We start from the raw sequence: 44,046 nt of genomic DNA, 5'->3' as shown, positions 1-44,046 counted from the left end.
ATTTCAGATAGTTGAATAGATTTCCCCATTATGTTTCACATCATTTGTTAGTCCGATTTTACCGACAAAGCTGTAGTATCCCTCAGCCTTTAAGTTGATTATCTCCTTGTAGTCTCAACAATCCCAGGCATTTTCAGCTCTGTTTTTGATCCCATCTACTGTCATCTTCTACCACTGCAGCCAGGAGACTCGGAACACCTACGTTATGTGATCATCGAAAGGCAACACTGGAATTAAATCGTAGCCCGATTAGACCAACCTCACACCTTCTTTATATAGACCCGCCTTACTATACCAAGGAGCAAATATACGAGCGTGAAGACGCTGTTGCCTTCAATCAGCATGAAGAGTTGGTAGAAGTCCAGAAACAAATAAAGGGGAAATTCCTGTTATCCTGCAACAATGATCCTTACATCGTGCAGCTATAGGATGGCTGCATCATTGATGAAGTAGAGACGAAATATTCGGTATTTGGTTCATTCCAGAATGAGATAGAGCCACTGATTAGAAATTATTACTATTGAATCAGATCGTCTTGAGAACAATACTACAGTAATGGCTTTAGTTAGAATATTGCCAGTACCAGTATTTAGTCGGATGATCATCAAAGCCTTTGAAATACTCTATATATGGTCCTCTAAATTTTTCAACTGTATCCTTATAATCCTGGATGAGATTAAAGAAGTCCTGGCTTACTACCAATCGATTCTCAACAGCCTTCTCCATGAGTCTTGCAGTAAGATCAATACCAGAGCCATAGTAGTCTGGGACTGGCAAATCGTTTTCATCCTTATAAAAAGTCATGGCATAAACATCGCTACAATGATGAATAGCTCCTTTCAATGGTAAAACTAATTTGGAAAGTTCGTTTTGGTATGGGCTAATAATACCAATGATTACTTCGATAAGTGATGCGAAGTTCTCACCACTGTTATTAAGATCACTATCTGGGATATAAAACATGAGTTCATCACCAATTATTTTCAAGGGCTTTAATGTAATATCTGTTACGGCTCTTTGGATGAATGTGTTCCTAATTCTGATAATCCAATGCTGAAGATTCTCTTTGTTTTTAATCTTGGTAGAGTTGCAAATATCCAAGAAAATACACGTACCAGGTACAACACACAGCCCGTCAATAGCTTCTTGCATACTTTTTTGGTCATTAGGAGACCCGATTCCAAAATACTTGTAATCCATATCATACTCCTTATTATGTTTTTTATACTTAAACTACATAACATGATATTTGTCAATGGTGATATGTCATAACTAAATTTTAAACTCGTTCTCTTCACCAATGAAACAAGTCTCAAGCTCAGCGAAGTCAAGTAGGAGGTGGAGTCTAATCAGTCTGCTACAGATAATCTCTGCCATCAGATTGATCATCTCCATGTAGTCTCAACAATCCTAGACATCATCAGCTCTGGTTTTAATCTCATCCTCGGTCATCTTCTACGACTGCAGCCAGGAAACTCGGAACTTATTCCACCAGCTCTTATAGTGGTATATTCCATCGTAAGGATCGGGTTAGGTAGGCTCTTTATCAAAGCTACTCTTGTTCATTCCAATTACCTTCATTGTTGTCCCTGACTTTAATGTACCTGATTGCTTGGCTATCTATTCAATTGGGTTGATCCATCCATCGTTATGCTTTAGAATAAGTTGGCTGCCCGATTTCACCAACTCCTCCAGCTTTATCCTGGAAGTGAAATTCATTATTTTTGCTTGACACAAACCTTGCGGTTAGAGATTTGAATTAAGTCGAGTGAGCTGAAGTGGTGAAATTGGTAGACACGCTAGTTTCAGGGACTAGTGAGCGATAAGCTCGTAGGGGTTCGAGTCCCCTCTTCAGCACCAGAATTCGTACATCAGCTAATAAATTCATTGACGATAAATCCCTTAAATCTATTCTTGATTAAAGAAATTTTTGCTCTTGATTTTATTTCTATTATTAAAGAAAAGTATTAAAAGCTTTTAGTTATAAAGAAGAGGTTATAAATGGCTCAAAAGATTTTCGTTCTGGACACCAATGTCTTGTTGCACAATCCTCAAGCAATATTTTCCTTCCAGGATAACAGAGTGGTTATTCCTATTATTGTTATTGAAGAAATAGACCAGTTCAAAAAAGGGGTTGATGAAAAGAGTAGAAATGCACGTCAAATAGGTCGTTATCTGGATGCCTTGCGTTCAAGAGGAAGTTTGCAAGAAGGCGTAAATCTGGATAATGGCGGAATCCTGCAAGTTACGGTTAATAAAGAAGTTTCAAATGTGGCTTCTAACCTTCTGTTTCTGGATAGAAATGATAACTTGATTATCAGTACTGCCCTCTATTTTAAGGAAAAATATCCCGATACCAAAGTCATCCTCGTTTCTATGGATGCTAATGTGCGTATAAAAGCTGATAGTGTGGGTTTGAATGCAGAAAATTTTGAAACTGGAACAGTTAATTTTGAAGAATTGTATACTGGAAGTATAATTAAAGAACTTCCGGATGATGAATTTGAGGCCTTGAAAGATAAACCATCCATTCCTAATAACTTTGGTAATCTTTATCCCAATCAATTTGTGCGTTTCACCAAAAAATCCGATCCTTCTATTTCTCACACGATGAGATATATCCATTCTTCTAATACCTTAATTCCATTCAAATATTATCAGGGACAGGAAGTTTTTGGTATAAAATCAAGAAATTATGAACAAGAAATGGCATTAGAGCTTTTACTGGATGATGATATCAAGTTAGTTAGCCTTTCCGGAATAGCAGGAACGGGTAAAACCCTTTTGGCTATTGCTGCAGGATTACAAAAGGTGATAGAAGAAAATAAATATGCTCGTCTGGTTATTTCTCGTCCCATTTTCCCTTTAGGGAAGGATTTAGGTTATCTACCTGGTTCTAAGACGGAAAAATTTAACCCCTGGATGCAACCTATCTATGATAATATGGATATATTGCTTTCTCGTCATGATCAAGTGGGACCTGCTAATCCCAAGAATAAACGTAAAACCAGTATAGAGGATTTTATGGATTATGGTTATCTGGAACTGGAACCTTTAACTTATATTCGCGGAAGAAGCCTTCCTGACCAGTTTATGATTATTGATGAAGCCCAAAATCTTACTCCTCATGAAATGAAGACTATCATCACTCGTGCAGGAGAAAATACTAAGATTGTTCTCACAGGAGACCCTTATCAGATAGATATTCCTTATCTGGATTCTTCTTCCAATGGTCTTTCTGTTGCCGTAGAAAAGCTAAAAGTGGAAGATATAGTGGGTCATATCACCTTGATTAAAGGGGAAAGGTCAGCTCTGGCAGACTTAGCTGCTAAATACTTTTAGGATTGAATCTTGAATAAAAAAGAAAATAATCTGGAACGAAGCTGGGTAGAGATTGATCTGGATGCTTTCCGGAGTAATCTGAAAGCGCTTAAAACTTTTTTGAAATCAGAGCAAGGGTTTATTCAAGTTGTTAAGGCTGATGCCTATGGCCATGGTGCTTGGGAAATAACTCAAGCTGCCTTGAAAGAAGGTGCCACTGCTCTTGGAGTAGCTAATTTGGAAGAAGGAAAGCTTTTACGCATTGAAGGTTGTAAAGCTCCCATTCTTATTCTTTCGCCTTCTTTAATAGATGAAATTCCTGGTATTCTGGAGTATAAACTTATTCCTACGGTTAATGAGCTCTCTTTTGCGCAAGCTCTGGTCTCCTTTTGTGCTAAACAAAAAGTTAAATGTCCAATTAGCTTGAAATTTGATTCCGGGATGCATCGTAGTGGTGCTCTGGAAAAAGATTTTGCGGAACTCTGGTCATATTGTCAGAATGCTGCTGAATTAGAAGTGAAAAGTGTCTTTTCCCATTTTGCCTCTTCCGAAAGCGACCCAGAATTCAGTAAAATGCAGGAAGAACGATTTAAACAAGTTCTAAAAAAGAATAAAGTTCAAGCAGAATGGATTCATATAGCTAATAGTTCTGCTCTCATTAACGATCTGGGAAGTTCGGGAAATCTTTGTCGGTTAGGTATATTAAGTTATGGGGTCTACACTCATCCTTCTCAGAAAGAGAAGATAGAACTTAAACCTGTTATGACTTTCAAATCCACTGTCATTCTGATAAAAGATATTCCCAAGGGTGCAACGGTTGGGTATAATCAAACTTGGAAAGCCCATCGCAAAACCCGTTATGCCGTAATCCCAGTTGGTTATGCTGATGGCTATGATTTTCTGCTTTCTAATAAAGGAAAAGTGCTTATTGCAGGCAAACTCTGTCCGGTCATCGGAAAAGTAAGTATGGATATGATTTGTGTAGACATCACAGATGCTCCTGAAATACAGTATGGAACTGAGGTTATCCTCTTAGGCAATGGTCACAATGATATTAGAGTAGAAAATCTCGTAAGTCTATATAACGGTTCTTCCTATGAACTTCTCTGTCAGGTAGGACGCAGAGCTAAGCGCTATTATTACGAAAAAGGAAGATTAGTTACTGCCGCTCCTTTATCCAGAAGAGATTTTGTCTCCAGTGACTATCCTAATTCCAAATTAAATCAGATTATCCAGTCTGCCATTGCTCAAAGAATTAATAGCGAAGAAATGAGTGAACTCATCTTTAGAGAAATTCTGCGGGTCTTCTTTTATAATCAGGATAGGGATATTCGTTATCGTAAAGATTTCCGTCACCATATTCTTTTCATTGAAAGTTCAGATAAGGATTATTGGAAAGCGGAGACCACTTTAAGCTTTTCAAAAACTTTACAAAGAGACTTTTTCCTGGTTGCCTGTGCCAATTCAGATAAAGCTTTGAAGGAATATTTCAAACGGAATGAGGTGGAATATCGCTGGCTTATGGATGGCAATTTCCAGCTTAATCCTTCTGCCTTTCAACTTTCTTCCGTAAAAGTTAATGATATAGAACTGGAAACCAGAATAAATTTCAAATCAGAGGCAATGGAAATTCGCTGTTCTCATCCTGCACTTAAAAACCTTATCGGACAGGAAGTTCGCTATGAAATCAATACCTTAACCCTCTATCCTAAATCTTCTCATCAATTAAGTGTCTTTATCACAGAACTTACTCACGGAGTCCAAATTAGCTTTTCCTATCCCGAAACTCTCAAACAGATAGAATGCGTTCCCTTTTTTGCCGGTCAAAATAAATATCCAAAAATAACCACTTCTAAAAATATCATAACTGTGACCACCAAACCTGAAGAATGGGTTTTCCCTCAATCTGGAGTAGTTTTTGCCTATTAAAAGAACTTGAAAAAGAGGAATATAAGAAATAATGCATTATTCTTTCTGATTTTTTATAGATGAATCCTTGCATCTAAAATAAGAAAGAACAATGTTCCTTACTATTTAAATGTATAGTAAAAGCGAAAAGCATTTTCCTTGTAATTTCCTTTACCGTAAGGGTGATATAATTATTAAACACAAGGGGTGGGGTTTATGGGATTGCTTTATCTAAGTTCAATTCTGTTTGCGAAATTTGTTAAGGTTTTTTTATATCTTTATAGATAAGGTCTATAATATGGAAGGGAAAAGAATAGGCAAGCTCCTTCGGAGCTTCATAAACGAGGACGTTTATGACCCCGTGTAAGAGAACATTTATGACCCCGCTATAGGGGTGTGAGACGTCCTCGTCTCACAAAGCCGTTAGGCTTTTCTAGGGGTAGCGAGATGTCCTCGTCTCACAAAGCCGTAAGGCTTTTTTTTCTTGAGTTGTTATATAGACAAAGAATATAAATCTTAGCTTTTTTAGTACCTTTTAACAACAAGCTCCTTCGTAGCTTCATAAACGAGGACGTTTATGACCCCAAAAAAGAAAACTCCTGCGGAGTTTGAAACGATGAGGACATCGTTCCACCATGGGTGTGAGACGTCCTCGTCTCACAAAGCCGTAAGGCTTTTCTTCTTTAGTTGTTATATAGCCAAAGAATATAAATCTTAGTTTTTAATAAATTATTAACAACAAGCTCCTTCGGAGCTTCATAAACGGGGACGTTTATGACCCCGTGTAAAAGAACATTTATGATCCTGCGTAAGGGGACATCTATGACTCCTAAGAAAAAACCCGTTCTGGTTAAATTATAAGCAGTTATCTTGTCTTATATTTTTCCGTTATTATCTTTTCAGTTATAGTTGATTTCTGAGGGGATTGTAATAGATACTTTCACAAAAAAGGTCGCCGTATCTTTAGTAAATCTACCTAAAATATCAGTAGAAGAAAATCTTTCCACTTGAGTCTGGTTAGTTTTATAGCCCATATAGAAAAAGCAATTTCGTTTAAATTCATATCTAAGATTCGCATAATAGCTAATATGAGAGAAAACTTCTTCACTTTCATAATTACTAAAACCAAGACCTGTAGTGATGCCTAAATAGAGATTTGGATTATATTGAATTTTGGCATTAATAACAGAGTATTGATCATCCAGTTGGACTTCTATTGGACCTGAACCATAATCAACTATATTGTTTCGGGGATAATCATATTTGTTAAAATTCCAGCTTAATGAATAGAAAAATTTTTGGGCAAGATAACCCTGTATATAAGTGATTAATCTATTTTGTTGATAAGTTTCATTCAATGTATAAATTAAAGTATTGGCATTTCCAAGATTGACAGCAACATAAAACCAGGTCCATTTATCCAGAGTTATAGTACTATTAATTTCATAGTAATAATGCTCTTGCCAGAAGTCATCAAAGATATTTCCATAATTTGCCTGCAGATTTACTCTTAACTTTGGCTTTAAATCAAAGATTAAATTTCCGTAAAGTGCACATTCTGAAGAGGTCTCATTATTATGGAACCAATCACTAAAATCAACACTTAGAAAACTCGTCATTTTTTTTAAGAAACCATAGCCCGGTTTTGAAGTCCAGGAAGAAGAAATACCATAGCATTGACGGTTTTTATAATAAAGATATCCAGCATCGGCATAAATATCTTTACTGGTCCTGGAATAATATATAGAATTATCAAAGTTACCAGGGTAATAATTCAACGAGCAATCGGCAAAATATCCTTTTTTTATGGAATTTTCTTCAGCTTGCTCGTCTTTTCTAATACTTCCTATCACTGATGATTTAAGAAGAAGTTTATCCGTCAGTTGTATATCATAATTTCCGTTATAAAGGTGATTATAGTAACCCTTATTGGTTCTGCTTACAAGAGCATTGCCTAAAGTAATATGGGCAAATTTAGGAATAAAAGATATTATCTGGAAGTAATCATCATAATTAATAATCTGTCCATCTTGCATAACTTTTTCATCAAAAGCACCCAAAATTCCCCATTTATTTTTTCCTGAGGTTCCAGTGGCTTTATAGGCAAAAGTAGGTTTATTTATATTGCGAGAATAAAATACGGTGTTATCAACTCCAAATGCATCCATATCTTCAATAAAGAAAAACCGATTTTCTTCATATAAATAAGGAATATCCAAATTATAAATATTCATTGCATCATCCGGAGGCACATCGGAAAAATCTGGATTTATACTCAATTTTACATTCATTTCTGAAGCTGGTTTGAAAGCTATATCTACCCCCAACATATCAGGGTCAAAACTGGTGGTTTTATTGACTAAGTCGTAGCTTTTAACAAAATAGGGTTTTATTTTTAAATCAATATCCTTAGTAATTGGTTGATGAAGGATAATTTCATGAGCACTATAAAAGTAGTTTCTTTTCTGCTTGATATGAGCATAAGGACTGCTATAGGTCTCATTTGAAGCTTGATTATAACGGGTAAGAATTAAATAAAAGTGATAAGGAACTGTATTCCGAAAACGTAGGGAACCTAAAGGAATTGTGAAAGTAACATTCCATAAGGAATCATTATAAGAAGATTCATAAGAATAATTACTATTCCATTGATTATCTATATTCATATCTTCTCTTCTGATTCCATCTACTAAATGTCCACCTGGATAAGCCATAAAAACATAAGAAAAATAAGTATCAGGCATTGTAATTAGCTGAACTCTAATATAATCAGCTCCTATATATTCATCTCTTCTTGCTGAATAACCAGTCGCAAAAGTCTCATTTATAGCACAACGAAAGTGAATCATCAGTTTATTATCGTCTTGCCAAATCCAGGCTTTTGTTTTTAAAGATTCAGGCATTAAATCATCTGGATCAATTCTTACAAAATCATCAATGAGATTACTTTCTTCTAATACTGGTTCGCGGGAATAAGGAACCTCTATGGCTTGCAGATAAAAAAACATAATAGCCATAAGAATGCTACAGATAAATACTTTTTTCATTGTTCAATCCTTAAATATTAGTTCAAGAAGAAGCACTTTTATAATGCTTTAACATAGATATTGTGCCCCAATAGGCAAGATAAGAAAATAAAAGAGTAATAATGATTACTATTAAAAATAAAGAACCTTTTTGTTCTTCTCTGATTGCCATTAAGGGAAAATTGCCTATTACTATGACGGGTATTAAGTAAGTGAAAACCCATCTAAGTATTCTATTCCGAAAAATTGCTGCTGGAAAAGTGGAAAGTGAAAAAAACGAAGATATTAAGGAAATAAAAGCATCCAGACGAACAAATATAATAGAACCAAGATAAATCAGAATATTAAAAGCGGTAAAAATCAGAGTGGCAAAACAAATCATCGCCAAATAACTAAGAACACTCACTAAAGAAATATCTATTGTATATTTAATAATCAAAATCATAAAGAGAAATATATCAATTATTAGATTCGCCAGACATTTCCAATTTAACTTACTTAAATACATTAAGAAAAAGATATTAAAAGGTTTTATCAAAAGTCCATCCAGGGTTCCATATTGGATGTGATAGGGCAAAGATTGCACTCCTGCACCAAAAAATAGATTATACAAATCTCCAGTTAATTTTACCGATAAAACAAGAATAAAAAGGTCACTAATAGGTATTCCCAGACCTTTTCCCACATTCAGATACAGTATCTGATAAAAAAGTAGGGCAAATATGATATTAATTATATCAGCACATATTTCCAGAATGAAACTTTTAGAAAAATATGCTATTCGTTTTATTCCCAGAAGATTGGACTTTAAATAGTATTGAAGATAATCTTTCATCCTGTTGCCTCATATATTTTTCGTCCTCTAAACCATAAAATTGAAGTAAAAATCCAGAAAATAAGAAGCCAGATTAAAGCTTCTATTAATATCCAGGAAAATTCTTTCCAGCTATAGTTTCCGGATAGGATACAGGAAGGATAATATACCAGATAAGCAGAAGGAAGTTTAATTAGAATTTCCCGAATGGTTGCAGGGAAAATATCCAGTGGCAGTATATTTCCGGAAATAAAAGGAAGTAACACTCCCAGTATCTTAGAAATGAAATCAATATCCATAAAGAAAAATGTTAGTATGGATAAACAGAAGGTTATGAGAAAAGCAAGAGGTGCCACTATTAATGCTAAGATGAAAAATTGCAAAAGACTAAGTAGCTGAATATCGGGAATAAAATTGCCACTAAATATCACCATTGCAAAGTAGGCAATAATTAGAGCAAAAACTATAAAAACCAATTTTAAAGAGTAGTAGACTACAAAATTATGCCAGAAATAACTATAGGGTCTTATCAAATGATAATTTAAACCTCCATATTTAATATCATTTCCAATGTCCCACCAGGTTCCAATAGCAAAGAATTCACTTGCTACTGTGGCTGAAATATAGTATAATAGAAGGTGATTTAATTGCCAGGTTCCAATCTGATAACCTTTAGTATAGACAAATTTAGCCAGAAGTAATTCACCGGCAAGAGGGATTAATATTACCAGAAAACTTAAAATAAAATTAGTCCGATATGCCATTGCTTCTTTTATGGTTTGTTTGCCCAGTCCAATATAATAACTACTCATTTTTCAGTATCTCTGTGAAAATATCTTCCGTATCTTTTCTTTTCAATTTGAAAGCGCCTATATTATACTGTGAAAGAAGTTGAGTAATGACTTCATCAGTATCACTACTACTTGTTTCCAAAATCACTTGAGAACCATTGAGCTTTCCATCAAACTTGCTGGATATCTCCTTTGCCATATCTTCCGAATCAACATTGATAGAAATGATATCGTATTGATATTTTTCCAGAAGGTAATTAGTATCACCTTGATACAAAATATGACCTTTATCCAGAATAATGCAGCTTTTACAACAATCCGTTATATCTTTAACATTATGACTGGAAATAACAAAACAGATGCCATATTGCTGATGACAGTAATTAATAAAACTTCTAAGATTACTGCGCGTAATAATATCCAGACCGGAAGTGGGTTCATCCAGAAAAACTAAGCGGGGAAGATGAAGAAAGCTAAACATTAATTCCATCTTACATCTTTGACCTAAACTCATATTTCTTAAAGGCTGATTTAATTCATCACCAATATCCAAAGCTTTACTGAAATCAGCTAACCTTTGCAAAAATTCATCTTTACTATAACCATAAATGTAGCGAGAAAGCTCTAAAGACTGAATTGCTGGAATATCCCATATCAATTGTCCCTTACCACCCTGAAAAAGACCAATCTGTTTTTTAAACTCTTTTTTCAACTTATAAGGAATAAATCCCAGAACTTTGATTTCACCTGAAGTAGGGGGCAAAATACCAGTAAGTAATTTTATTAGAGTAGTTTTACCTGCTCCATTTTTACCAAAAATACCTAAGTTTTGCTTCATGTCATGAATAAACGATACCCCCCGAATAGCAGCAATATCCTTAAAATTTGGTTTGAATAACGATACAGATGTCTTTACTCTGTAATTTTTATATAGGGACTGGAGTTTAATTGCTTGATCAATTTCCATTCTAAAACTCTCGGTAATATTTTATCAAAACGTTTCTTGGGACATCCTTGGTTGTCTTCCATTGTCAATTTTCCCAATTGGCAACCACCATAACACATCGGTAGATACATGCATGTCCTACATGAACTGGAAAAAACATTACTCATATATGCTTCCATGCGCATTTTTATTAAATTAAACCCGTCTTTGATGTTTCCCATTGTGTATCTCTTATCACCTGTTAGACTTATACAACTATAAACATCTCCAAAACTGTCAATTATCAGTACATTCTTCGATTTAGCTGAACAAAGGAAAGTACCGAAATATTCCTCATAAAGATCATTATTTCCATTGCTGACAAGGTTATGCCGAGTGTAGAAATCTGTAATAATCTCATCATACTCTGAATCGGAAAGACAATCAGTATAATGATTCTGCTCGCCAGAACATACCTTGGCAATATAAAAATCTTTTGGGGCGTACTTCTTGATAATTTCCTCATAAACATAGTCGATTTCACGATAGTTTGCCTTGTCAATGTTGATAGATATATGTATAGGGATATTTGCTTCCCTCAAGGCTTCTAGAGAATGCATAATGTTATCAAACGATGACCCTCTGGTTTTTAAGGGGCGTCTTTTATCGTGAATATCCCGGTGACCATCTATGGTTATAAGAACTTTTTTTAGATTTACTTCTTGTAAGGCTTGTAAAACCTTTGGGGTGTGTAATAAAACTCCATTTGAAACCATAGTTGACTGAGTTCGGGGATAAAACTTTTTAATGACATTGTATAATGAAACCATAATATCAGGATACAATGAAGGTTCTCCTCCGTGAAAAGAAAGAGAGGCATTTTCGTATAAAGAAGATAGTTTGCACTCACACAAAAAGCTATCCAATATAGCAAGGTTGTCGAACATGATTGGTTTCCGATATATCCCAGTTTCATAGCAATAAACACATTGGCAGTTACATCTATTGGTAACATGGATAATGAACTCTACAGTCTTTTCTTTATCCCAATGACCTGCCAGTCTTTGTCTGGCTGCTTCAGTTTCATTATAGTCATCATTAACAAAACACTCAAATTCATATAGGGTTTCTAACTCACTCTCTGAGAAGCTAGCGGGATCTTCTATCTGGCTTCTTGATAGAGATCTGTCCACCATCAATAGGGACTTGTTTAACGTGTTATATAATAGGGTTTTATCTATCATTGTGTGATTGTATAAATATTGCGATACTCTCATTATAAACTCCTTATTTCAAAGCAGAGCATTTTATGGATATTATCTGACACTACTAATGATTATTGATTGGGAGGTGGGTCAACAGGTGGCGGTTCAGGACACCGTTGGGTCCGTCGGTCACAGCTTTCCTTGATAGGCTCTTCACTCGGAGAAGTTGGTTTTTTTATTATTAATATCATGTTGTCTCCTTTAATGAATATTGTTTTTAGTTAGTTACTTACTTATCCATAAATGCATCTGCTTTGATGTGCCAAATTTTATTAATAATAATATAATGCATTCGAGTCAATCATAGTTTCCATGTCAAGTATTTTTTCTTTCTCATCCTAACCTATCCTTATTTGTCAGCATACAGGGTATTGCTTTCCTGGCTCTGGATCAATGATCACATCTGTAACAAGGAGATAGCATGACCGAAGCATTGATAAACCAAATAAAAGCTCAGCTAGTCATACATGAGTATCTACGGCTGAAGCCATACCGCCATACTGCAGGCCAATTGACAATCGGTATCGGCCGTAATCTGGATGTTTGTGGTATTTCCCAGAAAGAAGCCTATGCAGTGCTGGATCGAGATATCCTAGCCTGGAAAACCGTAAGGTTTTTCTCTAGGGGAGGTGAGATGTCCTCATCTCGCCAAGCTGTAAGGCTTTTCTTTCTTTAGTTATTATATAGACAAAGAATATAAATCTTAGCTTTTTAGTACCTTTTAACAACAAGCTCCTTCGGAGCTTCATAAACGGGGACGTTTATGACCCCTTATAAAAAAATCCTGCGGAGTTTGAAACAAGGGGGACCTTGTTCCACCAATAAACGATGAGGACATCGTTCCACCAGTAAGTTCCAATGTGGCATAGGAAATATTGAAAAGATAAATAATAATTGACAGGGATAGGGATATCTTTTATAAATATCGCAAAGAAATTTAATTAGGAGGCGAGGGAAATGAAGGACTTAGAATCAGGAAACTGGCGTGTTGAGAAGTTTAGAAAAGAGGAAGGTCAGAAGGAAAAGAAATGGAGCATATATATCTGTCCACTCATAGCCTTACTTTTAGTCATTGGTGGGATTTTTCATATAGAATATTCTTTTTATATTTTTCTGCGAGTTGTTGTTTTTATTGCAGCCATCTATCTCATTTATCTTCACTTTAAACTTTATAAAATGAGGTCTATCTTCATATATTTGTTTATCTTAACTGCCCTTATATTTAATCCGTTTATTATGTTTAAATTTAAAAAAGGTATCTGGACTGTTATAGATATTATCGCAGCTATTATCTTCATTCTTCCTTTATTCAATCGGCGTTTATGGGAAAACTAAAGTAAACCTCTTTTCAATTAATTGAATAACTTATTTCAGTTCCTGCTTAATAGTCTCTTGGTATCACTTCTTAATCAAGTGTTAATCAAGCGTTAACTATTTAAGACTTGATTAACGAGTGATTAACGCTTGATGGAAATTATGAGTTACGAACTACCTGAAAAATAAAAAATTACATTGCATTTGAGATAGATATAAAAAAGAAGGGGATGCAGCTAAATTATTCTGCATCCCCTGATTCAGTCCTTAATTCAATATAGTTTTACGATATTACTTTCTTAATCTTTCCCCAACCTGAAACATACTTGGAGGTTTTGATTTCATTAATTCCTTATAATTTATGAACTTACATTCTTCTTCTTTATCTGACGAAAGAAAGATTATGGGATAGTCCATCCACCATCAATAACCAGCTCTGCTCCAGTGGTATAAGAGCTTTCATCACTGGCTAAATAAAGTGCTCCATAAGCGACCTCTATGGGTTTTCCAATGCGCTTCATAGGGATTATCTGAATTATATCAGAAGTAGTTTCTTCCATTTTAGAAGGCTTATCCAGTGCAGTTTCCGTAATTGTAGTGGCAATAGCACCTGGGAATATGGTATTAACCCGGATATTGTCCTTCGCAAATTCAATGGCAGCAGTTTTACTTAAAATTCTGATAGCTCCTTTAGTAGATTGATAAGCAGCTGAGGTTCCAGTTCCTATTAAAGCGTAAACCGAGGAGATATTGATGATAGAACCTCCACCTGCTTTTCTCATTAAGGGGACAATATACTTCATACCCAGCCAGGTGCCAGTTTGATTAACGCTTATCACTTTATTCCATATCTCCATAGTGGTCTCTTCCACACCACTCACACTAAAAATACCAGCGTTATTCACCAGCACATCCACCTTCCCAAAAGTTTTTTCCGCTTCTTCGGCAACCTTTTTCCACTCCTCTTCAGAAGCCACATTATGTTTAAGAGCCAACACTTTCGTTCCCAAAGCTTGAAGGTCGGAAGCAACTTTTTCCAGATTGGTATAGTCTACATCAGTGATAATTAAAGACGCACCTTCTTCAGCAAAAAGGCGAGCTTCTGCTTCTCCCATACCCTTTGCTGCTCCGGTGATAAGGGCAACTTTGTTATTAAGTCTGTTCATTTTATTTTCTCCTTTAATATCCTACTTATATTGTATGATATCATCTATAATATAATTTCTGGTTTTTATCTTGGCAAATTATTTTTTTAAAAAATGGGGGAAAAGTAATCAGAAAGTGATGGAAAAATTGGACAAAAAGGGAAAAGAAGGAATTTAAGTTTGACAGAAAGGAAAATTAGAAAAACTTAGTATAAAGCATAAAAAAATGTTAATAGAAGTAAAGAAGGAATGATGTTAATTGACTTAATCAAAAGAAACCGCAGCTATCGGTGTTTTGATGAAAGCAAACGGATATCCAGAGAGGAATTGCTGGAGATGGTAAATGCGGCACGTCTTTCTTCCAGTGCCAGGAATTTACAGCCTTTGCGCTACCGTTTAGTTTATAAAAAAGAGGAATGTGATTTTGTGTTTTCAAATTTGCATTTTGCTCGTTCTTTGCAAAATTGGAAAGGTCCCCAGGAAGGTGAACATCCCGCTGCCTATATAATACTATTACTTCCGAAAGATGCAGGCAATATGCAATATATAGATACAGGTATTGCCGCTCAGAGTATAACTTTAAGTGCGGTAGAAAAAGGATATGGATGCTGTAATCTTGGCTCAGTAGAAAAAGAGGAATTGCATTATTATTTTATGTTTCCTGAAGATAGAGATATTGCGTTGGTGATTGCTTTAGGAGTTCCTATAGACCAGGTAGTGCTGGAAGAATCCAAAAATCCAGAAGATATAGAATATTGGAGAGATGAAAATAATGTGCATCATACTCCTAAACTGAAACTTGAAGATATAGTGCTTCCAGAGGTTCATCGCTGAAAAAGAAATGGATCTAAGGGATAATTTTACTATAGAAAAGTTATATTAAACCAAAAGGAAAGTTTAGGCAAAAGCTTTGTAAAATACAGGGAAAATAGATGAATGAGTTCTTAAATAAAATTCAGAAGTTCAGATTCAATCTCAATCTGCAGGTAGTTTTGCGTTGTTTGATAGTGGCTATTGTTTTTTTTATGCTGGGAATTCATATCTACTATCTGGTGTGGTTGAATGTATCTGCTCAATCTGTGGTTTTAATCTATTTGAACTATATTTTACGCTTTGGGCTAATCTTTTTAATTATCTTGATTTTCTATCGGGGGATCAAGCATTTTTATCGCATAGGACAAACTGCACGCTGGCTGGATAAACAGACAGAACATCAGGATGACCTATATCAAAATCTTTATGAACTCTATCAGCAAAAGGAAGATGAATCCATATTAAAAGTGCTTGCCTCACAAGCAACAGAAAGGTTAAAATCGGTTTCTTATAGGTTACCGAAACTTTTTCCAGCTGATTTATGGTTTCTCATACTTTTTCTTTTAATTGGAATAGGAAGCGTTTGGAGCTTTTCTGCTGACACTTTTCGCTATGCAATGAAGCAATTCGCTGCCATCACACCGGAAACGGTTGCCTATAAATCCACCATTGATGTTATTCCTGGAAATATCACTCTTGGAAGAGGTCAGCAATTAGTAATCCAGGTAGTAGAGCCTGATACACGCTTGCATCACAGGCTATTTTATCGCTGGGATGAAAATTGGAGGGAATTAGGATTGAATAACTATTCCTATACTTTCCCTTCTCTGGAATATACTCTGGAATATTATGTGCAAAATGAAGTAGCAAAAAGTCCTGTTTATAGGGTAGAATGTCTGGATGAACCTTTTGTTAAAAGCTGGGTGATAGATTATCATTATCCTGCTTATACGGGATTAGGAAATGTTCGTGATACCCTGAGTTATGGCAATATAGAGGCTTTCAAACATACGGAAGTCATTCTTTCCATTTCTACTAATATTCCAATAAATAAAGCCATAATGCATTTCTCTGATGGCACTACGCAAACATTGCAGCAAGTTGATGCTAATGATTTTACTACCAGATTAAAAGTTTTATCTCCGAAAACCTGGTATCTGGAATTTAATGATATTCTGGGACGCTCTTCAGAACCAGAAGAGAAGACTATATCCATTATTCCTGATAATCCGCCTGAAATTCGTATCCTTTATCCAGGACAGGATGTTATGCTGGATCAAAGTTTGCAGCTTCCTTTAATCATATCAGCGAGTGATGATTTTGGATTGAAAAATTTGAGTCTTCACTATCAGGTTAATGACCATCCGGCTCAATCTATTATTTTGCAATCGGTTATTAATACTAAACTCTTTACCACCGACTATCATTTTGATATGAATAATCTGAACCTCCTGCCTGGGGATAATGTGACCTATTGGGCTGAAGTATACGATAATTCTCCTGACCATCAAAGTGCTCAAACACCTAAATATAAAGCACGCTTTCCCTCTATGGAAGAGATTTATAAAGAAATTGAACGATTACAAAATAAACAAACGCAGGATTTGCAATCCACTCTTAAAGAAGCACATAATCTGGAAAAAGATTTTGAGAAAAAAAGACTGGAATTGATGAAACAGGATAAAATAAGCTGGGAAGATGCTAAACAGCTGGAAAAGATGCTTAATACTCAGGAGAAACTCACTGAACAGGTGGAAAACATAGCTCAAGACTATCAACAATTGATAGATAAGCTAAAAGCCAATGAAGCCCTTTCAGCTGAGACTCTCCAGAAAATGCAAAGAATACAAGAATTGATGCAGGAAATAAATACTGATGAGCTTAGAGAGGCAATGAGTAAGGTTAATGAGGCTTTAAGAAATCTGAAACCGGAAGACCTCCGCAAAGCAATGGAAAACCTTAAATTCTCCATGGAGGATTTCAATAAAAAGATAGATCAAACCCTCCAGCTCTTGGAAAGTATAAAAAAAGAGCAGGCACTGGATAAAGCATTACAAATCTCTAAAGAGATGGAAAAGATGCAAAGTGCCTTGATGGATAAAACTCAGGATCCCACTCAAAGTAATGAACAACTTGCGCAGGAACAAAAAAATATTGCTGATAAATTGGACAATCTTAAGGAAGCTATGGAACAGGCTAACCAATTGCTGGATCCTTCAAAAGATAAACAGATAAAGCAGGATTTGAACGACTTAATGCAGGAAATGAATAACGGACAATTAAGTCAAAATCTGCAACAAAGCCAGCAACAATTACAACAGAATCAGCGTTCCGCTGCCAGTCAATCGCAATCTCAAGCCCTGGAAAAGATGCGACAATTTACCAAAAGGTTAAGTGATATGAAGAATGCTATGAGTGGTAGCAGTCAACAGGAAGTGGTCAATGCTATGCAAAAAGCCATTAGAGAATTGTTAATCTTTTCCAAACAGCATGAATCTCTCAAGGCAAGATATAGTCAGGACCCTTATCTCATCATTCCAGACCTTATAGCGGAATATGAAGGTATGCAGATGTCCTTGAATAAACTTTTTAGTATACCTCAGGTCACTATGTTTATACCTCCCAAATTTTATATGGATTTAAGTGATACGGATAGGAGTTTTAAGGAAATCTTTAATAGTGTGAATCAGCTGCAGTATTACCAGATTCCTCAGCAACTGGAAAATATTCAAAAGGGCTTGAACCTGATGGTCTATGATTTGATGCAGACTTTAAATAATCCTTCTGCTGGAATGGGTGGTGGTTCTGGAATGCAATCTCTGCTTCAGATGCTGGAACAAATGGGTCAGGAACAGATGGCTATGAATATGCTTGCCGAACAACTTATGATGCAATTACAGCAACAAGGTGGCAGAATGGGGGCAGCTATGCAACAGCAGATGCAAAAACTTGCAGCTGAAGAAGAAAGATTAGCTGAAAATCTTAAGCGAGCTTTGCAAAACAGTCCCGAAGCACAAAAACAGGGTAATGCCATTCAGCAAATCATTGATGAAGTGGAAGCTGTAAGCCGACAACTGAAAAATAATCAACTAACCCCTGAAGTTCTCCAAAGTCAGGAACGCATTCTTTCTCGTCTTTTGGATGCTCAACGCTCAATAAATAAGCGAGAATTTTCCGAGAAAAGAAAAGGAGAAACTGCTAATCCAGAAATTAAACAGCAGGCAGTGGAAACAGATTATGAAACTCTTCGGCGTAAAGCAATGCTGGATGATACCTATAGACTTTTTCCGCATGCCTATCAACAAGTTATCCTGAAATATTTAAAACTACTCAACGAATGATGTCTTGCAAAAAAATATCTTTAATCTTGATTTTCCTGAGTTTGTTCCTTTCTTTATTTGCTCAATACAATGAACGAGATATTCTCACTCAACAAGCCTTCCAGCTTCTGGGACAGAGAAAATTTGCCGAAGCAGAACAAGTCTTTCTTCAGATTCTGGATAAATATCCTAACGATTCCAATAGCGTGATTCAACTACTCAATATCTATTTTCAGACCTCGCAAATGGATAAAGCGGAAAATCTCTTACGACAGTATAGAAGGATATTACCTGCTAATCAAGCCACTGAACAAGAAATTTTACTCTTGATTATGCAAGGTAAACCAGATGAGGCAAAACAGAAAAGTGATGCCTATTTACTCAGTCAGAATTATAATCAAAATATTTGTCGTCTACTTGCTTCCTATTTTGAAAGAAGAGGATTTTATGAATATTCCTTGCAAATTTATCAAGAAGCAAGAAGAAGAAAAAATGACCCTGAACTTTTCCGTCTGGAGATTGCAAATGCTGCTCTAAATGCCAGTCTATTTGACCTTGCCCTGTCTGAATATCTGGCTTTTCTGGATAAAAATCCTGCCAATGTCTTTTTTATTACCAATCAGTGTAAGATTATTCTGAATCAGAATCCAGAATGTATATCCACTATAGCGGATTATGCTGAAAGCAGTGCTAATCCTGTAATTAAAGAACTCTATGCCAATATCTTGGTTTCTCAGAAACAATACTTAACAGCTTTGGAAGTGTATAAATCCTTACCCCAAGACCGTCTGGTTAACTTTGCGGAACAACAATATAATGCTGGAAATGATGAGATTGCGTTGCTGGCTTTCCAATACTTGCAAAGCGTTATTTCCGATTCTTTTACCAAAAATTCCTATCGCTTAAGAGAGGCTTTGGTTCACTACAGAAATGGAAGATATGAAGCAACTCAAGAGACCCTTAATCAGATTTTAGCTGATTCTTTAATGACGGAACGACCTTATATCTATCGTCAAAGTGTGAATATGAATGCGAGAAAATTGATGGCTGAAACAACCTTGGCTCTGGAACATAATCCGCAAAAGGCAGAATATTGGTATACGGAAGCAAAAAAATTCTGTGCTAACGCTTATGAGATTCAAAATATTGACCTGGCTCTGGCTCGGTTGAAACTCACTCAGGAAGATTATCCATCTGCTTTGAAAATTCTAAACTCTATTCAGGAGCCTATTTTACGAGAAACTCGTGACTACCTTCTTTTTAATCTGGAATTGCTTCAAGGAAATATAGAGGTAGCCGATAGTCTGATGAATAATTTCGTTATCCGCTTCCCCCAAAGTCCTTATGTCAATGATGCTGTCTATCAGATGATGTTTGTTCTCGGTTTGGATAAAACTCAACAACAGCAATTCTTTATTGCCACTCGTCTTATGATGCTGCAGAATCCAGCTTGTGTGGATACTTTATTAGCCATTTTTGAAAATACTCAGGATGAGGAGATACTCATTTTAGCCGCAGAATGGTCTATTTTATTGAATCAAAGAGAAAAGGCTAAAACTATTTTAGAACATAGCTGGCAAGACCCTATCTGTAATGAATATGCAGAACTGTTAAAATTGAGCTTAACTGAAGATGGGGAACAGATGCAAAGAATGGCACGAGATTTCTTAAAATCCAATCCAGGAAGCATCTTTGCACCTAAATTCCGTCAATATATAACTCGTCAAGAGCTGAGACCTCTTCAATTTTAAGGGCTTAATAACATATAGATTTTAAAGGAGATTGAGAGGAATAATTGACATATTATTGTTTCTAAGATTCTTGGACTCACTCAAATTAAACTAAGGATGCTTTGATGTATAAAGAACCCTATTCCTTTAATTTAAAAAGATATATGGAACCGGAACGGTTTGAGCGTTTTAAAGAATATGCTCAAACACTGGATAGTCCGGTACTCATAATAGACTTGGATATAGTTGAAGCAAAATATAATGAATTGAAAGATAGCTTTGCCAATTTGCAGATATATTATGCTGTGAAAGCCAATCCAATGAATGAGATAATACATTTACTGGATAGACTTGGGGCAAACTTTGATGTGGCTTCTTCATATGAATTGAGACATCTTTTGAATTTAGGTATTTCACCTGAACGCATAAGCTATGGCAACACAATCAAGAAAGCGAAAGATATCCGTTTCTTTTATGAACAAGGAGTGCAGATTTTTGTTACAGATAGTGAAAATGACTTAAAAAAGATAGCTGAAAATGCTCCGGGTTCAAAGGTATATTTTAGACTTTTAACTGAAGGTAGTGGTGCTGATTGGCCCCTGTCTCGTAAATTTGGAGCTCATCCAGATATGATTTATAGCCTTATTCTGCAAGCAGTAGAACTCGGATTAGAGCCCTGGGGAGTTTCTTTTCATGTGGGGTCACAACAAAGAGATATAGGACAATGGGATGATGCCATAGCACGATGTAAATATATCTTTGATGCTGCACTGGAAGAAGGAATAGAACTAAAAATGATTAATCTGGGAGGTGGCTATCCTGCTAATTATGTTGACCCTACCTTCTCTTTCCAGGAGTATAGCACTGAAATACAACGCTTTATCTTTGAGGATTTTGGAGACCATCCACCTCAGCTGGTAATGGAACCAGGAAGATCTCTGGTAGCTGATGCTGGAATCATCGTTGCGGAAGTAGTTAATATTGCCACCAAAGCTAAAAATAATCTTTATAAATGGGTATATCTGGATGTGGGGAAATTTAACGGTTTAATTGAAACTATTGATGAATCTATCAAATTCCCTATCTACTTTGAAAGAGAAGGTCTGGCAGATGAGGTTATTCTCGCTGGTCCTACCTGCGATAGTATGGATATAATGTATGAAAATTACAAATACAAAATGCCTGATACCACTCAACCTGGAGATAAAGTGTACATTTTCACCACAGGTGCTTACACACAGACCTATTCTTCGGTAAATTTTAATGGTTTTCCACCACTAAAGGCTGTAGTTTTACCCAAAAAGTAAATATCTGGAGGCTAAATTATGGAAAGATTACCAGTTGAAACCTTGAAAAACTTTATGGTTGAGGTTTTTAAACGCTCAGGTGTTCCTGAAGAAGATGCGGAAATATGCTCTGAAGTCCTTATTGCCAGTGACTTAAGAGGAATTGAATCCCACGGTATTGGTCGTTTAAAAATGTATTATGACCGCATAAAAGCAGGGATTCAGGAACCAGTTACCAGAATTGAGGTTATAAAAGACAAAGCAGCTACCGCTGTCTGGGATGGCAATAATGGTATGGGACAAGTTATAAGTTTTAGAGCAATGGAAACTGCTATAGAAAAAGCAAAGCAATTTGGATTAGGTGCTGTAGCCGTGCGTAATTCCACTCATTTTGGCATCTGTGGATATTATGCCAATATGGCATGTCAGGAAAATATGATGGGTCTGATCTTTACTAATGCTCGTCCCTCGGTCTGTCCTACTTTTGGTGTAGAACCCCTTTTAGGAACCAATCCTATCTGTTTTGGTGCACCCACGGATTTAGCTTTTCCTTTTATCTATGATGCTGCAACCTCTATCACGCAAAGAGGGAAAATAGAACAATATGCCAGAGAAGAAAAGGAAACTCCGGTAGGATGGGCTATTGATCTGGAAGGAAAACCTTATACAGATACCAATCATCTTCTGGTTGATTTAGTTAAACAACAAGCTTCCTTGCTTCCCTTAGGTGGAACTGATGAACTTACGGGAAGCCATAAAGGATATGGTCTCGCTACAATGGTAGAAATCCTGTGTGCAGCTCTTCAAAATGGTTGTTTTTTAGACCAATTATTAGGTCAGGATGAAAATGGTAAAGCAGCACCCTATAAACTCGGTCATTTCTTTATGGCTATTAATATAGAGTTTTTTACTGATCTGGATAGTTTTAAAAAGACTACGGGAGATATCTGTCGTAGATTGCAAAATTCTCTAACTTTTCCTGGTCAAAATCGTATCTGGGTAGCAGGTGAAAAAGAATATGAAAAAGAGATAGAAGTAAGAAGAGAAGGCATTCCTGTAATTCCAAATTTAAGAAAAGATATAGAAGTAATGCAAAAAGAACTGAATATAGTTCCTCCTGTTATTTAATCCTTGCTTTGTTGTTAGATAAGGATTAATATATTGATAAATAACTAAAAAAAGGAGTCTATAATGAAAAAAGTGTTATTAATACTCGTTCCCCTGTTAGTGGTCAGTTTATTGGCCGCAATTGATTTTGAATTTGATGGGGAAAATCGTACTCGTGGTGCCCTCTATAATAGTGCAAATGAAAAGGACGGAAGTCATATAGACAACCGTACCTTGCTCGGTATCAATGCCTTGTATCGTCCTAATTTATCTATGAGAGCCACTTTACAATTTGGCGATGTCGTATGGGGAGGTTCAGGTGGTTCCATACCAGCTTCAGTTCCGATTAATGCCTATGAACTTTATCTCAATTATCGGTTTAGAAACACTAATTTTAGAATCGGACAACAATACTGGAAAGACAATATGAGTTTGATTCTGGATGACACTTTTTCCGGCATTATGGTATCTAATGACAATTTAGCGGGATTTAAGACTGAAGTGGGATGGATTAAAGCCTTAGAAAAGAACAGATTTGATTCAGACGATTATAACTATTTATTGCTTAATATGCAAAAGAGAGCTACCATACCTTGGGGTCTTTATGCATCTCTGGGTTGGGATGCAGATTATGTAAATACAAACAAAGATTACACTCATATTACCTTGATGCCCTATTTAAGCTATGATTCAGGCGCACTAACTTGTAATGCCAATGTGTTTATGGGACTTCATTTTGTAGAGGATGCAGATACAGAAGTTGGTATTGGAGCTGCAGTTAAAGCTGATGCTAATGTTGGTCCTGTTGTAGTTAGCGGAGATGTATTATTTGCTACGGAAAATGGTATCGCAGTTCTTTCTCCATATTACCAGAATGGCCTTTATATTTATGGTATTAATATAAACAACGATGCCTTAAACCTTTACTGGAACAATCCCTATAGCTGGAATAATGACACTATGCTTTCTTTAGTTGGTAAAGTTAAAGGTGATATTACCCGCAATGTTTCCGCTTTTGGAGCTGCAGGAATAGTAATAGATAATGGTTTTGAAATTAACGGTGGTGTAGAATTTAAGCTTATTCCCAATGTTCTTTCCTTAACCGGTTATGCTGCTTTGGGCATTGGAACAGATGATGGTCCAACTAACTATGCTATCGGAACCACTTTAAAGATGAACCTCAAAGATTAATCTATCATTGATTATAAAAAAATCCCGGGACTTATGACCCGGGATTTTTTATATTCTGAAAGAAAGACTATTTCATCAAAATCATCTTAAGAGTATGATGCTCATTTCCAGTTTCCACTCTGAGCAGATAAATGCCACTGGCTGCTGAACGACCATTGCTATCCTTCCCATTCCAATGAAATGTATGCTGACCTGCAGATAATTTTCCATCATACAAAGTCGTTACCTTCTGTCCGCGAATATTGTATATATTGATTTTTACATTATTATTAGTAGTGGTGGAAAAAGAAATATTAACCTCAGGATTAAAGGGATTAGGATAGATTTTTAGACCTTTTATAGGACTTTGCACAAAGTCATCAATGCCTACTTGATAATTGCTTACCCTTATATAACCTTCGTAAATCCCCGGAGCTGGAGGAGTCCAGATAAAGTTATTTGAAGTACCTACAATATAGGAAACATCATCTAACATCATCATAATTTGCCAAGAAGGAGTAGTCCCCTGCACTTCAAAATTGAAGGTTATTGGTTCCAAAGAGACTGCTTCCAAACGGATGTTCCAGAATTTCTGTTCTTTAGGTTGAGTGAATTCTGCTTTATACTCACTATATAAGTTCCAGCTATCCGTACTATCAGCATTAGGAAGATTTATCCAGAGTGAATTTGTCTCCAGATAAGGTAAGGGAAATGGTTTCAGAAGATCATATTTAAAATCATAGTCATCTGTTGCGTTTTTATGTAATCCAAGTTCAATGGAATTTGGTGCACCCTCATTCATTACGACTTTAAGCTTGAATCCTGGTTCCGAAGGGCTTATAGAAGGTCCATTAAAGAAAGGATAGAATCTGATTATTGGCTGTAAATCTTCCGTTCCATCATATCTAATAAAGAAAGCTTCCCAGGGTTCTATTCGTGTGACGGGTTCATAGATTCCATTACGATAAACATAAACTGCTCGAGAAATCAGATTTTGCGCCAGTACTTCACTAAAATTGAATAGTTCTCCTCGCATTAGGAAGCTTAAATCTTCAAGATTATAAGCACAAAGATGTGGATTGGGAATAAAATTCCAACCGGGAACTAAATTGAGTGAATATTCGTTACTTTGAATAGGGAAGGTTCCGCTATAAAAAGATACTTCATCACTAAAAACACAATACGCTTTCCCGAAATCGTAATCTTCGGTTGGAATCCATAAACCTTCCGGACTTAATTCATAAGCTTGAGACTCTCCAAAAACCTGATTAAAACTTAAACCTGAATTTAACCAAGGATTAGAACGCATCTTCAACCCGGGCTCATTATATGAAAGAATCATTTGAGGGACCAGAGAAAAATGATAATCAGACCAGAAACGTGTCCTTACCCCGTCAATAGCTACTGCATCTACGACAAAACAACAATCCTGCATCTCAGTAACATCATTGGGAACTGTCCAGGTGAAACTAAACTGATTATTGAGAATGGATGGACTGAGAAGTATACTGCCCGAGTCATTAATAATGGAAAGCTCCAGATGGTCTACCAGGAAAGGATATTGATAATTCCAGCTAAAATTAATGGTGGTCCCACCTTGATATATCTTATTAGCCATAGAAGTGATAAGCACTTTAGGTTGCATATTACCCCAGAATAATGTCATAGTGCGAATAGAGCTATTAGAATTTAAATATTGATAAGGTCCACTTAATAGATTATGGTAGGCGCCATTGCCTCCATCGTAGAGATATAGTTTTTCTGCACGATCAAAATTATCTGAAACACTGATGGTTAATGTTTGATTTATCTGATCAGAACGAGTTCGCATCACCCAAGTCTTCAATTCATTATCCAGATCGTAATCACCTTTGATTTCGCGGGAAAGATGAGTGCCATTAGTGCCCCAATACTGTTCCCAAAAAGCGTTCCAGACATAATTACTGGTTGGAGTTGATTTGGTCACATCCCAGTAATTATCAAATCCATCCGTGGCAAAAGGATTAGCACTAAAAGATATCTGGTCTGTTAGTGTGCCACTACTATTACTTATCGTAATCGTATGAATAGCTCTCGGTTCTGCTATAGCTGGAATATTGTAGAAAAATTCAACATTATACACATTGGTAGAGCTAATTTTATAGGTATAACGAGTTCTATTCATAACATCGTTATCCCACCATTCAAAAGAATAAGCAGAAGGATTGGATAAAGCTGGATTAGTTAGCCAAGAATCTACTAAAACATATTCACCATTTTCAACTTTACGATATATCTTAAAGCCTTGATTGTTCTGCTGAGCACCAATCTGCCAGTATAAACGAACAGTACTATCTAATCCATAGGCTGAGAAAGATGAAATTGTGACTGGAGCTAAGGAAGTGGTTACTTCATTAGATAAGCCTGAGTAGTTTTGATTTTTATCCCGTGCTCGGATTTTAAAATAATAATTGTAGGAATTATTCAATCCTGTCACTTCTATTCTTTCACAGTCCGGAGAAGCTAAAAAAGCATTATTATTGCGATCAAAGATTTGATAGTTAGATTCATCTATAGGTTCTGTCGCATAATAAATTTCATAACTATCAAAATCAAAAGCAGAGCCTTTTGTCCAGGTGAGAGTGACACTGTTTAAAGATTGATTAAATACTGCTAAATTGGAAGGAGCAATTGGTGGCTGACCATCATCCATCTGAAACATTGCCTCTAAGACGGGTTCTATATCATAAATCCATCTATCATAATATTCCAAAAAATGCGTAAAAAGATTATCCATATCCCATTTTCCCAGAAGTTCATTCCAGCCATAAAACCAATAGTAATTATGCAAGGATTCCCGGTAAGAATTGGGCAGCTCATCCATTTCTATATGAAAAAAAGGCTCAAAAACATCATAATCTGTTGTTCCTGCTTGAGAATAAAGCATTTGTTGATTTTCTGAATAAGCAGGCAAATCAATCTGATTATTAACTGGATAGGTATGCTCTCCATCAGTAAAAATAAAATCATGAATGCTATAATTTACAGCATAAAAATCGTTCAGATAGACATCATTATGTATTCCTACAGTATTTGAGGGAATCATTAGATGATGCCCATGATTAATCAAATCATTCTTTAAAGGAGATAAATCACGAATTGGAAGATTTGGACAAGGACGTGGATTTCCTGCAGAAATCTGGCAATTTGCATAACCCTGATGCCTGTTCCAATCATAAGAATGAATCTGGCAGGACCATTCTCTACAATGAAATGTGTCCCTTAAATAATCTGCAGCCTTTTTGTAGACATAATTAAAGGGATGAGTAGGATTACGTATAGCATCAGAAAGAGATTTGGAATTTGTATATGTACCTTGATTTGTCCATCTAACCTCCCTTCCTGCTCCATTTATCATTAAATGTTGTGCATCCCAAACATTAAAAGCCTGAAGTCCCATCCTCGGGGTGGGAAAATCATCACAAGGATGAGGAACGGTTACAATAACAGGTTTTGTGCCCTCAGGATAATAGATAAAAATACCCCAACCATACACAAAAGCGCCTGCTTCATCATCATATGGATCTTCCGTCCCATTATCATCATAATATTGCATATTGGGAATCTCACGAAGTATATAAAGAGTTTTGCCTGTATCAGTATCGTGGAATTCTACTATCTGATATGGACAATTATTATTATTTAAAATGGATTGAGCACCATTATAATCACCAGCAAAAAATAAAGAAAGCATATCGTTCCAGTAAACCAAATCACTGGCTGTGGGTAAGCTAAAGTCTCCAAAACCATTGGTCTGTCTGTCATAAGGTGCATATAAATTGTAATTAGGAATAGCAATTCCTTCTGCTAAATGGGAAATCCAATTATCATAAGCACAAGCAGGTTCATGCCCAGTTAGAAAATTATTTAAGGACCCTGTTTCTACTATTATTGCCTGTGTGAAAACGCATAGAGATAATAATATAAGAGCTAACCATAGCTTTCTCATTTCTTCCACCATTTTTGATATTTTTGCATATTTTTCATTTATCTACTTCAACTTATTAGTCAAGGATTTTTTGCTATATCACAATCACGGTTTTGAAAACCAATTTTACTCCGCATCCCTATTACTAATTAATATTCAGTTAATATAAACTCAGGAAGTTAGAGGATATTATTACCTATCTTATCTTAATAAACAGAAGAAATCCTATAAGCTTTATGAGTTCGTTACCCATAGAAGTCATATCAAATTGCGACTTTTAAATTTTTTTATAATTTTTCTTCGTGATTCTATCTAATTGATATAGTTTAACTTGAACGATAATAAACCAATTGCTAAGTCAATTCAATCAAAAAAAATGTATTTTTGTTCTTGACAAAAAAGCTTATATTATTCTTTATGATCTAACTGATATTTGATATTGTTAATTTAGCCTATGGATGTTCTTTAAAAGCTTTATAGAGTGGGGATGCGAGGAAAAGCTCTTGTCAATTTATTTGAATCTTTATTATGGAGAGTTTGATCCTGGCTCAGGACGAACGCTGGCGGCGTGGATTAGGCATGCAAGTCGGACGGTAGGGCTTTATCGTAAGATAGAGTTTGAGAGTGGCGAACGGGTGAGTAACACGTAGGAATCTACCCTTAAGACGGGGACAACCCAGGGAAACTTGGGCTAATACCGGATGAGAGTGCGAGAGATTGCATTTAAAAGGATGGCGAAAGTTGTCGCTTAGGGATGAGCCTGCGGTCTATTAGTTAGTTGGTGAGGTAAGAGCTCACCAAGGCGATGATAGATAGGCGGCCTTAACGGGTGGTCGCCCACACTGGGATTGAGATACGGCCCAGACTCCTACGGGAGGCAGCAGTCGAGAATAGTCTACAATGGCCGGAAGGCTGATAGTGCGACGCCGCGTGAACGAGGGAGCCCTTCGGGGTGTAAAGTTCTTTTCTATACGAGCAGTGCTATATATATGGATAGTATATATAGAGGGATAGTAGTATAGGAATAAGCAACGGCTAACTCCGTGCCAGCAGCCGCGGTAACACGGGGGTTGCGAGCGTTGTCCGGAATTACTAGGCGTAAAGGGCAGGTAGGCGGATCTACGAGTTTTTTGTTAAAGGCTACGGCTCAACTGTAGTAGAGCAGGAGATACTGTAGGTCTGGAATGCGGTAGGGGAAGACAGAATTCCTGGTGTAGCGGTGGAATGCGCAGAGATCAGGAGGAATACCGAAGGCGAAGGCAGTCTTCTAGGCCGTAATTGACGCTTAACTGCGAAGGTGTGGGGATCAAACAGGATTAGATACCCTGGTAGTCCACACAGTAAACGATAATCACTAGATGTCGGGTTCTAGATGGATTCGGTGTCGGAGCTAACGCGATAAGTGATTCGCCTGGGGAGTACGATCGCAAGGTTGAAACTCAAAGGAATTGACGGGGGCCCGCACAAGCGGTGGAGCATGTGGTTTAATTCGAGGCAACGCGAAGAACCTTACCCGGTTTTGACATCCACGGGAGGCTTCAGAGATGGAGCTGTGCCGGCGTAAGCTGGAGCCGTGAGACAGGTGCTGCATGGCTGTCGTCAGCTCGTGTCGTGAGATGTTGGGTTAAGTCCCGCAACGAGCGCAACCCTTGCCTTCAGTTACCATCATTAAGTTGGGGACTCTGGAGGGACCGCTGCGGTAACAACGCAGAGGAAGATGGGGACGACGTCAAGTCATCATGGTCCTTATGGCCGGGGCTACACACGTGCTACAATGGCAGTTACAGAGGGATGCGATTCAGTAATGAGGAGCGAAACTCAGAAAAGCTGCCGCAGTTCGGATTGAGGTCTGCAACTCGGCCTCATGAAGTCGGAATCGCTAGTAATCGCGCAACATCATGGCGCGGTGAATACGTTCCCGGGCCTTGTACACACCGCCCGTCAAGTCAGCCGAGTGGAGTGCACCCGAAGGAGGTGAGCTAACCCGCAAGGGAGGCAGCTTTCGAAGGTGTGCTTCGCGAGGAGGACTAAGTCGTAACAAGGTAGCCGTACCGGAAGGTGCGGCTGGATCACCTCCTTTATACGGTGACAATATTATGACTTAATGGTCTCAAACAAATCTCTATAGTCTTATTTTTTTTCTCGGGCTTGTAGCTCAGTTTGGTTAGAGCGCACGCCTGATAAGCGTGAGGTCGGCTGTTCAAGTCAGCCCAGGCCCACCAGTTCTTTTTCCTATCAATATATAGTGTAGCGGTGTGAGAGAATGCACACAGAAGGATAAAGTGGTGTAAAGAGCAAAGGGCGCAAGGTGGATGCCTAAGCACCAAATGGCGATGAAGGACGTGGCGAACTGCGAAAAGCCTCGGGGAGCTGTAAGCGAGCTTTGATCCGGGGATATCCGAATGGGGAAACCTGTCAGGAGTGAAATCTTGACATCTCCGTAAGGGGAGGCGAACCTGGTGAACTGAAACATCTTAGTAGCCAGAGGAAGAGGAAGTAACAACGATTCTCTGAGTAGTGGCGAGCGAAAGGGGATTAGCCTAAACCGGCGCAGAGTCGGGGTAGAGGGACGGCGAGGTCTGGTAATTACTTATAGGCGAACCGATCTGGAAAGGTCGACCGTAGAGGGTGATAGTCCTGTAGTTGAAATAGGTAATTATTGGTAGTCGGATCCCGAGTAGCCTGGGGCACGAGGAATCCTGGGTGAATCAGCGAGGACCATCTCGTAAGGCTAAATACATTTGGTGACTGATAGCGTAGCAGTACCGTGAGGGAAAGGTGAAAAGGACCCCGGGAGGGGAGTGAAATAGAACCTGAAACCTTGTGCCTACAAGCGGTCAGAGCTGGTAGCGTAAGTTACTGGTGATGGCGTGCCTTTTGCATAATGAGCCGACGAGTTAATGTTTTAAGCGAGGTTAAGTGTTACAGGCACGTAGCCGTAGCGAAAGCGAGTCGTAAATAGGCGTGATAGTTTAAGGCATTAGACCCGAAACCGGGTGATCTACTCCTGGTCAGGCTGAAGGTTGGGTAAAACCAGCTGGAGGGCCGCACCAACCGTCGTTGAAAAGGCGGTGGATGAACTGGGGGTAGGGGTGAAAGGCCAATCAAACCCGGAGATAGCTGGTTCTCTTCGAAACATATTTAGGTATGGCCTCAGGAGAGATTAATAGAGGTAGAGCACTGAATGGGCTAGGGGGCTTATAGGCTTACTGAACCCAATCAAACTCCGAATGCTATTAATTGATTTCTGGGAGACAGGGCGTGGGGGATAAGCTTCACGTGCGAGAGGGGAAGAACCCAGACTGTCAGCTAAGGTCCTTAAATAGGTGTTAAGTGCTAAAGGATGTGCAATTGCAGAGACAGCCAGGATCTTGGCTTAGAAGCAGCCATGATTTAAAGAGTGCGTAACAGCTCACTGGTCGAGTGGTAGTGCACCGAAGATAATCGGGACTTAAGCATCTTACCGAAGCTGCGGAGTAGCCATAGATTTAATTTTTGGATAAAACTGAGGATTAGATAGGTTACTGGTAGGAGAGCATTGTGTATACGGAGAAGGTATACTGGGAGGTATGCTGGAGTGTACACAAGAGACCATGTCGGCATGAGTAACGATAATGCGGGTGAGAAACCCGCACACCACAAGCCCGAGGATTCCTGAGTAAAGATAATCTTCTCAGGGTTAGTCGGTCCCTAAGGTATAGCGGCAAGGCGAAGCTGAAGGGAATCAGGTTAATATTCCTGAACCTTTGCATAATGCGATGGAGTGACGCGATGGTGCGGCAGGGACGGCTGTTGGAATAGCCGTTGAATGCGTGTAGGAGGTGATGCAGGCAAATCCACATCACAGGGACTCCGAGGCGTAGGACGAGGCGTAAGCCATAAAGTCTGCTTAGATACATTGCCGAGAAATAGCTTCTAAGCGTCAGTTATGCAGAGACCGTACCGCAAACCGACACAGGTGGGCGAGGAGAATATCCTAAGGTGTTCGAGCGAACTCTGGTTAAGGAACTAGGCAAAATGGCCCCGTAACTTCGGGAGAAGGGGTACCCCGTTATGGTGAAGGAGCACATCTGGAGCCAGAGGGGGTCGCAGTGAAGAGGCCCAAGCGACTGTTTACCAAAAACACAGGTCTATGCGAAGGCGAAAGCCACGGTATATAGACTGACACCTGCCCGGTGCCGGAAGGTTAAGTGGAGAGGTTATCCTAACTGGGAACAGTTAGGAGAAGCTTCGAAACGAAGCCCCGGTAAACGGCGGCCGTAACTATAACGGTCCTAAGGTAGCGAAATTCCTTGTCGGGTAAGTTCCGACCTGCACGAATGGTGTAACGATTTGGGCGCTGTCTCAACCAGGGGCTCGGTGAAATTGAAGTAGCGGTGAAGATGCCGCTTACCCGCGAACGGACGGTAAGACCCCGTGAACCTTTACTGTAGCTTGGCATTGTAAACTGGTGCAGTATGTGTAGGATAGGTGGGAGGCTGGGAAGCGTGCACGCCAGTGTGCGTGGAGCCGACCTTGAAATACCACCCTTACTGTATTGGTTTACTAACGATGCTGAGGGCATTGGACATTGCCAGGTGGGCAGTTTGACTGGGGCGGTCGCCTCCTAAAGAGTAACGGAGGCTTACCAAGGTTCCCTCTGGCTGGTTGGTAATCAGCCTAAGAGTATAAAGGCATAAGGGAGCTTGACTGCGAGACTGACGGGTCGAGCAGGTGGGAAACCAGGTCTTAGTGATCCGGCGGTCCTGAATGGAAGGGCCGTTGCTCAAAGGATAAAAGGTACTCCGGGGATAACAGGCTGATACCGCCCAAGAGTTCATATCGACGGCGGTGTTTGGCACCTCGATGTCGGCTCAACTCATCCTGGGGCTGAAGAAGGTCCCAAGGGTTCGGCTGTTCGCCGATTAAAGAGTTACGCGAGCTGGGTTCAGAACGTCGTGAGACAGTTCGGTCCCTATCCTTCGTGGGCGTAGGAAATTTGAGGAGATCCGCATCTAGTACGAGAGGACCGGTGTGGACGGACCTCTGGTGTACCGGTTGTGATGCCCATTGCATTGCCGGGTAGCCATGTTCGGACGGGATAACCGCTGAAAGCATCTAAGCGGGAAGCCTACTCCAAGATGAGATTTCCCATGAGACCGGTGGTAGACTACCACCTTGATAGGTCACAGGTGTAAGGTGGGTAACCACTTCAGCCGAGTGATACTAATCGGTCAATTGACTTTCACTACTATCTTTCTGTGTGAACTCCTTACACCGCTAAACTATCCTGATGCCAAAAATAATAGATATCAGAACTAAGATACAAGTTTGACGAGAGGCGTCAGTGATGGTGGCTATAGCAGCGGGGAAACACCTGTTCCCATCCCGAACACAGAAGTTAAGACCGCTTACGCCGATGGTACTGCATGGGTAACTGTGTGGAAGAGTAGGGCACCACCATCACTGACGCCTCTTAGGTTTATAAAAAGAAAATGTAGTGAAATTGGCGCTCTAAGTAAGATAAAAACTATTGAAGTGAAAATTGATATTTATCGATTCCCCAATTTAAATACCATTCATATCTTACAGCGTTTATGTAGCTTAGGATAGTACAAGAAATTACTATATATCAAATATATTGTAAATATTTTGATTATTACTCTAACTTAACCCTAACTTATCTCCATACTGACGATTACTTAGCTGAAGTAATAGGAAAGAGCCAAGAGAGAGCTAAGATATTTATAAATGAATTTGTTTGATAAAATACGTGATTAAAAGGGAGTATTATAAATGATTTTATGAAAATAGGGAAAACACCTGTTCATATTCTAACACAGAAATTAAGACCGCTTATGCTATTGATATTAAACGGGTAACCTTGTGAAAAAGTAGGTCACTACCATCACTGACACCTCTTAGGTTTATAAAAAGTATGCTTATCCCAGCGTTATGATTTGGTTTTACAATGTATCCAGTTATATTGTTATAATAGATGAATAATACAGTAATGCATTAAGGCAGGGATAATAAAATGGATGATAAATTATATAAGATATTTGAAGAAGTAAAGCGAAAATCGGAATGCACACTTGGTCCGAGAGCCTATCGGGATGCTGATGCTAAAAGAATGAGACCAGAAGAACCAGATGATATGCGCACTCAATTTGCCGTAGATAGAGATAGGATATTGTATAGTGGTGCATATCGCAGGTATCATGGTAAAACTCAGGTTTTTTCCTTTACTAATTTGATTGATGAAGAGATGACCAATCGGAATTTGCACATAGCTTATGTTTCTCAGATTTCTCGCACTATTGGCAAGTATTTAGGATTGAACACAGAATTAATAGAAGCTATTGCGTTGGGTCACGATTTAGGACATCCCCCTTTTGGTCATGATGGAGAGATAGCTTTATCTGATGCTTGTGTTAGACATGGTATAGGGCATTTTCATCATAATATTGAATCTTTGCACATTGTAGACCATATTTCTCGTAAAGGAAGAGGATTGAATTTAACCTTTCCCGTAAGAGATGGAATTATTTCTCATGATGGAGAAGTGCATAATACGATTTTATATCCTGAAAAGGACAAAAATGAAGCTCGGATTCAGGAATATATAAGATTAAAGAAGGAAGGAATGGAACTTGATTGGATGCCGGCAACTCTGGAAGGATGTGTAGTTAGAATTACAGATACGATTGCTTACATTGGTCAGGATATTGAAGATGCCATTCGTTTTAATCTTTTGAAAAGGGAAGATTTGCCCCAAAAGGTTACTGATAAATTGGGTAATACCAACAGTCAGATTATAGACACTTTGATTAGAAGCGTTATTATTAATAGTTATGGACAGGATTGGATAGCTTTTGATGAAGAAACTTCTTATTATCTTCTGGAACTGAAGAAATTCAATTATGAAAATATTTACACCAATGAAAAAGTGAAAAAATCCAATAAAATCATCTATCGCACTATGGGAATAATGTTTGATAAGTATTTGGAAGACATTGAGAAAAATAACCGGGAGTCCAAGATTTTTAAACATTTTTTAGACCATAAATCCCCAGAATACCGAGAAGGTTTTTCTCCTGCTGAGCAAGTGCGTGATTTTATTGCTACTATGACTGACCGCTATTATAATGAAGAGATTAAGGACTATTTATTACCTTGGAAATGGTAAAGTTATTCTTTAGCTAATTAATTAAAGGAGGATATATCTTCATATTCCTCTATTTTCTTATATTGCCAGGAGAGTAGGATTCTATCTATTAATGCCACTATTCCAAACATAGCTAAACTCAGTAGGATAATGACTATTATAGCAGCAAAGACACTGGCAGTACGGAAGGACTTGGTAGAGCGAGTAAGATAAATTCCGAGACCAGCATTTCCACCTAACCATTCACCAATTACAGCAGCCATAACACTATAAGTGGCAGCAAGTTTTAGTCCAGTAAAGAATGCAGGTAAGGAAGCGGGTATTTTCAAATAGCGATAAATCTTCCAATCGCTTGCCCCCATTGATTTTAAAAGTCTGATTTGTTCTTGCGAGACCTGTTTTAAACCATCATACAGACCCAAAGCTATAGGGAAAAAGCACATCAATACTACAACAAAGATTTTAGCTGGAATGCCATAACCAAACCAGAGAACTATTAGAGGTGCCACAGCAATGATGGGAATGGTCTGTGAAACAACCAGATAGGGATAGAAAATCTGTTTAATAATTTTTGAACTATGCATAGCTAAAGCGGTTAACACACCCAAGATAGTTGCCAGAAGTAGTCCAGAAACGCTTTCAATGATAGTTGGTTTCATATGAGACCAGATTAATTCAGGAAATTCTTTAAAGACCTGAATAATCTCTTTAGGTGAAGGCAGAATCCAGAAGGCAACAACAGTTCTGGAGCTTAAATATTGCCAGATTAGGATGATTACTATGAAAAACAGGATAGGGAGATAATATTGAGAAGCGTTCTTTTTCATTCTTTACCCAAAAATCGTATTTCAGTTTCCAGCTTAACTCCAAATCTATTATAGACAGTTTCTTGCACATATTTAATTAAAGCTAAAACATCAGCTGCAGTAGCTCCACCCAGATTTACGATAAAACCACAGTGTTTTTCCGAGATTGCCGCTTTACCTATTTGATAACCACGTAAGCCGCATTGTTCTATCAATTTACCAGTATAAAATCCTTCTGGTCTTTTAAATACAGAACCGGCACTGGGAAGGTCTAATGGCTGTTTTTCCGTTCTCTTTTCTTCAAAGGAGCGCATTTTTTCGGTTATGATGTTTGGGTCTTCTGGTTGAAGTTGAAAGACACTTTTAATATGAATAAGGTTTTTTTCTTGAAAGATACTTTTGCGGTAGGCAAAATTATGTTCGTTAGCATTGAGATGCTTGATGGGATTTAAAGAATTTAAGCTATCCAGATTGGGCTCCAGATAGTCACTACTAAGAAGGACATCTTTTATTTCCGAGCCATAAGCACCAGCATTCATAAAAACTGCGCCACCGACTGTTCCTGGGATTCCAGAGGCGAATTCCAATCCGGAAAGTCCTTCTTCCTTAGCAAAATAGCATAAGTCTTTTAAAGTAGCGCCACAGTATGCTTCTATTAAATTTCCTTCGTGTTTTAGTTGATTCAGTGCAGAAGTCTGAATTACGATGCCATCTACACCTTTATCGCTTATCAATAAATTAGAACCATTACCGAGGATGAAGTAAGGTATATTAAAACTGAGGGCAACTTTCAATATATCAATCAGTTCCTCTATATTTTGCGGTTGGCAGAATACTTCCGCTGGACCTCCAATCTTAAAACTGGTATAGGGAGCTAAAGGTACATCAAAACGGATATTTCCTTTCTCAATTAGGGCGGGTAATTGTTCTTTTATCAGTTGAGCTAACATCATTACTTACTCACATTGAAAAAACGGATAACTTCATTTAGCAATTCCAATTCGCTTTTAATTTCCATGCATTTTGCTGGAAGCACTTCTTTAAAATATTTTCCATAGTATTTATTTGAGACGCGTGAATCCATTATCAGAACGATACCGCGGTCTTCTTTACTACGAATAAGTCTTCCAAAACCCTGTCTTAATTTAAGCAGAGCATTTGGGAGCATATAGTGCATAAAAGAATCTTTATTCTCGGTATTAAGTTTGTCAATCAGAGCTTCCACAATAGGTTCAGAAGGCACTTGAAAAGGCAATTTAAAAAGGATAAGCATAGAAAGTGAATCACCTTGAATATCAACACCTTCCCAGAAAGAATTGGTTCCCAATAGGACGGCATTTTTATAACTTTTAAATTCTTCCAGCATAGAGGAGCGGCTATAAGTTTTTCCCTGAGCAAAAAGCGGTCTTTTACGATGATACAGAGGCTCACTTAGATAATCATATACACTGTTTAAGTCCTTGTAATTCGTAAAGAGAATCATTGTGCCAACATCAACGGAAAGAACCAGTTGTTCAACACATCCTAAGGCTTGATTGATAAAGAAACGGTCCTTGGGCTCAGGTAGAAAGCTACTTATCATCAGGAGTGACTGTTTATCGTAATCAAAGGGAGAATCTACAATATATTCGTCCAATTGTTCAGGTGGAATCAGGCTTAATCCACTTTGAGTAAAAAAGTATTTAAAAGATTGGCGTAAAGCAAGAGTAGCAGAAGTAAAAATAATACTCGGAATATTCTTATAAAGCATTTCGTTTAACTGGAGAGACACATCAACGGGTGCATAGCAAAAAGTAGAGACAGGAGTTTTTGGGTCGGGACGCAAGTCATTTTCTATCCAGAGTGCATTATTCATCAAATCTGGATTTTCCAGAATATCCAGACCAACCTGGATATCTACACTTCTTTTTACTAAACCGTTTATGGATTCATTTAGGGTGTCGTAATTGGGAACTTGTTTGCTGTTTAGCATAGAAAAGGTATCAGCTAAATTGGATAGTTGTTTCAGGAAAGAGTGCCACTGTTTATTCAGCTTATCCAGTGATTCATATAAATGGGGGAAATCTTCGGGATTTTTAATTCTCAGTTTTGAATAGGAATCTGCCTGTTGACAAAGGTCTTGTGCTTCAGTGAAAAGTTCCAGCGAAATCTTACGCATAGTGCTGATTTGTTCACTCAGACTTTTTGTAATCATCTGGATTTGTTCATTGCTGGTTTCAGGGATAACACTTCTTTTAAGCATAAAATCAAGCTGATTAAGAAGACCCACATTTTTCCTTTTTGTAGCTGGAGCGAACTGATTAAACAGATTTACTAAATCTTGATATCCAACCTCAAATCCAAGATTTTTTGACGCAGAGTCCATTAAATTATGAGCTTCATCTACCACCAGATAATCATACTTCCCCAGGGTGGTATTTTCCATTCTTAAATCAGTTAGCAGTAGGGAATGATTAGTAACTACGATAGTTGAATTTTCTATATGTTTTCTAAGATTGAGCACATAGCATTTACCAGAGTGGGGACATTTTCTTCCCATACATTGATAACGGTCGGAACAGATTCTTTTCCAGATGATATTAAAACGTTTTCGGTCAAAGGATGAATTTTCCGAGATATCTCCAGATTTTGTGAGCTGTTTCCAAATATAAAGATAGAGCAATGCCTGAGCTTCATAAGGAATTAAAGCAGTAGATTGTTCCATCAACATATCATTCCATCTTCTTTCACAGACATAATTTTCTCTACCTTTAACCAGTGAGGCTTTAAAGGGCAGAGGCAGCATCTTTTTCAATTGAGGTAGGTCTTTATAAAAAAGCTGGTCTTGCAGATTTTTGGTATTAGTAGAGACCACTACCCGAGTTTTATTCTTATGGGCAAAAATCATAGCCGGAACGAGGTAGGCAAAAGATTTTCCTACTCCAGTTCCAGCTTCAATTGCCAGATGTTTAGTATTTTGAAAAGCTTCTTTCACTTTATTTGCCATTTCCAATTGACCAGAACGGAATTCAAAATGAGGAAACTTCTGAGAAAGCAGACCTTCGGAATTGAAAACCTCATCCAGCGAAATATTATGGAAGGGAATATCATTTTCTATCACATTTGGTTTCGCATAGTCAAGAGGAGTAGTGTGTTCTCCTTTCAGCACATAGCTTCTTTGATATTCCACCAGTAAATGGAGATAATCATACAAGGAATTATTCAGTTGAGCCTGTTTACTGAGGTCCAGCAAGCGAGCATTAGTCATCATTGAATGGTGCTTGATAATGTGTTCGGTCATAGCTATCAAAAGTAGACCACTTGCTTCAGCATCGGCAGTAGCTCTATGAGCAGCTTCCGGGGTAATATGGAAAAACTTTAGCATAGTGCTTAGTTTATGGTCACTGACGAAGGGGAAATAGACTCTTGATATTTCTTGTGTATCCCAGAATTTACTAGTTAGAACAGCACCTTTATTTAAAGCGGAATGATGGTTTATGAATCCGATATCAAAAGGTACATTATGTCCCACCAGAACGGAATCTCCGACAAAAGAGAATAAATCCTTCAGGGCAATTTTTGCTTCAGGAGCGGTGGATAAATCATCAGGATTAATATGAGTGAGAAATTCTATATATTTTGGCATTCCCCGATGTGGTTTAACCAGCGTGGAGAATTGGTCTTCAATTTTCCCTGATTTGAAACGGGTGGCAGCTAATTCTATAATTTCATCACGGGAAGGGTCCAGGCCTGTGGTTTCTGTATCAATAGCTACAAAATCCAGATTATTCTTTAAACCAGCCAGCTCTTCTTTTTCCATTAGTGAGGGATTTCCTATTCGCCCTCTTTATAGAGATTATAGCGTTTTAGTTTCTGAATCAAGCCTTGACGTGAGATTCCCAGTTCTTTTGCTGCTTGAGTTTGATTCCAATCAAAAGCTTCCATTGCATCTTGAATCATTTTACGTTCCAGTTCTTCCATTGCATCTTTTAATGTTTTCCGTCCAGAAAGGATACTGATGGTTTTCTGATTTTCAATATAGCGGCGCACTTCATCAGAAAAATCGGTACCTCTAATAAAAGAAGCATCTTCAGCCAAAGTAACAGCTCGTTCTATTTCATTTTCCAGCTGTCTAACATTTCCGGGCCAATCATATTGTTCCAGCATTTTCATTGCTTCATCAGTGAATCCTTGAACATTCTTTCCCATTCTGGTGTTATATTTATCCAGAAAATGGATTGCCAGCAGCGGAATATCACCAGTCCGATTTTTTAAGGGTGGAACTTCTATGCGGATTACATTCAATCTATAATACAGGTCCAGACGGAAAGCTCCTGATTTAACCCTTTCTTCTAAAGGAACATTAGTGGCACAAACAACGCGGACATCAACTTTTTCTGTCTTTGTGGAACCAACTCTTTTGATTTCACCTTCCTGCAGAAAACGAAGCAGCTTAGCCTGAGTGCTGGGAGTTATATCCGCTATTTCATCCAAAAAGAAAGTGCCCCCATCTGCTATTTCAAAAAGGCCTTTCTTGTCATATGCAGCTCCAGTGAACGAACCTTTAACATGACCAAAAAGTTCGCTTTCCAAAAGAGTTTCAGGCAAAGCACCACAATATTGAGCTACGAACGCTTTATTCCTACGATTGCTTCTATAGTGCAAAGCACGAGCTAAAAGTTCTTTACCAGTTCCACTTGGTCCTTCCAGAAGGACAGTTGTAGGTGTGTCTTTTACCTTTTCTATTATATCAAAAATCTTGAGCATCTCTGGACTTTGTCCAATAATATCAGAGTATACATTTCCCATATTAAGTTGTTCTCTGATGCTATTATGCGTTTTTTCCAGACCAGCAGAACGAATATTTTCTATGGTGACAATTGCTTGATTGGTGAGTGCACTGAGCAGATTTATGATACGTTCAGAGAAATAGTGTGAACCGCTTTGAGCAAAAAGTAACACCGTTCCCAGAACATTCTTTCTTATGAAAAGCGGAAGCACTATGATATGATTGTAGGAAGGAGCAAAATGCGGTTGCTTGAAGTCTTTTATGCTGTTTGTATTATATGCCATATTACAGAGATTCATAAAGATATCATAATACTTATTCTCTGAAGAAAAATTCTGGAATATCTTATATTCCCAGGAATCTGGAACGGTCTCACTTCTATGCAGACAGAGTATTCCTCCATCTGCTTCTGATATGTCAATTAGTCCAGAAAGTGTTTGTTCTATAAGCACATCCAGATCCGAGATAGTATTTAGCCTTTGAGTTATTTCATAGAATTGGTTAAGCAGATTTTCTTCAAACTTAACATCTCTTAATTGTGAAGAATATTCCCGGGAAATCTTCTGCATTAAAATATCATTCTTCTCCAGAAGCTTGATAGAACCATATTTCTGTAATATTTTCTTATTAGTCTTTAATATTTCCAGAGCAGCTTCCCATTCTTTTAAGTCAAAAAGAACCTCTGCCAGCTCATAATTTGCCAAAGAAAGTTCATAATTATTGGAGGTCTCCACAAAAAGTTCTATAGCCTGGTGCAGATGTTCTTTAGCGGATTCCAGATTTTTCCGCTCCAGTAATGCTCTGAGATAATGAATTTTCCCTAATTCAAACAAGCGATTTCCTTCACTTGCCATATTCATCGCTTCGGTTAAATAATATTCTGCACTGTCATAATTTCTGGTTAAAATGAAGTAGTAAGCTTGTTTTTGATATCCCTCTATGATTTTATCTCTCGCATTGATAGATTTGAAGAAATCCAGACTTTCCACCAGATAGGTATATGCTTCTTTAAATTTATGCAGTTTAGTGAGCACACTTCCCAGATTACCATACAAATCAGCCTTAATGAAATCGTCATTAACAGAGGGAAGTAATTCTAAACCTTTAAAATATAAATCATAAGCCAGAGTCAGTTCATCCTGTTTCTCATAAACTTCACCTAAGTTATTGAAAGAGCGAAGTAATCCCTCAGTAAAATTGTTCTCCTCACTTTTTTTGATTGCCTGTTCATAAAGTGCTATGGATTGTGCCCAGTCACCTTTTTTGAAGTAAAGAGCGCCCAGATTGTTTAATGATGCTATAATATTGCGATAAAATCCAAAGTCTACTGCCGTCTGTAGTGAATTTTTTAAGGCTTCTTCTGCTTTATCATATTCATTATGGTCCATCCAGGTGATGCCAATATTATTATATATATTTGTGATATTATAAGGTTCATTAAGCATTTTTTGTAGTTTAAGTGCTTCTTCCAGATACATCAATGATTTTTGACCGTCACCTTTATCATCCATCAGACCACCGAGGTTATTATAGCAGATAGAGATTCCGTTTAGATTGAAATGTTCCTTTTCCAAAGCCAGACTTTTCAGAAAATATTGTTCACTTCTATCCCAATCTCCTTGAAACATATAAAGTACTGCCAGATTATTATATACAGCAGCCAATCCACTATGGTCATTGGCAAGACTAAAGAATTTTTCCGCCTCTTTAAAATTCTCCTCAGATTGTTCCCATTCATTAATATAGTAAAGGATTTTACCTTTAATTTTTCTGGTTTCACCTTGCAGCAAAAGGCGTTTATCTTTATCGTTGATAGAGGTACTTTGATGGCTGATTTTTTCCAGTTCTTCCAGTGCGGAATCATAGTCTTCTGTTTCACCCAGGATATCAGCTTTAAGAAGAGATATCTTCAATTTCCAGTAAGGGTCTATGGTCTCGGGGGAATATTTATTGATTATTTCCAAAGCAAAGGCAGTAGAATTTACCGCAAAAAGATTACTGGCGAGCAAATAGACAATTTCTTCTGCCGGTAATAAGTTTTCCGTGCAGATGTGCAAGCTCTGACGAAGATATTCTATGGCTTCATCTTTCTTGTTGGAATTGGCATAAGCTAAGCCAATATTTTTATGGATGAGCATTTGTCTGTCAGGCTTCTTAATATGCTGAAGTTGATATTGATAAAGCTGCAGCAAGCTATCATTATCAGATAGATTTTCCAGTTCTTTTATGACCGCTTCAAAAGCTGAAGCTTCATATTTATTCATCTGCATCAAAATTTTTACCTTGATTTGTTCTTCACTTTTATCTTCTGCTAAGTTATCCAGAAGTTTTTGAATCAAGGGAGAAGACAGAGCTTCCGGATGCTGTTCCAGCCAAACCATCATAGAAACTTTTTTCTGGACTACCCAATCCAAATCAGGATGTTCTATTAATCCAGCGTTGTACAATTTTTCCAGGTCTTTTTTAATGTTTTTTTTGCCACTTATATTTTTGATATTATCTTCGTTGAATTTCTGGTCTAAAATAAACATACTGAGTAGCAATTCTTTCTGGTTTTCAGGAAGATTTTCCAAAGTTTCAAAATATATCTGTAAGGGGTCATAATTTTTATCCAGAAATGGAGTTAAATCAAATTCAGTTCCGTTTTTCCCCAATTGCATATCATTGAAAATCTTTTCCAGGATAAGCATATTACCTTCAACTATCTTCTGCAAAATCTCACTTTCTTTACTGATATTTTCTACTGCTTCAGGAAAGGCAAGTTGTATTATATTTTGAACATCTTCCACGGTTAAAGGCGGAACTATCTCCCAATGGGCAAAAGGGAAAAGACGCTGCTGAGAAAGAAAAACTATTTGAATACCACTGTCTTCAGCATATTGTACCAGATACTGTAAATAATCCCGGCTATATTTATCTAAAATATCACCGTCATCTATGATTATTGCACGAGGAGTCAGTAAGTTATGTCTATTCAACTGCTCTGTGAGATAGTAGAAAAAATCATATTTTCTGCCCGTGCGATATTGTTGATTGTATTTCTGATAAAATTCTTCCAAGGCGTCAGGTTCAACATCACTTATTATGGGTAGTAGCAGAGAAAATTGATTGAGATAAAGGGGGTGAGGCGAGTAGAAATATACTTTTTCGTAAGTATTTTGAAGAGTTTCCATCAGAGGTTTTATCAGGTATGACTTTCCTGAGCCAGCTTTTCCTGTAATCTCTATCAAATGGCTATGTGATTTGTCCAGTAAAAGGTTCAAGACCTTTGACAGCGAAAAGCGCTGACTTATATAATTATGTAACTGTTGTGTTAAACCTTCCGTCATATTTTTTACCTCTGTTTTAAAACGAAGCATTTACATTAGAGTTGTAAATTATATTTACACTATACTGTCAAGAAAAATAATCAGCTATTTTCAA

23 protein-coding genes, 2 tRNA genes and 3 rRNA genes are annotated in these 44,046 nt (G+C 37.6%); 16 read left to right on the top strand and 12 right to left on the bottom strand.

Features of this window, described 5'->3' with window-relative positions; translation table 11 throughout:
- Positions 1-561 precede the first annotated feature (561 nt).
- The gene (locus E0946_RS04485; RefSeq protein WP_133201274.1) at positions 562-1,200 is read right to left on the bottom strand and encodes a nucleotidyl cyclase domain-containing protein; all 639 of its coding nucleotides are present in this window, start codon (positions 1,198-1,200) and stop codon (positions 562-564) included.
- A 572-nt stretch (positions 1,201-1,772) separates the two neighbouring features.
- On the opposite strand from E0946_RS04485, the gene E0946_RS04475 reads away from it, so the two are divergent.
- The 3 genes from E0946_RS04475 to alr all read left to right on the top strand — a co-directional run bounded on the left by E0946_RS04475 (position 1,773) and on the right by alr (position 5,250).
- Positions 1,773-1,860, top strand: a tRNA-Leu gene (locus E0946_RS04475).
- A 141-nt stretch (positions 1,861-2,001) separates the two neighbouring features.
- Positions 2,002-3,342, top strand: coding sequence for a PhoH family protein (locus E0946_RS04470; RefSeq protein WP_133201273.1), 1,341 nt, complete (start codon positions 2,002-2,004; stop codon positions 3,340-3,342).
- 9 nt (positions 3,343-3,351) lie between these two features.
- Complete coding sequence (alr, locus tag E0946_RS04465; protein ID WP_165942082.1) at positions 3,352-5,250, top strand: alanine racemase; 1,899 nt, start codon at positions 3,352-3,354, stop codon at positions 5,248-5,250.
- Between the two features lie 878 nt (positions 5,251-6,128).
- Here the strand turns inward: alr and E0946_RS04460 are convergent.
- The 5 genes from E0946_RS04460 to E0946_RS04440 are packed head-to-tail and all read right to left on the bottom strand — an operon-like array spanning position 6,129 to position 12,062.
- Entirely contained in the window at positions 6,129-8,276 is a 2,148-nt protein-coding gene (locus E0946_RS04460; protein ID WP_133201271.1) for a DOMON domain-containing protein, read from the bottom strand.
- A gap of 22 nt (positions 8,277-8,298) precedes the next feature.
- A complete protein-coding gene (locus E0946_RS04455) occupies positions 8,299-9,090 on the bottom strand; it encodes an ABC-2 family transporter protein (protein ID WP_133201270.1) in 792 nt (263 codons plus the stop codon).
- Complete coding sequence (locus tag E0946_RS04450) at positions 9,087-9,881, bottom strand: ABC transporter permease (RefSeq protein WP_133201269.1); 795 nt, start codon at positions 9,879-9,881, stop codon at positions 9,087-9,089. The genes E0946_RS04455 and E0946_RS04450 overlap by 4 nt, the downstream gene beginning before the upstream one ends.
- A complete protein-coding gene (locus tag E0946_RS04445; protein WP_133201268.1) occupies positions 9,874-10,827 on the bottom strand; it encodes an ATP-binding cassette domain-containing protein in 954 nt (317 codons plus the stop codon). The genes E0946_RS04450 and E0946_RS04445 overlap by 8 nt, the downstream gene beginning before the upstream one ends.
- On the bottom strand, positions 10,773-12,062 hold the full coding sequence (locus E0946_RS04440) for a radical SAM/SPASM domain-containing protein (protein ID WP_133201267.1): 1,290 nt from the start codon (positions 12,060-12,062) through the stop codon (positions 10,773-10,775). The genes E0946_RS04445 and E0946_RS04440 overlap by 55 nt, the downstream gene beginning before the upstream one ends.
- A 409-nt stretch (positions 12,063-12,471) precedes the next feature.
- Between E0946_RS04440 and E0946_RS04435 the strand changes: the two genes are divergently transcribed.
- Positions 12,472-12,726, top strand: coding sequence for a lysozyme family protein (locus E0946_RS04435; protein WP_207930824.1), 255 nt, complete (start codon positions 12,472-12,474; stop codon positions 12,724-12,726).
- A 281-nt stretch (positions 12,727-13,007) separates the two neighbouring features.
- Positions 13,008-13,385: a DUF6804 family protein gene (locus tag E0946_RS04430; RefSeq protein ID WP_133201266.1), complete on the top strand. Its 378-nt coding sequence runs from the start codon at positions 13,008-13,010 to the stop codon at positions 13,383-13,385.
- A 380-nt stretch (positions 13,386-13,765) separates the two neighbouring features.
- On the opposite strand, the gene E0946_RS04425 is transcribed toward E0946_RS04430, so the two are convergent.
- Positions 13,766-14,530 carry an SDR family NAD(P)-dependent oxidoreductase gene (locus E0946_RS04425; RefSeq protein WP_133201265.1) on the bottom strand — a complete coding sequence of 255 codons (765 nt, stop codon included), beginning with the start codon at positions 14,528-14,530 and terminating at the stop codon, positions 13,766-13,768.
- Between the two features lie 228 nt (positions 14,531-14,758).
- On the opposite strand from E0946_RS04425, the gene E0946_RS04420 reads away from it, so the two are divergent.
- The 6 genes from E0946_RS04420 to E0946_RS04395 all read left to right on the top strand — a co-directional run bounded on the left by E0946_RS04420 (position 14,759) and on the right by E0946_RS04395 (position 23,956).
- Entirely contained in the window at positions 14,759-15,343 is a 585-nt protein-coding gene (locus E0946_RS04420; RefSeq protein WP_243713750.1) for a nitroreductase family protein, read from the top strand.
- 98 nt (positions 15,344-15,441) lie between these two features.
- The gene (locus E0946_RS04415; protein ID WP_133201264.1) at positions 15,442-18,663 is read left to right on the top strand and encodes a coiled-coil domain-containing protein; all 3,222 of its coding nucleotides are present in this window, start codon (positions 15,442-15,444) and stop codon (positions 18,661-18,663) included.
- Positions 18,660-20,393: a tetratricopeptide repeat protein gene (locus tag E0946_RS04410; protein ID WP_133201263.1), complete on the top strand. Its 1,734-nt coding sequence runs from the start codon at positions 18,660-18,662 to the stop codon at positions 20,391-20,393. The genes E0946_RS04415 and E0946_RS04410 overlap by 4 nt, the downstream gene beginning before the upstream one ends.
- A gap of 104 nt (positions 20,394-20,497) precedes the next feature.
- The gene (locus tag E0946_RS04405; RefSeq protein WP_133201262.1) at positions 20,498-21,679 is read left to right on the top strand and encodes a type III PLP-dependent enzyme; all 1,182 of its coding nucleotides are present in this window, start codon (positions 20,498-20,500) and stop codon (positions 21,677-21,679) included.
- A gap of 18 nt (positions 21,680-21,697) precedes the next feature.
- The gene (locus E0946_RS04400) at positions 21,698-22,786 is read left to right on the top strand and encodes an Ldh family oxidoreductase (protein ID WP_133201261.1); all 1,089 of its coding nucleotides are present in this window, start codon (positions 21,698-21,700) and stop codon (positions 22,784-22,786) included.
- Positions 22,787-22,849: 63 nt separating this feature from the next.
- Positions 22,850-23,956 (top strand): hypothetical protein, encoded by a 1,107-nt coding sequence (locus E0946_RS04395; RefSeq protein ID WP_133201260.1) that lies wholly within the window; start codon positions 22,850-22,852, stop codon positions 23,954-23,956.
- Positions 23,957-24,023: 67 nt separating this feature from the next.
- On the opposite strand, the gene E0946_RS04390 is transcribed toward E0946_RS04395, so the two are convergent.
- Positions 24,024-27,935, bottom strand: a complete 3,912-nt coding sequence (locus tag E0946_RS04390) for a FlgD immunoglobulin-like domain containing protein (protein ID WP_243713749.1) — start codon at positions 27,933-27,935, stop codon at positions 24,024-24,026.
- A gap of 492 nt (positions 27,936-28,427) precedes the next feature.
- On the opposite strand from E0946_RS04390, the gene E0946_RS04385 reads away from it, so the two are divergent.
- The 5 genes from E0946_RS04385 to E0946_RS04365 all read left to right on the top strand — a co-directional run bounded on the left by E0946_RS04385 (position 28,428) and on the right by E0946_RS04365 (position 35,070).
- A 16S ribosomal RNA gene (locus E0946_RS04385) occupies positions 28,428-29,982 on the top strand.
- Positions 29,983-30,046: 64 nt separating this feature from the next.
- A tRNA-Ile gene (locus E0946_RS04380) sits at positions 30,047-30,124 on the top strand.
- A 63-nt stretch (positions 30,125-30,187) separates the two neighbouring features.
- Positions 30,188-33,132 (top strand): 23S ribosomal RNA (locus E0946_RS04375).
- A 98-nt stretch (positions 33,133-33,230) separates the two neighbouring features.
- Positions 33,231-33,347, top strand: a 5S ribosomal RNA gene (gene rrf, locus E0946_RS04370).
- The 16S, 23S and 5S rRNA genes sit together here with 1 tRNA gene alongside, the layout of an rRNA operon.
- A gap of 571 nt (positions 33,348-33,918) precedes the next feature.
- On the top strand, positions 33,919-35,070 hold the full coding sequence (locus tag E0946_RS04365) for a deoxyguanosinetriphosphate triphosphohydrolase family protein (RefSeq protein ID WP_133201258.1): 1,152 nt from the start codon (positions 33,919-33,921) through the stop codon (positions 35,068-35,070).
- A 17-nt stretch (positions 35,071-35,087) separates the two neighbouring features.
- On the opposite strand, the gene E0946_RS04360 is transcribed toward E0946_RS04365, so the two are convergent.
- From E0946_RS04360 to E0946_RS04345, 4 genes are read right to left on the bottom strand one after another with little or no spacing between them, the layout of a single operon-like run.
- Positions 35,088-35,876 carry an ABC transporter permease gene (locus E0946_RS04360; protein WP_133201257.1) on the bottom strand — a complete coding sequence of 263 codons (789 nt, stop codon included), beginning with the start codon at positions 35,874-35,876 and terminating at the stop codon, positions 35,088-35,090.
- Entirely contained in the window at positions 35,873-36,808 is a 936-nt protein-coding gene (gene murB, locus E0946_RS04355) for a UDP-N-acetylmuramate dehydrogenase (RefSeq protein WP_243713748.1), read from the bottom strand. Before murB ends, E0946_RS04360 begins: the two co-directional genes overlap by 4 nt.
- The gene (locus E0946_RS04350) at positions 36,808-39,654 is read right to left on the bottom strand and encodes a helicase C-terminal domain-containing protein (protein WP_133201256.1); all 2,847 of its coding nucleotides are present in this window, start codon (positions 39,652-39,654) and stop codon (positions 36,808-36,810) included. The genes murB and E0946_RS04350 overlap by 1 nt, the downstream gene beginning before the upstream one ends.
- A gap of 14 nt (positions 39,655-39,668) precedes the next feature.
- Positions 39,669-43,952: a sigma 54-interacting transcriptional regulator gene (locus tag E0946_RS04345; RefSeq protein ID WP_133201255.1), complete on the bottom strand. Its 4,284-nt coding sequence runs from the start codon at positions 43,950-43,952 to the stop codon at positions 39,669-39,671.
- Between the last annotated feature and the right edge of the window lie 94 nt (positions 43,953-44,046).

The sequence above is a fragment of the Candidatus Syntrophosphaera thermopropionivorans genome, assembly GCF_004353895.1.
Classification (GTDB): Bacteria; Cloacimonadota; Cloacimonadia; order Cloacimonadales; family Cloacimonadaceae; genus Syntrophosphaera; species Syntrophosphaera thermopropionivorans.
The sequence above is the reverse complement of the archived record's forward strand: the minus strand, read 5'-3'. Positions and strand labels throughout refer to the sequence as shown.

Bases quoted from the DNA above. Each gene is read 5' to 3' on its own strand.
- E0946_RS04485 (WP_133201274.1), bottom strand. From the start codon at position 1,200: ATGGATTACAAGTATTTTGGAATCGGGTCTCCTAATGACCAAAAAAGT.
- E0946_RS04470 (WP_133201273.1), top strand. From the start codon at position 2,002: ATGGCTCAAAAGATTTTCGTTCTGGACACCAATGTCTTGTTGCACAAT.
- E0946_RS04460 (WP_133201271.1), bottom strand. From the start codon at position 8,276: ATGAAAAAAGTATTTATCTGTAGCATTCTTATGGCTATTATGTTTTTT.
- E0946_RS04455 (WP_133201270.1), bottom strand. From the start codon at position 9,090: ATGAAAGATTATCTTCAATACTATTTAAAGTCCAATCTTCTGGGAATA.
- E0946_RS04450 (WP_133201269.1), bottom strand. From the start codon at position 9,881: ATGAGTAGTTATTATATTGGACTGGGCAAACAAACCATAAAAGAAGCA.
- E0946_RS04445 (WP_133201268.1), bottom strand. From the start codon at position 10,827: ATGGAAATTGATCAAGCAATTAAACTCCAGTCCCTATATAAAAATTAC.
- E0946_RS04440 (WP_133201267.1), bottom strand. From the start codon at position 12,062: ATGAGAGTATCGCAATATTTATACAATCACACAATGATAGATAAAACC.
- E0946_RS04435 (WP_207930824.1), top strand. From the start codon at position 12,472: ATGACCGAAGCATTGATAAACCAAATAAAAGCTCAGCTAGTCATACAT.
- E0946_RS04430 (WP_133201266.1), top strand. From the start codon at position 13,008: ATGAAGGACTTAGAATCAGGAAACTGGCGTGTTGAGAAGTTTAGAAAA.
- E0946_RS04425 (WP_133201265.1), bottom strand. From the start codon at position 14,530: ATGAACAGACTTAATAACAAAGTTGCCCTTATCACCGGAGCAGCAAAG.
- E0946_RS04420 (WP_243713750.1), top strand. From the start codon at position 14,759: ATGATGTTAATTGACTTAATCAAAAGAAACCGCAGCTATCGGTGTTTT.
- E0946_RS04415 (WP_133201264.1), top strand. From the start codon at position 15,442: ATGAATGAGTTCTTAAATAAAATTCAGAAGTTCAGATTCAATCTCAAT.
- E0946_RS04410 (WP_133201263.1), top strand. From the start codon at position 18,660: ATGATGTCTTGCAAAAAAATATCTTTAATCTTGATTTTCCTGAGTTTG.
- E0946_RS04405 (WP_133201262.1), top strand. From the start codon at position 20,498: ATGTATAAAGAACCCTATTCCTTTAATTTAAAAAGATATATGGAACCG.
- E0946_RS04400 (WP_133201261.1), top strand. From the start codon at position 21,698: ATGGAAAGATTACCAGTTGAAACCTTGAAAAACTTTATGGTTGAGGTT.
- E0946_RS04395 (WP_133201260.1), top strand. From the start codon at position 22,850: ATGAAAAAAGTGTTATTAATACTCGTTCCCCTGTTAGTGGTCAGTTTA.
- E0946_RS04390 (WP_243713749.1), bottom strand. From the start codon at position 27,935: ATGGTGGAAGAAATGAGAAAGCTATGGTTAGCTCTTATATTATTATCT.
- E0946_RS04365 (WP_133201258.1), top strand. From the start codon at position 33,919: ATGGATGATAAATTATATAAGATATTTGAAGAAGTAAAGCGAAAATCG.
- E0946_RS04360 (WP_133201257.1), bottom strand. From the start codon at position 35,876: ATGAAAAAGAACGCTTCTCAATATTATCTCCCTATCCTGTTTTTCATA.
- murB (WP_243713748.1), bottom strand. From the start codon at position 36,808: ATGATGTTAGCTCAACTGATAAAAGAACAATTACCCGCCCTAATTGAG.
- E0946_RS04350 (WP_133201256.1), bottom strand. From the start codon at position 39,654: ATGGAAAAAGAAGAGCTGGCTGGTTTAAAGAATAATCTGGATTTTGTA.
- E0946_RS04345 (WP_133201255.1), bottom strand. From the start codon at position 43,952: ATGACGGAAGGTTTAACACAACAGTTACATAATTATATAAGTCAGCGC.